Source organism: Saccharopolyspora taberi (assembly GCF_039534165.1).
GTDB classification, from domain to species: domain Bacteria; phylum Actinomycetota; class Actinomycetes; order Mycobacteriales; family Pseudonocardiaceae; genus Saccharopolyspora_D; species Saccharopolyspora_D taberi.
Window position 1 is genome coordinate 6195 of the sequence record NZ_BAAAUX010000007.1, and the last position, 42304, is coordinate 48498.

At 71.2% G+C, this 42304-nt stretch carries 39 protein-coding genes and 2 pseudogenes; 12 read left to right on the forward strand and 29 right to left on the reverse strand.

The window, feature by feature from the left end:
* A partial coding sequence (locus tag ABD691_RS07120; RefSeq protein ID WP_344678650.1) for a hypothetical protein occupies positions 1–259 on the reverse strand: 259 nt, incomplete at its 3' end.
* A gap of 604 nt (positions 260–863) precedes the next feature.
* Here ABD691_RS07120 and ABD691_RS07125 point away from each other — a divergent pair.
* The 3 genes from ABD691_RS07125 to ABD691_RS07135 all read left to right on the forward strand — a co-directional run bounded on the left by ABD691_RS07125 (position 864) and on the right by ABD691_RS07135 (position 3888).
* Positions 864–1799 (forward strand): ABC transporter substrate-binding protein, encoded by a 936-nt coding sequence (locus ABD691_RS07125; protein WP_344678651.1) that lies wholly within the window; start codon positions 864–866, stop codon positions 1797–1799.
* Between the two features lie 249 nt (positions 1800–2048).
* Positions 2049–3047: a FecCD family ABC transporter permease gene (locus tag ABD691_RS07130; RefSeq protein ID WP_344678652.1), complete on the forward strand. Its 999-nt coding sequence runs from the start codon at positions 2049–2051 to the stop codon at positions 3045–3047.
* A gap of 67 nt (positions 3048–3114) precedes the next feature.
* Positions 3115–3888: an ABC transporter ATP-binding protein gene (locus ABD691_RS07135; protein WP_344678653.1), complete on the forward strand. Its 774-nt coding sequence runs from the start codon at positions 3115–3117 to the stop codon at positions 3886–3888.
* Here ABD691_RS07135 and ABD691_RS07140 read toward each other — a convergent pair.
* The 8 genes and pseudogenes from ABD691_RS07140 to ABD691_RS07175 form a co-directional block, all read right to left on the reverse strand.
* The gene (locus ABD691_RS07140) at positions 3866–4807 is read right to left on the reverse strand and encodes a cysteine peptidase family C39 domain-containing protein (RefSeq protein WP_344678654.1); all 942 of its coding nucleotides are present in this window, start codon (positions 4805–4807) and stop codon (positions 3866–3868) included. The genes ABD691_RS07135 and ABD691_RS07140 overlap by 23 nt on opposite strands.
* Positions 4808–5332: 525 nt before the next feature.
* Positions 5333–6251 (reverse strand): annotated as a pseudogene (gene lgt / locus ABD691_RS07145) (prolipoprotein diacylglyceryl transferase); the annotation flags it as partial.
* Positions 6252–6411: 160 nt separating this feature from the next.
* The gene (locus ABD691_RS07150) at positions 6412–6714 is read right to left on the reverse strand and encodes a hypothetical protein (RefSeq protein ID WP_344678655.1); all 303 of its coding nucleotides are present in this window, start codon (positions 6712–6714) and stop codon (positions 6412–6414) included.
* Between the two features lie 284 nt (positions 6715–6998).
* Positions 6999–7793 (reverse strand): tryptophan synthase subunit alpha, encoded by a 795-nt coding sequence (gene trpA, locus ABD691_RS07155; RefSeq protein ID WP_344678656.1) that lies wholly within the window; start codon positions 7791–7793, stop codon positions 6999–7001.
* Positions 7790–9067, reverse strand: coding sequence for a tryptophan synthase subunit beta (gene trpB, locus ABD691_RS07160; RefSeq protein WP_344678657.1), 1278 nt, complete (start codon positions 9065–9067; stop codon positions 7790–7792). The genes trpA and trpB overlap by 4 nt, the downstream gene beginning before the upstream one ends.
* A gap of 61 nt (positions 9068–9128) precedes the next feature.
* On the reverse strand, positions 9129–9938 hold the full coding sequence (gene trpC / locus ABD691_RS07165) for an indole-3-glycerol phosphate synthase TrpC (RefSeq protein WP_344678658.1): 810 nt from the start codon (positions 9936–9938) through the stop codon (positions 9129–9131).
* A gap of 238 nt (positions 9939–10176) precedes the next feature.
* Positions 10177–10788, reverse strand: coding sequence for a Trp biosynthesis-associated membrane protein (locus ABD691_RS07170; protein WP_344678659.1), 612 nt, complete (start codon positions 10786–10788; stop codon positions 10177–10179).
* Positions 10766–12343 carry an anthranilate synthase component I gene (locus ABD691_RS07175; protein WP_344678660.1) on the reverse strand — a complete coding sequence of 526 codons (1578 nt, stop codon included), beginning with the start codon at positions 12341–12343 and terminating at the stop codon, positions 10766–10768. The genes ABD691_RS07170 and ABD691_RS07175 overlap by 23 nt, the downstream gene beginning before the upstream one ends.
* Before the next feature lie 79 nt (positions 12344–12422).
* On the opposite strand from ABD691_RS07175, the gene ABD691_RS07180 reads away from it, so the two are divergent.
* Positions 12423–13043, forward strand: coding sequence for a TetR/AcrR family transcriptional regulator (locus ABD691_RS07180; RefSeq protein ID WP_344678661.1), 621 nt, complete (start codon positions 12423–12425; stop codon positions 13041–13043).
* 1 nt (position 13044) lies between these two features.
* Here the strand turns inward: ABD691_RS07180 and hisI are convergent, their stop codons facing one another.
* Both hisI and hisF read right to left on the reverse strand, forming a co-directional pair.
* Positions 13045–13395: a phosphoribosyl-AMP cyclohydrolase gene (hisI, locus tag ABD691_RS07185; RefSeq protein WP_344678662.1), complete on the reverse strand. Its 351-nt coding sequence runs from the start codon at positions 13393–13395 to the stop codon at positions 13045–13047.
* Positions 13392–14165 carry an imidazole glycerol phosphate synthase subunit HisF gene (gene hisF, locus ABD691_RS07190; protein ID WP_344678663.1) on the reverse strand — a complete coding sequence of 258 codons (774 nt, stop codon included), beginning with the start codon at positions 14163–14165 and terminating at the stop codon, positions 13392–13394. The genes hisI and hisF overlap by 4 nt, the downstream gene beginning before the upstream one ends.
* A gap of 42 nt (positions 14166–14207) precedes the next feature.
* Between hisF and ABD691_RS07195 the strand changes: the two genes are divergently transcribed.
* Positions 14208–14588: a PPOX class F420-dependent oxidoreductase gene (locus ABD691_RS07195; protein WP_344678664.1), complete on the forward strand. Its 381-nt coding sequence runs from the start codon at positions 14208–14210 to the stop codon at positions 14586–14588.
* 6 nt (positions 14589–14594) lie between these two features.
* Here ABD691_RS07195 and priA read toward each other — a convergent pair whose 3' ends face one another.
* From priA to ABD691_RS07220, 5 genes are all read right to left on the reverse strand, one after another.
* Positions 14595–15326 (reverse strand): bifunctional 1-(5-phosphoribosyl)-5-((5-phosphoribosylamino)methylideneamino)imidazole-4-carboxamide isomerase/phosphoribosylanthranilate isomerase PriA, encoded by a 732-nt coding sequence (gene priA / locus ABD691_RS07200; RefSeq protein WP_344678665.1) that lies wholly within the window; start codon positions 15324–15326, stop codon positions 14595–14597.
* Between the two features lie 41 nt (positions 15327–15367).
* Positions 15368–15547, reverse strand: coding sequence for a hypothetical protein (locus ABD691_RS07205; RefSeq protein WP_344678666.1), 180 nt, complete (start codon positions 15545–15547; stop codon positions 15368–15370).
* Positions 15548–15550: 3 nt separating this feature from the next.
* Positions 15551–16180 (reverse strand): imidazole glycerol phosphate synthase subunit HisH, encoded by a 630-nt coding sequence (gene hisH, locus ABD691_RS07210; protein WP_344678667.1) that lies wholly within the window; start codon positions 16178–16180, stop codon positions 15551–15553.
* A 50-nt stretch (positions 16181–16230) separates the two neighbouring features.
* Positions 16231–17145: a transketolase family protein gene (locus tag ABD691_RS07215; RefSeq protein ID WP_344678668.1), complete on the reverse strand. Its 915-nt coding sequence runs from the start codon at positions 17143–17145 to the stop codon at positions 16231–16233.
* Positions 17146–17250: 105 nt separating this feature from the next.
* Positions 17251–17931: a thiamine pyrophosphate-dependent enzyme gene (locus ABD691_RS07220; RefSeq protein ID WP_344678670.1), complete on the reverse strand. Its 681-nt coding sequence runs from the start codon at positions 17929–17931 to the stop codon at positions 17251–17253.
* A gap of 82 nt (positions 17932–18013) precedes the next feature.
* Here ABD691_RS07220 and soxR point away from each other — a divergent pair, with 82 nt between their 5' ends.
* Entirely contained in the window at positions 18014–18490 is a 477-nt protein-coding gene (gene soxR / locus ABD691_RS07225) for a redox-sensitive transcriptional activator SoxR (protein WP_344678671.1), read from the forward strand.
* An 84-nt stretch (positions 18491–18574) separates the two neighbouring features.
* Positions 18575–19771: a hypothetical protein gene (locus ABD691_RS07230; RefSeq protein ID WP_344678672.1), complete on the forward strand. Its 1197-nt coding sequence runs from the start codon at positions 18575–18577 to the stop codon at positions 19769–19771.
* A gap of 216 nt (positions 19772–19987) precedes the next feature.
* On the opposite strand, the gene ABD691_RS07235 is transcribed toward ABD691_RS07230, so the two are convergent.
* From ABD691_RS07235 to ABD691_RS07260, 6 genes are all read right to left on the reverse strand, one after another.
* Entirely contained in the window at positions 19988–20662 is a 675-nt protein-coding gene (locus ABD691_RS07235; RefSeq protein WP_344678673.1) for a response regulator, read from the reverse strand.
* Positions 20659–22257 (reverse strand): sensor histidine kinase, encoded by a 1599-nt coding sequence (locus ABD691_RS07240; protein ID WP_344678674.1) that lies wholly within the window; start codon positions 22255–22257, stop codon positions 20659–20661. Before ABD691_RS07240 ends, ABD691_RS07235 begins: the two co-directional genes overlap by 4 nt.
* 131 nt (positions 22258–22388) lie before the next feature.
* A complete protein-coding gene (locus ABD691_RS07245; protein WP_344678675.1) occupies positions 22389–23204 on the reverse strand; it encodes a hypothetical protein in 816 nt (271 codons plus the stop codon).
* 4 nt (positions 23205–23208) lie between these two features.
* Positions 23209–24372: a hypothetical protein gene (locus ABD691_RS07250; RefSeq protein WP_344678676.1), complete on the reverse strand. Its 1164-nt coding sequence runs from the start codon at positions 24370–24372 to the stop codon at positions 23209–23211.
* A gap of 3 nt (positions 24373–24375) precedes the next feature.
* Positions 24376–24663, reverse strand: coding sequence for a hypothetical protein (locus ABD691_RS07255; RefSeq protein ID WP_344678677.1), 288 nt, complete (start codon positions 24661–24663; stop codon positions 24376–24378).
* Positions 24660–24977 carry an SAV_915 family protein gene (locus ABD691_RS07260; protein ID WP_344678678.1) on the reverse strand — a complete coding sequence of 106 codons (318 nt, stop codon included), beginning with the start codon at positions 24975–24977 and terminating at the stop codon, positions 24660–24662. The genes ABD691_RS07255 and ABD691_RS07260 overlap by 4 nt, the downstream gene beginning before the upstream one ends.
* Before the next feature lie 471 nt (positions 24978–25448).
* On the opposite strand from ABD691_RS07260, the gene ABD691_RS07265 reads away from it, so the two are divergent.
* Together ABD691_RS07265 and ABD691_RS07275 are read left to right on the forward strand one after the other, a co-directional pair.
* Complete coding sequence (locus tag ABD691_RS07265) at positions 25449–26804, forward strand: cation:dicarboxylate symporter family transporter (protein WP_344678679.1); 1356 nt, start codon at positions 25449–25451, stop codon at positions 26802–26804.
* Between the two features lie 385 nt (positions 26805–27189).
* The gene (locus ABD691_RS07275; RefSeq protein WP_344678680.1) at positions 27190–27798 is read left to right on the forward strand and encodes a TetR/AcrR family transcriptional regulator; all 609 of its coding nucleotides are present in this window, start codon (positions 27190–27192) and stop codon (positions 27796–27798) included.
* Here ABD691_RS07275 and ABD691_RS07280 read toward each other — a convergent pair.
* Positions 27795–27953: a hypothetical protein gene (locus ABD691_RS07280; protein ID WP_344678681.1), complete on the reverse strand. Its 159-nt coding sequence runs from the start codon at positions 27951–27953 to the stop codon at positions 27795–27797. The two genes, ABD691_RS07275 and ABD691_RS07280, sit on opposite strands and share 4 nt — an antisense overlap.
* A gap of 112 nt (positions 27954–28065) precedes the next feature.
* On the opposite strand from ABD691_RS07280, the gene ABD691_RS07285 reads away from it, so the two are divergent.
* Positions 28066–28452, forward strand: a complete 387-nt coding sequence (locus ABD691_RS07285; RefSeq protein ID WP_344678682.1) for an effector-associated constant component EACC1 — start codon at positions 28066–28068, stop codon at positions 28450–28452.
* 1 nt (position 28453) lies between these two features.
* Positions 28454–30523 (forward strand): caspase, EACC1-associated type, encoded by a 2070-nt coding sequence (locus ABD691_RS07290; RefSeq protein WP_344678683.1) that lies wholly within the window; start codon positions 28454–28456, stop codon positions 30521–30523.
* Here the strand turns inward: ABD691_RS07290 and ABD691_RS07295 are convergent.
* The 6 genes from ABD691_RS07295 to hisD all read right to left on the reverse strand — a co-directional run bounded on the left by ABD691_RS07295 (position 30520) and on the right by hisD (position 41686).
* Positions 30520–31656, reverse strand: coding sequence for an alpha/beta hydrolase (locus tag ABD691_RS07295; protein ID WP_344678684.1), 1137 nt, complete (start codon positions 31654–31656; stop codon positions 30520–30522). The genes ABD691_RS07290 and ABD691_RS07295 overlap by 4 nt on opposite strands.
* A gap of 106 nt (positions 31657–31762) precedes the next feature.
* Positions 31763–33832 (reverse strand): phosphocholine-specific phospholipase C, encoded by a 2070-nt coding sequence (locus ABD691_RS07300; RefSeq protein ID WP_344678685.1) that lies wholly within the window; start codon positions 33830–33832, stop codon positions 31763–31765.
* Between the two features lie 84 nt (positions 33833–33916).
* Positions 33917–38341, reverse strand: a complete 4425-nt coding sequence (locus tag ABD691_RS07305) for an nSTAND1 domain-containing NTPase (protein WP_344678686.1) — start codon at positions 38339–38341, stop codon at positions 33917–33919.
* 88 nt (positions 38342–38429) lie between these two features.
* Positions 38430–39050 carry an imidazoleglycerol-phosphate dehydratase HisB gene (gene hisB, locus ABD691_RS07310; RefSeq protein WP_344678687.1) on the reverse strand — a complete coding sequence of 207 codons (621 nt, stop codon included), beginning with the start codon at positions 39048–39050 and terminating at the stop codon, positions 38430–38432.
* The gene (locus tag ABD691_RS07315; protein WP_344678688.1) at positions 39047–40165 is read right to left on the reverse strand and encodes a histidinol-phosphate transaminase; all 1119 of its coding nucleotides are present in this window, start codon (positions 40163–40165) and stop codon (positions 39047–39049) included. Before ABD691_RS07315 ends, hisB begins: the two co-directional genes overlap by 4 nt.
* A 207-nt stretch (positions 40166–40372) precedes the next feature.
* Positions 40373–41686: a histidinol dehydrogenase gene (gene hisD / locus ABD691_RS07320; RefSeq protein ID WP_344678689.1), complete on the reverse strand. Its 1314-nt coding sequence runs from the start codon at positions 41684–41686 to the stop codon at positions 40373–40375.
* Positions 41687–41908: 222 nt separating this feature from the next.
* On the opposite strand from hisD, the pseudogene ABD691_RS07325 reads away from it, so the two are divergent.
* Positions 41909–42304 (forward strand): annotated as a pseudogene (locus ABD691_RS07325) (zinc carboxypeptidase); the annotation flags it as partial.

The following is a 42304-nucleotide window of genomic DNA, read 5'->3' on the forward strand; positions in this document are numbered from 1 at the left end:
GCTCGGGCAGCTCGACGCCTGCGGTGGCGCGCAGCAGCTCGTCCGGGAGCTGGAGCAGGATGCCCGCGCCGTCACCGCTGGTCGGCTCGGCACCGGCGGCTCCCCGGTGTTCCAGGTTGGCCAGCGCGGTCAGCGCGTCGGCGACGATGCCGTGCGAGCGCCGACCGCGGATGTCGGCGACCATCGCGACACCGCAGGAGTCCTGTTCTGCCGCCGGGTCGTAGAGACCCTGCGGAGCGGGAATGGCTGAGAAAGCCACAGCGCAGACCTCCCTCGTCGTTCCTCGTGCTCAAGTCCGGAGACTTCGACTTCTGGGCACGGGACGACGTTGGCCCGCTCGTGACTTCCGGTGACCGGAAAGTTTCGGGGCGAGGACGGTTGAACCGGCAGGTCCAACACAGAACGTCCGTCGCGACCGGGAGTGTTCAGAGAACTTTAACAGTCAAGATACCCAGAAGCAGCACCCTGGGAGTGATGCTGAACATCTTGTTGTAACGCACCCCGTCCGCTATCCGGGGCAGCGTCGGCACGCCGGTTTGCACGCTTCGTCGTCAAATCTAACCGCTCGGTCGCCGCCGGCACAGCCCCCGTGCTCCAGGACACCCGTACTGCGGCGGGGAAGTCGATCGTTTGCTGATATCTTTCCAGCTCAGGACGGCCGCACGTGTGGGCCCGTCCGCGGACGCCTGCGCCAAGCGAAGCCGGTGCGAACCCGGTGCTGTGCCGCAACTGTGATGGCCCCGGCAACCGCCGGGACCGAGCCAGGTCGCCTTGGTGCGCGGCGTCGATGTCCGCCACTCCCGGTGCAGGGGTGCGGCGTCGGCCTCCGGCGTCGGACCGCACCGGCCGAACCGAGGGAAGTCATGACCGGGTTCCGCCGCCTCACCGCGTTGCTGCTCGCCACGCTCGCCCTGCTCGCCGCCTGTGCCACCCGACCCCAGCCGACGGAACCGCCGGGACCGGTCGACGACCCGGCGTCGGCGTTCCCGGCGAAGATCGAGCTGCCCGGCCAGGAACCGGTGACGCTGACCCAGCGGCCCAAGCGCATCGTGTCCCTGTCCCCCACCGCGACCGAGACGCTGTACGCGATCGGCGCCGGGGACAAGGTGGTGGCGGTCGACCAGTTCTCGAACTTCCCGCCGCAGGCGCCGCGCACCGAGCTGTCCGCGCTGTCGGCGGACGCGGCGGCCGTCGGCGGGCAGAACCCGGACCTGGTGATCGCGCCGGACAGCGCCACCCAGCTCGCCGAGGGACTGCGCGCGGTGGACGTGCCGGTGCTGCTCACCCCGGCGCCGACGACGCTCGACGAGGCGTACCAGCAGATCGAGGTCATCGGCCAGGCCACCGGGCGCGGCAACGCGGCCCGCGACCTCACCGAGCGGATGCGCGGCGAGATCGACAAGATCGTGGCCGACACCCCGCGCCCGCCGCAGCCGCTGAGCTACTTCCACGAGGTCAGCCCGGACTTCTACACCTCGACCTCGCAGAGCTTCGTGGGCAGCGTCTACGGGAAGTTCGGCCTGAGCAACGTGGCCGACCCGGCGGGCGGGCAGTTCCCGCAGCTGTCGGAGGAGCAGATCCTGCAGGCCAACCCGAGCCTGATCTTCCTGGCCGACACCAAGTGCTGCCAGGTCAACGCCGCCGCGGTCGCCGCCCGCCCGGGGTGGAACACGCTGACCGCGGTGCGCGACGGGCACGTGGTCGAGCTCGACGACGACATCGCGGGCCGCTGGGGCCCGCGCGTGGTCGACTTCGTCCGGACGATCAGCGACGCCGTCACCCGCACCCAGCAGAGCTGAGCACCCGCCCCGGAGGTCCCAGCACGCCACGAGCCATCGTCCTCAAGCGGCGAAGCCGCTTAGCCCACCATGCCAACCGGCACCGCCGCGGGTTCTCAGGTGTTCCTCGGCGAGGACAGCTTTTTCCGTCGTATTGGCATACGCAGAATCCTTCCGAAGCGGCAGGACCGCTTCGGTCCCGCAGCGAGGCGGCGCCTGAGGTTCCGCCACCCGCACCGCCACGCAAAACGACCCCAGGAGGTCCCCCCGATGCCGAGCAGGCTGCGGCCGGTTCACGTGCTGGCCGGAGTCGCCGCGCTGGTTGTGAGCGTCCTGGCCGGGGTGCTGGCGGGTGCTGCCGAGCTGGGGTGGCAGCGGGTGCTCGGCGAGCTGGTCGCGCAGGTCAGCGGCGGGGTCTCGCCGCTGTCCGAGCGGGAGGCGGCGATCCTGTGGCAGCTGCGGGTGCCGCGCGTGGTGCTCGGTGCCCTGGTCGGAGCGGCGCTGGCGGTGTCCGGCGCGGCGTTCCAGGGCGTGTTCCGCAATCCGCTGGCCGATCCGTACCTGCTGGGTTCGGCGGCCGGGGCGGGGCTGGCGGTCACCGTCTCGATCACCGCGCTGCCCGCGGTTCCGGTGCAGGTGGCGGCGTTCGCCGGGGCGCTGGGCGGGGTCGGGCTGACCTGGGCGGTCGGCCGCGCCGCCGGTGGTGAGGCCGCGACGCTGGTGCTCGCGGGTGTCGCGGTGGGCGCGTTCCTGACCGCGGGGCAGACCTTCGTCCAGCAGCTCAGCCTGGAGTCGCTGGAGCGGGTCTACATGTGGATCCTCGGGCGGCTGAGCACCACGGGCTGGCACGAGGTGCTGGTGGTGCTGCCGTACCTGACCGTCGCCGCGGTCGTGCTGTGCCTGTGCGCCCGGCTGCTCGACGTGCTGGGCACCGGCGACGAGGAGGCCACCGCGCTCGGCGTGCACCCGGGGCGGATCCGGGCGCTCGTGCTGGTCGCGGCCTCGCTGGCCACTGCGGCGGCCGTGTCGGCGGCGGGCCTGATCGGCTTCGTCGGGCTCGTCGTGCCGCACCTGGTCCGGCTCGCGGTCGGCGGCGGCTTCCGCCGGATCCTGCCGCTGTCGCTGCTGTTCGGCGGCGCTTTCCTGGTCCTGGCCGACATGCTCGCCCGGACCGTGCTGTCCCCTGCCGAGCTGCCGATCGGCGTGATCACCGCGTTCACCGGGGCGCCGTTCTTCGCGGCCTTGTTGCTCGCACGGAGGCACGCATGAGCGATCATCACTTCCCGCTTATGCGGGCCGACCGGGTGCGGGTGCCCCGCAAGACACAGAGGTCGGCATGAGCAGCCTGGAGATCCGCGAACTCGCGGCCGGATACCGGCGCAGCACGGTCGTCTCCGAAGTCACCACGACCGTCGGCAGCGGCGGCTGGCTCGGCGTGATCGGTCCGAACGGCTCGGGCAAGTCAACGCTGCTCAAGGCGGTCGCCGGGCTGGTCCGGCACCGGGGCCGGGTGCTGGTCGACGGCCGCGAGCTGGCCGGGCTGCGGCGGCGGGAACGGGCCCGGCTGATCGGTTACGCCCCGCAGATCCCGCAGCTTCCGGTGGGCATGACCGTCACCGACTACGTCCTGCTGGGCCGCACCCCGCACCTGGGCCCGCTCGGCAGGGAGGGCCGCTCGGACCTCGATCTGGTCGCGGGCCTGCTGGAACGCCTGGACCTCGGCGGGCTGGCCGACCGCACGCTCGCGACCCTTTCCGGCGGGGAGCGCCAGCGAACCGTCCTGGCCCGCGCCCTCGCGCAGCGCGCGGGCGTGCTGCTGCTCGACGAACCCACGACCGGCCTCGACATCGGGCACGCGCAGGCGCTGCTGGACCTGGTCGACGAACTCCGCCGCGAACTCGGCACGACGGTCGTGATGACCCTGCACGACCTGACCCTGGCCGCCCAGTACGCCGAACGCCTCGTGCTCCTGGACTCCGGCCAGGTCGCTGCCGAAGGCTCCCCGGCCGAAGTCCTCACGCCCGACGCGCTCTCCGAGCGCTACGCCGCCCGCGTCACCGTCCTCCGGACGCCGGACGGCTCCCCCGTCATCGCCCCGTTCCGGGGCTGAGCACGTCCAGCAGCCGCCGGTAACCCGGGGCCAACCGCCGCAGCCCGGCCGCCAACGCCGGGTCGTCACCCGTGACGAGCGGGTACTGGAGCGCGCCCACCGCGCGGGCGAGTTCCGCGGTGACCTCGGAGGGTCCGGCGAGGCCGAGGCGGCGCAGGCAGCCGGCGGCGTCGGCGAGCCGACGAGCCCCGAGGCGGACGCCGAACGCCGCCAGCAGGTCCCTGACCCCGCTGTCCAGCCCGGCTTCCACCTGCGCGGCCAGGCGTTCGAGCGCGGCCTCTCCGCCGAGCGAGCCCGCGGGCATCGGCACGTCATCCCGCCCGGCGAGCCAGCCCGCCGCCCGCGGAAGCGAACGCCGCAACGCCTCCAGCTCGCCGACCTCGCGTTCCCGCACGAACCCCGTGCGCATGACGAACGGCTCGTCGGCGTACTCCACCGCTTCACCGCGCCAGGCGGCCACGAACTCGGCGGTGGGCAGCGTGGCGAAGGGATGTCCGTGCGGATCGTGCAGCAGCACGAGATCGTCATCCACCGCGAGCACGACGACGTAGTGGTCGCCCTCTGGCGGCCCGAGCTGGTACCCGAGCAACCCCATGTCCAACGGCCCGGCCAGCACCGGCCCCCGCGCGGCTTCCGCCCGCAGCCGGTCCAGCGCTTCCTCGGGCGTCCCTCCGGCGCGGCGGTCGCACCGCCAGCCGAGCAGCTCGATGGCCGCGTCCAGGCCGACCTCGGGATCCCAGCCGTACGGGTCGAAGTACGGCAGCTCGCCCCGCACCAGCTGCACCCCGAAGGGGGAACCGGTCAGGGTCTCGATCACCGCGGGCGCCGGCGCCTCGGCGCCGAGCACCATGAACAGCGAACTGGAGTAGCAGTGCGGGCCGGACCCCGCGTAGTCGATCAGGTTCCCAGCGTTGATCATGCGGCCAGTACAGGGCCTGACACCTTGGCAGGGTCAAGCCCGCCGGCCGTCAGCTCCGCTGCTCGCCTTCGGCTCGCTGCTTCGAGCGCTCGCCGTCCTCCGGCTCCGCCTCGTCCGGCTCGCCGTCGCTCGGCGACGCCTCGGTTCGCACCGCTTCGCTCGGCGACGCCTCGGTTTCAGAAGCCTCGGCCCCCGATGCCTCGCTCGCCGACGCTCCGTTCTCCGACGCCTTGGTCCGCGACGTCCCGGTCCCCGCAGCGTCGCTCGCCTTGGCCCCGTTCCCCGACGCCCCGCTCCCAGAAGCCTCGTTCTCCGACGACCCGGTCTCCGAAGCGTCGCTCCCCGACGCCCCGGCCCCAGAAGCCCCGCTCGCCGTGGCCTCCGAGCCACCGCTCCGCGGCGCCTCCGCGTCCCCGCTCCCCGAAGCGCCCGACGCACCCGAGGTACCCGAAGCACCCGAGGTACCCGAACCCTCCGAGCCGCCGTCCGCGGAGTCCCCGCCGTCGGCGGAGTCCGCGGAGTCCGCCGGAACCTCCTCGTCCTCCTCACCGGGCCGCGGCTTCCCGCGCAACCGCGCGGGATCCTCCCGCTTCCCGCGGACCAGGAGCAGGTACACCACCGCGCCGGCGAAGACGATCAGCGAGGTGAACACGTTGATGCGGATGCCCAGGACGTGCGTGGCGTCATCGGTGCGCATCATCTCGATCCACAGCCTGCCCGCGGTGTAACCGGCGACGTAGAGCGCGAAGACGCGACCGCGGCCCATCCGGAACTTCCGGTCGGCCAGCACGATCAGCAGGCAGACGCCGACGTTCCAGAGCAGCTCGTAGAGGAAGGTCGGGTGCACCACGGCGACCGGGGTGTGGTCGACCGCGACACCCGCGATCGGGTCGGACAGCCCGGTCTCCGGGTCGACCCGGCGGTAGATCTCCAGGCCCCACGGCAGGGTCGTCGGACCGCCGTAGAGCTCCTGGTTGAACCAGTTGCCGAGGCGGCCGATCGCCTGGGCCAGCACCAGGCCGGGCGCGACCGCGTCGGCGAAGGCGGGCAGCGGGACGCCCCGGCGGCGGCAGCCGATCCAGGCGCCGAGCGCGCCCAGCGCGACCGCGCCCCAGATGCCGAGACCACCCTCCCAGACCTTGAGGGCGTCCAGCGGGTTGCGGTCCGGTCCGAAGTACTTGTGCCAGTCGGTCGCGACGTGGTACAGCCGTCCGCCGACGAGGCCGAACGGGACCGCGAAGACCGCGATGTCGGTGACCGTTCCCTTGCGACCGCCGCGGGCGACCCAGCGCCGGTCGCCCCACAGGATCGCCACCACGATCCCCGCGATGATGCACAGCGCGTACGCGCGCAGCGGGATCGGTCCGATGGACCAGACCCCCTGGTCGGGGCTGGGGATGTTGGCCAGCAAGGCCGTCGCCGATGCGGTAACCGGGGCACTCACGCCCACACCGTATCTGGCCGGGCGCGGCCCGTGGGCAGCGGCCGAGCAACATCGTTACCGCATCCTCACCGGTCTTTCGCGCCGGGTGTTTCCGCCACCGGACAACAGCGTGCCCGCCCTCGCGAAAAGGGCGGGCACGGAGCAGCCGAATTCAGTTCGTTCAGCGCGGGAAGACGAATCGGACGTCCTTGCCCTGCTGCGCCCAGTCGCACGCTTCGGTGGCGTGGTACGGACGGACGTAGTGGTCGACCAGAGTCGTCTTGCAGTCTTCCCAGTACCCACGTTCACCGGACTCGCACGCCTGCTTGATCTCCCACTTGTTGGCGTCGTAGCCCTCGGTGGCCAGGTAGTCCAGGCAGTCGATCACCCTCGCCTGCGCTGGGCCGGAGAACGTGAGCATCATTCCGGCCGCAACCGCGACGGCCCCGGCACCAGCACACAGCTTACGCATAACGGCGCTCATGAAGTATTCCTCTCTCGTGCATTGCCGAAAAGACATTGCGAGCACGATATTGCGCGCGAAATAGCAAGATCGCATTTTCCATCACTCAAAGGACTGATTGAAAAATAGCGTGAAAACAATCGGGTGAAATAAGCCGGAACGTGACCATCGGCCACCGGAACCGCTCACACGTCAGGTGCGCCGCACCCCGAAATGGGCTCCAAACCGACAACCCGGACACACTGCGTGGTGCAAAGCGAGGGCGGGGCCCACCCGGACCCCGCCCTCGCGGCTCGTACCGAAGATCAGCGCAACCGCACGCCCCTGCCGAGTTCCGCGGCCAGCGCCCGCACCCCGTCGGCGCCCTCGCGCTCGGCGCGGTCGACGAACGCCGAACCGACGATGACGCCGTCGGCGAAGCCCGCCACCTCGGCGGCCTGCTCGCCGGACCGCACCCCGAGCCCGACCCCGATCGGCAGGTCGGTGTAGGCGCGGGTGCGCTTGACCAGGCCCTCGGCCGCCGCGCCGACCGAGTCGCGGGCGCCGGTGACGCCCATGACCGAGGTCGCGTAGACGAAACCGGACGCGGCCTTGGTGGTCATCGCCAGCCGCTGCTCGGTCGACGACGGGGCCACCAGGAAGATCCGGTCCAGGCCGTGCTCGTCGCTGGCCGCGATCCAGTCCTCGGCCTCGTCGGGCACCAGGTCGGGCGTGATGACGCCGTGCGCCCCGGCCGCCTTGAGGTCCCGCGCGAAGGCGTGCGGACCGTACTTGTGCACCGGGTTCCAGTAGGTCATCACGACCGCGTTGCCGCCAGCGGAAGCGATCGAGGAGACCACGTCGAACAGGTCCCGGACCCGGAAGCCGTTGCGCAGCGCGGTGTTGCTCGCGGCCTGGATGGTCGGGCCGTCGATGACCGGGTCCGAGTACGGGATGCCGACCTCGACGAGGTCGCAGCCCGGCTCGTCGCCGGTGCCCTCCAGCATCGCGGCGAACAGCTCCTTGGAGCCCTCGACCGTCGGGTAGCCAGCGGGCAGGTAGCCGATGAGCGCCGCGCGCCCCTCGGCCCGGCAGGTCGCGAAGACGTCGTTGAGGCTCACCGGGCGTTCTCCTGTTCCGCCTCGTCGACGAGGCCGAAGTACTTCGCGGCGGTGTCCATGTCCTTGTCCCCGCGACCGGACAGGTTCACCAGGATCGTCGCGTCCGGCCCCAGCTCCTTGCCGAGCTGGAGCGCACCGGCGAGCGCGTGCGCCGACTCGATCGCCGGGATGATGCCCTCGGTCCGCGACAGCAGCCGGAACGCCTGCATCGCCTCGTCGTCGGTGACCGCGCGGTACTCGGCGCGACCGGAGTCCTTGAGGTAGGAGTGCTCCGGGCCGACGCCCGGGTAGTCCAGGCCCGCCGAGATCGAGTACGCCTCGGTGATCTGGCCGTCGTCGTCCTGCAGCAGGTACGAGCGGGCGCCGTGCAGGGTGCCCGGGGTGCCCTTGACCAGGGTCGCGCCGTGCTCCCCGCTGTCCAGGCCGTGCCCGCCCGGCTCGAAGCCGACCAGCCGGACCTGCGGGTCGTCGATGAAGCCGTGGAAGATGCCGATGGCGTTGGAGCCGCCGCCGACGCAGGCCGCCACCGCGTCGGGCAGCTTCCCGGTCCTGGCCAGCACCTGCTCCCTGGCCTCCTCGCCGATGACCTTGTGGAAGTTGCGCACCATCATCGGGAACGGGTGCGCCCCGGCCGCGGTGCCCAGCAGGTAGTGGGTGTCCTCGACGTTGGTGACCCAGTCCCGCAGGGCCTCGTTGATGGCGTCCTTGAGGGTCGCCGAGCCCGCCGCCACCGGGATCACCTCGGCGCCCAGCAGCCGCATCCGGGCCACGTTGAGCGCCTGCCGCCTGGTGTCGACCTCGCCCATGTAGACCACGCAGTCGAGGCCGAGCAGGGCGCAGGCGGTCGCGGTGGCCACGCCGTGCTGGCCCGCACCGGTCTCGGCGATGACCCGGCGCTTGCCCATCCGCTTGACCAGCAGCGCCTGCCCGAGCACGTTGTTGATCTTGTGCGAACCGGTGTGGTTCAGGTCCTCGCGCTTGAGCAGGATCGTCGCGCCGCCCGCGTGCTCGGCGAACCGCTTCGCCTCGGTGAGCAGCGACGGCCGGCCCGCGTACTCGCGCAGCAGGCGGGCCAGCTCGTCGACGTACTCGGGATCGCGCTGCGCCTTCTCGTACTCGGCGGCCAGCTCGTCCTGGGCGGCGATCAGCGCCTCCGGCATGAACCGGCCGCCGTACGGGCCGAAGTGGCCGCGTTCGTCCGGGTCGTGGCCCTCGGGCACGGGCTTGCCCGGCCGGTGCGCACGCGCGGTGTCGGCTCCGCTGGCGGGTGTCATCAGTTCTCCTTCGGCAAGCTTTCCCCGGGACGTCCCTGCGCCCCGGAGTCTGCAGGCATGATCATCGGCTCGGGCGCGGGCACGCCGGGTGCGACCCGGCGGTGACCAGCTGGGTGACCGCGGTGCGCGGGTTGTCGCTGGTGACCAGCCCCTCGCCGACCAGGACCGCGTCGGCGCCCGAACCGGCGTAGGCCATCAGGTCGCTGGGCCCGCGGACCCCGGACTCGGCGACCTTGAGCACCTCCACCGGCAGCCCGGGGGCGATCCGGCCGAAGACGTCCCGGTCCACCTCCAGGGTGTGCAGGTTGCGGGCGTTGATGCCGATGACCTTCGCGCCCGCCTCCAGCGCGCGGTCGGCCTCCTCGGCGGTGTGCACCTCGACCAGGGCGGTCATGCCCAGCGACTCGACCCGGTCCAGCAGCGCCTCCAGCGCCACCTGCTCCAGGGCCGCGACGATCAGCAGCACCATGTCCGCACCGTGCGCGCGGGCCTCGTGCACCTGGTAGGGGCTGACGATGAAGTCCTTGCGCAGCAGCGGAGCGCTGACCCGCGCCCGCACCGCGTCGAAGTCGGCCAGCGACCCGCCGAACCGGCGCTGCTCGGTGAGCACGCTGATCACCCGGGCGCCCGCCTCCGCGTAGTCGAAGGCCAGGTCCGCGGGCTCGGCGATCTCGGCGAGCTCGCCCTTCGACGGGCTGCGCCGCTTGACCTCGGCGATCACCCCCACGCCCGGGGCGCGCAGCGCCGCGAGCACGTCCTTCGGCGGTGCGGCCGCCGCGGACCGCTGCTTGATCTCGTCGAAAGAGATCACCGACTCGCGTGCGGCCATGTCCTCGCGGACACCGTCGATGATGGCTTCCAGAACGCTCACTCGGACACCTCGCAGGCCGTACCCCGAATACTCACCCGCAAGTCGCTGGATGCGCAGATGAACTCATTGCGCTCGATCACGACACTCCCCTTCCCGCCGTGCCGTCGCATGGCCGATGCTAAACCCGCCCGATCCGGCGTCCACCGAAGGGGTCGGAACAACGTCCCTGCACAGCAAGGACCTTCGGCCCTGGCACGGTGCTCGGACGACGCCGGGGCTCGCTGCTCGAACCCCGGCCTCAGCGGTCCTGCTCGACGGTGGGATCCTCCCCCGAATCGAGGGCTTCCCACAGCTTTTTGTCAGGATCCACCACCTTCCGGCGGGTGTCTCCCGGCGCCGAGTAGCGGGCGCCCATCGCGGGCAGCCTGCCCGCCCGCAGCAGGACCACCGCACCAGCGACGAGCAGCAGCACCGCGCCCGCCGACATCAGCAGCGGGCCCGCCGGGTTGGTCGTGATCCCGCTGACCGGAACGCTGCCCTGCGGCAGCGACGGCGCGCTGTAGGCGAACCAGCCCTCGATCTGCCACGCGACGACGCGCCAGCCGAGCAGCCCGCCCGCGACGACCACCAGCGCGCCCAGCACCCGGCGCAGCCAGCCGCCGGTGGCCAGCACCGCGGCGATGGCCGCGAGCGTGGCCAGCGCGACCGGGACCAGCTCCGGGCGCAGCACGGCGCCGGTGACGCCGCTGGTCTGCTCCCCGGAGAACGGGGTGCGGAAGCGCTGCCCGACCCAGGTCACCGCGCTGGAGCCCCACAGCAGCCCGGCCGCGGCCAGCAGCAGCAGGACCACCGACCACAGCAGTCGCGGTGACCGGCCCGGCCGGGACTCAGATGCCTGCTCGGTGCTCAACCCGCTCCCCCGCGTCCTGGGCGACGCGCTCCGGGCGCCGCAGCGTTCCCGCCGTGGCGACCGCGTTGAGCACGGCCCGCGCCTTGTTGATCGACTCCTGGTCCTCGGCGAGCGGGTCGGAGTCGGCCACGATGCCGCCGCCGGCCTGCACGTACGCCCGGCCGTCGCGGACCAGCGCGGTGCGGATCGCGATCGCGGTGTCGGCGTTGCCCGCGAAGTCCAGGTAGCCCACGACCCCGCCGTACTGGGCGCGGCGGGTCGGCTCCAGCTCCTCGATCAGCTCCAGCGCGCGCGGCTTCGGCGCGCCCGAGAGGGTGCCCGCCGGGAAGCACGCCGCGACCGCGTCGAAGGCGGTGCGGCCCTCGGCCAGCGTGCCGGTGACCGTGGAGACGATGTGCATGACGTGGCTGTAGCGCTCGATCCGGAAGAAGTCCACGACGTGCACCGAGCCCGCCTTGCAGACCCGGCCCAGGTCGTTGCGGCCGAGGTCGACCAGCATCAGGTGCTCGGCGCGCTCCTTGTCGTCGTTGATCAGCTCCTTCTCCAGCAGCGCGTCCTCGTCCTCGTCCTCGCCCCGCCAGCGGGTGCCCGCGATCGGGTGGGTGGTGGCCTGCCCGTCGCGAACGGTCACCAGCGACTCCGGGCTGGACCCGACGATGTCGAACGGGCCGCCGCCGTCGGGGTCCTCCAGCCGCAGCAGGTACATGTACGGGCTCGGGTTGGTGGTGCGCAGGACGCGGTAGATGTCGAGCGAGTCGGCGTCGGTGTCCATCTCGAACCGCTGCGAGACCACGACCTGGAACGCCTCGCCGTCGCGGATGGCCTCCTTGGCCCGCTCCACCGCGGCGCAGTGCTCCTCGGGCGTGCGCCTGCGGGTGAACTCCGCGGACGGGCGGGAGAACACCGCCACCGTCGGTTCGGCGGGCAGGGCCAGCCGCTCGGTCATCTCGTCGAGCCTGCGGACCGCGTCGTCGTAGGCGGCGTCGACCCGCTCCGGGGAGTCGTCCCAGTTCACCGCGTTGGCGATCAGGGTGATGGTGCCCTCGTGGTGGTCCAGCGCGGCCAGGTCGGTGGCCAGCAGCATCACCAGCTCGGGGATCGCCAGGTCGTCCTCGGTGCTGTCGGGCAGCCGCTCCAGCCGCCGCACCGCGTCGTAGCCGATGTAGCCGACCAGGCCGCCGGTCAGCGGCGGCAGGCCCGGCAGCGGGTCGGTGTGCAGCAGCTTCACCGACTCGTTGAGCGCCTCCAGCGGGTCGCCGCCCTCGGGCAGGCCGACCGGCGGGGTGCCGGTCCAGCAGGCCCGGCCGTCCCGGACGGTGAGCGCGGCGGCGCTGCGCGCGCCCACGAAGGACCACCGGGACCAGGAACGGCCGTTCTCGGCCGATTCGAAGAGGAAGGTGCCGGGACGGTTGCCCGCCAGCTTCCGGTACACCCCGAGCGGGGTCTCGTCGTCCGCGAGCAGCCGGCGCACCACTGGGATCACCCGGTGGTCCGCCGCCAGTTCGCGGAACTCCGCACGTCCTGGACTGATGTCGCCGATCTCACCGCCGGTCATGAAGTCATTGTGCCCGGCCGCTCCCCGGCCCCGGCGGGCGGCTTTGCACCCCGGGGCGCCGGACCGGGAGGATGACGAGGTGAGCAGTGGCATCGAGGACGCGCCGAAGCGACGCGGGCGGCGGCGCAGCGGCGAGGACACCCGGGCGGCGCTGGTCGCGGCGGCCCGCGAGGTGTTCACCGAGCACGGTTACAGCGGAGCGACCGTGCGGCGGATCGCGACCAGGGCCGGGGTCGACCCGGCGATGGTCAACCACTGGTTCGGCGGCAAGGAGGGCCTGTTCTCGGCGGCGGTGTCGATCCCGGTCAACCCGAGCGAGATCATCCCGAAGCTGATGGAGGGCGATCCGCAACACCTCGGCGAACGCATGGTGCGCCAGTTCGTCACCGTGTGGGACGCCCAGGAGGGCGGCGCGTTCATGGCGCTGATGCGCGGCATCGCCACCCACGAGGAGTCGGTCCGGATCCTGCGGGAGTTCATCACGTCGGTCGTGTTCGGCCGGATGATCAAGGAGCTGGGCATGAACCGGCCCGAGCTGCGGGCCGCGCTGTGCGGCACGCAGATCGTGGGACTGGGGATGATGCGCTACGTCGTGCGGTTGGAGCCGCTGGCCTCCGCTGACCGGGAGACCGTGGTCGCCGCCGTGGCCCCGAACCTGCAGCGGTACCTGACCGGGGACCTCTCCGACGTTCCGGGGTGAGTCAGTCCTCGGTCCCCAGCAGCACGTCGGCGTCGAAGCAGGTGCGATCGCCGGTGTGGCAGGCCGCGCCGTCCTGGTCGACGACCAGCAGCACGGTGTCCCCGTCGCAGTCCAGGCGCACCTCGTGGACGTGCTGGACGTGCCCGGACGTCTCGCCCTTGACCCAGTACCGCTGCCTGCTGCGGGAGTAGTACGTGCCCTTGCGGGTGGTCAGGGTCCGGTGCAGGGCCTCGTCGTCCATCCACGCCATCATCAGCACCTCGCCGCTGCCGCGCTGCTGCGCGACCGCCGCGACCAGGCCCTCGGCGTTGCGCTTGAGCCGGTCGGCGATCGCCGGGTCCAGGGCGCTCATCGAACCGTGATCCCTTCCGCGCGCAGGGCGTCCTTGACCTCGCCGATGCGCAGCTGTCCGAAGTGGAAGACGCTGGCCGCCAGCACCGCGTCCGCACCGGCGCGCACCGCGGGCGCGAAGTGCTCGACCGCGCCCGCGCCGCCGCTGGCGATCAGCGGCACGTCGACGGCCGCGCGCACCTTGCCGATCATCTCCAGGTCGAAGCCGGCCTTGGTGCCGTCGGCGTCCATCGAGTTCAGCAGGATCTCGCCGACGCCCAGCTCCTGACCGGTGGCCGCCCACTCCACCGCGCAGATGCCGGTCCCCCGGCGCCCGCCGTGGGTGGTGACCTCGTACCCCGACGCCGTCGGGCTGCCGCCCTCCGGCACCCGCCGGGCGTCGACCGACAGCACCACGCACTGCGCGCCGAAGCGCTGCGACGCCTCCCGCAGCAGCTCCGGGCGGGCGATCGCGGCGGTGTTGAGGCTGACCTTGTCCGCGCCCGCGCGCAGCAGCCGGTCGATGTCCTCGGGGCTGCGCACGCCGCCACCGACGGTCAGCGGGATGAACACCTGCTCCGCGGTCCGGCGCACCACGTCGAAGGTCGTCTCGCGGTTCGAAGAGGACGCCGTTACGTCCAGGAAGGTCAGTTCGTCAGCACCTTCGGCGTCGTAGACCTCGGCGAGCTCCACGGGATCACCGGCATCGACGAGGTTGGTGAAGTTGACGCCTTTGACGACCCGCCCCGCATCGACGTCCAGGCAGGGGATCACGCGCACCGCAACGGCCATACCCCCAGGGTAGAGCGGCGCCGGGCCGATACGGTGACCGGTATGGACAAGGTCACCCGGCTCCTCGCCGACTCCCGCTACCTGCTGCTGACCACCTTCCGCCGCAACGGCAGCCCGGTGTCGACCCCGGTCTGGGTCGTCGGCGACGGCAGCAGCCTCGCGGTGTGGACCGACGCCCGCTCGGGCAAGGTCAAGCGGATCCGGCGCGACGGCGCCGTGCAGCTCGCGCCCTGCGACGCGCTGGGCCGCCCGTTCGGCGACCCGGTCCGCGGCCGGGCACGAGTTCTGGACGCGTCCGAACTGGACCGGGTCCGCGGTCTGCTCAAGCGCAAGTACGGGCTCCGGGGCCGCGCCTACCTGGCCGCGAACCGCCTGCGCCGCAACGCTCCCGAGCTGGTCCCGGTGTCGATCACCGTCGGCTGACCGGCGTCAGCGCAGGGCGGCCAGCGCCTCTTCGAGGGTGAAGTTGCCCGCGTAGAGCGCCTTTCCGAGGATCGAGCCCTCCAGGCCGACCGGGGCCAGCCTGGACAGCTCCACCAGGTCGTCCACACTGGACACTCCGCCGGAGGCGATCACCGGGGCCCCGGTGCGGGAGCAGACCTCGCGCAGCAGCTCCACGTTCGGCCCCTGGAGGGTGCCGTCCTTGCTGACGTCGGTGACGACGTAGCGGCGGCAGCCCGCCTTCTCCAGCCGGTCCAGCACCTCCCACAGGTCGCCGCCGTCCTTGGTCCAGCCGCGCGCGGCCAGCCGGTGGCCCTGCTCGGTGATCCGGACGTCGAGGCCGACCGCGACCCGGTCGCCGTGCTCGGCGACCACGCGGTCGGTCCACTCCGGCCGCTCCAGCGCGGCGGTGCCCAGGTTGACCCGCTCGCAGCCGGTGGCCAGCGCGGCCTCCAGCGAGGCGTCGTCGCGGATGCCGCCGGACAACTCCACCCGCACGTCGAGCTTGCGCACCACGTCGGCCAGCAGCTCCTCGTTGGTGCCGCGGCCGAAGGCGCGGTCGAGGTCGACGAGATGGACCCACTCGGCTCCCGCGCGCTGCCAGGCCAGCGCGGCCTCCAGCGGATCCCCGTAGGAGGTCTCGGAACCGGCCTCGCCCTGGACCAGGCGGACCGCCTGGCCGTCGGCCACGTCAACAGCGGGAAGAAGAGTGAAGCTCACGCCGCAACCCTACCGTCCCAGTCCGCGGAACCCGCTTCCCGTCAGCGCTTCCGGTCCGCGCGGACGGCGGCGACCATCGGCACGGCGAGCACCACGAGCACCGCCAGACCCACGACCCACAGCGGCACCCCGGCCTCGGCGAGGTAGGTCCCGGCGAGCCCGGCGACCATGCCGACGCTCAGCAGCAGCGCGATGGCCTTCACCGCCCCGTTCCTGCGCACGGCTCAGAGGCTCCCGAGCCAGTTGCGCAGCAGCCGGGCCCCGGCCTCCCCGGACTTCTCGGGGTGGAACTGGGTCGCCGACAGCGGCCCGTTCTCGACCGCGGCGACGAACGGCTCGCCGTGCTCGGCCCAGGTCACCAGCGGGGGCGCCACGGCCTCGGAGGCCGCCAGCTCCCACTTGCGCACGCCGAAGGAGTGCACGAAGTAGAACCGCGTGCCGGGCTCGATGCCGGCGAACAGCGTGCTGCCCTCGGGGGCCTGGACGGTGTTCCAGCCCATGTGCGGCAGCACGTCGGCCTCGATGCGCTCGACGACGCCGGGCCACTGGCCGCAGCCCTCGGTGGGCACCCCGTGCTCCACGCCCCGGTCGAACAGCACCTGCATGCCGACGCAGATGCCCAGCACCGGGCGGTCCCCGGCCAGCCGGTGGTCGATGATCTTGTCGCCGCCCGCGGCCAGCAGGCCGTCCATGCAGGCGGCGAAGGCGCCGACGCCGGGAACCACCAGGCCGTCGGCCTCCATCGCGGCACGATGGTCGGCGGTCACCTCGACGTCGGCACCGGCGCGCTGGAGCGCGCGCTCGGCGGAGCGGAGGTTGCCTGATCCGTAATCCAGTACGACGACTCGTGCCACGCCGTTCAGGCTACCTGCGGCTGGTTCCCGCTCCCGCACCCAGGAACCGGTCACTCCCCCAGGAACCGGCGCACCGCGGAACCGATGCCGGTGGGCCCGAGCCCGTGCGCGGCCTCGTGCTCGTCGGCGGTGCCGTAGGCGCGCAGCTCGCGGTCCCGGCGCACGCCGAGGGAGAGCACGCGGTGCGGGACGTCGGCGAGCGCCTCCCCGATCACGTGCGCGGACGTGCCCGCGAGGTAGGGCTCGACCGCGACGACGTCGGCTTTCGCGATGCGCACGGCGTCCCGCAGCCCGGCCGCGTCGAAGGGCCGGACCGTCGCCGCGTAGAGCACGGTGACGTCGACCCCGGCGGTGGCGGCCAGCACCGGGCGCAGCATCGGGCCGACGGCCAGCACCACGCCGCGGGTGCCGGAGCGCACCCGGTGCCAGCCGGGTCCGGTCGCCAGCGGTTCGGCGTTGATCCGCTCGGACATCCGGAGGTAGACGAGGCCGTCCCCGGACAGCGCCGAGCGCAGCAGCGCGGCGAACTCGTCCGGATGCCCCGGCACGTGCACGGTCCACTCCGGCAGCGTGTCGAACAGCGCGACGTCGCCCGGAGCCATGTGCGTGCGGCCCGCGCCCGGGTAGTCGTAGGAGGCGCCGGTGCTCACCGCGACGGCGCCGACGCCCTGGTGGTTGAAGTCGAGCTTGAGCTGCTCGAAGGGCCGCTCCACGAGGAACGGCGTGATCGAGTGCACCACCGGCCGCAGCCCGGTCAGGGCCAGGCCGCCCGCGATGCCGATCATCGCCTGCTCCCGGATGCCGACGTTGATCACGCGGTGCGGGTGCCGCCGGGCGGCTTCGGCGAAGCGCTCGGCGGAGATCTCGGCGAGCACGACCGCCGGCCGGGGGTCGTCGTCGAGCGCGGCGGAGACGGTGCCGACGAACGCCTCACGCATGGTCCGGGTATTCGCAATCGCGGACATTGAGTTTCTCCCTCGTGGGATTCCTTTGCGTGGCGGTGCCGGTTGCTCGGGTGGGCTAAGCGGCTGGCGCCGCTTGAAGACGATGGCTGGGTTCAGCGACCAGGCTCAAACCCGGGCGATCACCGCGAGCGGCCGGTCGGGCCGGGTGTCGGCCAGAGCGCGGCGGAGTGCTTCGTGGTCTCGGCCGTCGACGGTGTGCTGCTCCCAGCCCTCGCGCGCGAAGCGCTCGCCGATGCCGCCCGGCCAGCCGTGGGTGGACGAGGCGTTGTCGACCACGACGGCGGTGAGCCGGTCGACCTCCAGCCGTCCCGCCACCGCGATCGCCTCGTGGTTGCTGCCCTCCTCCAGCTCGGCGTCGCCGACCAGCACCACGACCCGCGGCCGGTTCCGGCCCTGCGCGCGCAGGCCCAGCGCGGTGCCGACGGCCAGCGGCAGCCCGTGCCCGAGCGAGCCGCTGCCGATCTCCGCGCCGGGCACCAGGACCCGGTCCGGGTGGTGGCCCAGCGGCGAGTCGAACTCGGCGAAGCGGTGCAGCTCATCGGGGTCGACGAAGCCCTTGGCGGCCAGCACCGCGTAGTAGGCCATCGGCCCGTGCCCCTTCGACAGCAGGAACCGGTCGCGGTCCGGGTCGTCGAGCCGGTGCGGGTCGACGGCGAGGATCTGGTCGTAGAGCACCCACAGCACGTCGAGGGCGGAGGTCGCGGCGGCGTTGTGCTTCTCGTCGCCGGTCATCGCGGTCATCAGCGGGCCCAACCGCTCGTAACCCGCCGTTGGTGTCCTGGTCATGCGCCCAGCGTGAAACTTCGAGCACCCTGGAAGTCAAGGGCGGAACTTAGACCGGTTTGGAGGTTTCGCCTAGCCTGGTGACGTGTCAAAACTTCCGCAGCTGCTCACGATCGGCGAAGTCTCCTACCGCAGCGGCGTCGCCCAGACCGCGTTGCGCTTCTACGAGCAGCGCAACCTGATCACCTCGACCCGCACCTCCGGCAACCAGCGCCGCTACGAGCGGGCGGTGCTGCGCAGGCTGGCGTTCATCCGCGCGGCGCAGCGCGTGGGCATGAGCCTGGAGCAGATCTCCGACGCGCTGTCCACCCTGCCCACCGACCACGCGCCCACCAAGGCCGACTGGGCCCGGCTGTCCAAGAGCTGGCGCGACGAGCTCGACGCCCGCATCGAAGGTCTGCTCAAGCTCCGGGACAACCTCACCGGCTGCATCGGCTGCGGCTGCCTGTCGCTGCGGACCTGCTCGCTGAACAACCCGAACGACAAGGCGGCCGACCTGGTCGGCACCCGCCACTCGCTGCTCCAGCCCACCGCGGACTGCCGGCCCGGCGCCTGCAACTAGCGCCGGAAATTCACCAGAACGACCCAGTGCGCGTTGCCTTCTGACGAATACGCTGTCTGATCATCCCGGCCCCGGGGAGGCGACGTGAAGGTCCGCACCGCACTGGCAGCGGCGGTGGTCCCCCTGCTGTTCACCGCACCGGCGGCCGTCTCGCAGGCCGCACCGACGCTGACGCAGCTCGACGCGACCTTCACCGTCGCCGAGCGCGGCAGCTTCGACACCTACGGCGCGCGCATCGCGGGCCTGGACGGGAAGCTGCAGAAGGCCGCGGTGGACACGGTGTTCGCCGAGGCCAACCGCGAGTCGGTCCGCCCGGGAACGGGCAGCTGCCCGGCGAGCATCCCGGCGCCGCGGGCGTCGTGGTTCTGCTGGTACGGCGCGCAGAACTCGCCGCCGAACGACGACGCGGGCACCAGCAGCTGGATGCCGCAGGGCGTCAGCGGGAGCTGGGACGCCGCGGCGGGCGGCGGCACGTCCGCCGCGGGCGTGCTGGTCAGCTGGTACGACGCGACGGACGCGGGCAAGGGCGTCCGGGTGTCCTTTGTGGACCAGTCCGACCCGGCCCGCTACCGGCACGCGCTGCTGGTCGAGCCGACCAGCAGCGACGACTTCAAGGCCGTCACCGTGCACGCGGGCGGAATCGCGTGGGTCGGCCACCACCTCTACGTCGTCGACACCAACCGCGGAGTGCGGGTGTTCGACCTGGACCACATCTGGCGCACCGCCGCCGACCCGACCAGGACGAAGATCGGCAACGACGGCAGCGGGAACTTCCACGCCTTCGACTACCGGTTCGCCATCCCGCAGACCGGCGAGTACACCCAGGACGGCAGCTGCGTGCGGCCCGCCCCGAACCCGGAGACCGATCCGCTGTGCTGGTCGTACGTCGGTGTCGACCGGAGCAGCGGATCGCTGGTCACTGGCGAGTACATCAGCGGCGAGCCGGGCGGCCGGGTGGTGCAGTGGCCGATCGACGCGGCCACCGGGCGGCTGGCCGAGAACGGATCCGGCGAGGTGTCCTCCCGCGCGGCGTTCCGGACGACGCGCACGAACGTCCAGGGCGCGACCTCGCACGACGGCACGTTCTGGTTCAGCAGCAGCACCGGCCGCGGCAACGACGGCGAGCTGCACCGGACGCGCGTCGGCGAGTCGGGCACGACGACGCCCACGCCCACCGGCCCGGAGGACCTCTCCTACAACCCCGGAACCGGGGACCTGTGGTCAGCAACCGAGTGGCCCGAACTACGCATCGTCTTCCACACCCCAACCGCCACGGGCTGAGCCCCCGACCCGGGGCCCACACGAAACCGACCATCGTCCTCAAGCGGCGCAGCCGCTTAGCCCACCATGCCAACCGGCACCGCCGCGGGTTCTCAGGCGTTCGCTGGCGAGGACAGCTTTTTCCGTCGTATTGGACATACGTCGGAAAAAGATCCCGCAGCCAGCGGACGCCTGAGGTTCCGCCAAGCAACCACCCACGCAGGATTAGCAGGAAACCTACGCTTTCCACCTATAAGTCATCTCTGGCCGACCCACGCCGCCGTACTGCGGCTGCCTATCAGCCAGCCCACTGCCGACCAGATACTCCAGGTACCGCCGGGCGGTCACCCGGGAAACCCCGGCGGCTTCGCCGACCGCTCCTGCCGAAGCCCCCTCCGGCGCGCTGCGCAGCGCCGAGACCACCGCGTCCAGGGTCTCCTCCCCCATCCCCTTCGGCAGCGGGACGCGGTCGACGCCGCGCAGCGCGGAGAACGCGCGGTCGATCTCGCCCTGGCCACTGGCTTCGCGGTCGTCGCCGAGGCTGGCGCGGAAGCGGGCGTAGTGCTCCAGCTTCTCCCGCATGGCGGCGAAGGTGAACGGCTTGAGCAGGTACTGCACCACGCCGCTGGCGATCGAGGCGCGCACGACCCTGAGGTCGCGGGCCGAGGTCACCGCGATCACGTCGGCGCCGCTGCCCGAGATGCGCAGCGCGCGGGCGACCTGGAGACCGTCCATGTCGGGCAGTTGCAGGTCCAGCAGCACCAGGTCGACCGGGTGCTGCTCCAGGAACCGCAGCGCGCGCTGCCCGGTGCGGACCCGGCCCGCGACCTCGAACCCGCCGACCCGGTTGACGTAGAGCTCGTGCGCCTCGCCCGCGACCGGGTCGTCCTCCACCACCAGCACCGAGATCACCGCGCCACCTCCCGCAGCGGGAGCAGCACGGTGAACACCGCACCGCCGTCGTTGGTCACGTCGATGCTGCCGCCGTAGCGGCGCACGCTCTGCCCGACCAGCGCCAGCCCCAATCCGCGCTCACCCTCCTTCGTGGACCATCCCCGTTGGAAAACCCGTTGCGCCACATCGGGATCGATGCCCGGCCCGTTGTCGGCGACCCGGATCAGCACGTGCTCGTCGGTGCTGCGCGCGGTGACCTCCACGCGCGGGTGCGGCACGTCGGCGATCGCCTCCACGGCGTTGTCGATCAGGTTTCCCAGCACGGTCACCAGATCCCGGGCGTCGACGTGGCCGAGCAGGGTGTCGTCGACCTCGGTGTCCGGGCTCAGCACGACCTCCACGCCCCGCTCGCTCGCCTCCGCGCTCTTGCCGAGCAGCACCGCCGCCAGCACCGGTTCGGTCACCGCGCCGACGACGCGGTCGGTGAGCTGCTGCGCCTGCTCCAGTTCGGCGGTGGCCAGTCCCACGGCCTCCTCCGCCCGGCCCAGTTCGATCAGCGACACCACGGCGTGCAGCCGGTTGGCCGACTCGTGCGCCTGCGAGCGCAGCGACTCGGCCAGGCCCTGCGCGGTGTCGAGCTCACCGGTCAGCGCCTGGAGCTCGGTGTGGTCCCGCAGGGTCACCACGCTGCCGAGCTCGCGCCCTTCGCTGCGCACGGCCGAGACGTTCACCAGCAGCACCCGGTCGTCGGTCACGTGCACCTCGTCGCGCACCCGCTGCCCGGCGCCGAGCGTTTCGGCTAGCGGGGCGGGAAGTCCCAGCTCGGAGACGTGGTGTCCGCGCACCTCGGCCGGGTCGAGCGAGAGCAGCACGGCCGCGCCGTCGTTGCACAGCGTCACCCGGCCCGACGGCGAAACCAGCAGCAGCCCTTCGCGGACCGCGTGCAGGGTCGCGTCGTGGTACTCGTACATCCGGCTCAGCTCGCCGGGGGTCATGCCGTGGGTGAGCCGGGCGAGCCTGCTGCTGACGAGGTAGGTCAGCAGCCCGCCGAGGACCAGCGCCGCCGCGGCCACCAGCACCAGCGCGGTCACCTGCCCGCTGAGCTCGGAGGTCAGCACCCGCAGGGTGATCCCGACCGACACCAGGCCGCTGACCCGGTGCGCACCGTCGAACACCGGCACGACCGCGCGCACCGACGGCCCGAGCGAGCCCGTGTAGGTCTCGGTGAAAACCGCCCCGGCCCGCGCCTGCTCGGTGTGGCCGAGGAACCGCTCGCCGATGCGAGCCGGGTCGGGGTGGGTGTAGCGGACGCCGTCCGGTGTCATGATCGTGATGAAGGTGACGCCGGTTTCCGCGCGCACCGCCTCCGCCAGCGGTTGCAGCGCGGCCGAGGCGTCCGGCCGCCCCATCGCGTCCCGCACCGCCGGTTGCAGCGCCAGCGTGCGCGCGACCGACACGACCTCCTCGGTGGCCGCGTCCTCGGCCCGGACGCGGGCGTCGTACCAGGCCAGGACGGTCCCGCCGACCACGACCAGCGCGACCACCACGACCTGGAGCACGAACAGCCGCCGGGCCAGGCTCCAGCCCCGACCGGCTCCGGCTTGCCTCGACATCTCGTCCCACGGGTGCGCGAAAACATTGGTAGACGAGAACTCTACCCGCAACGACCTGCACAAACACGACTCCTCTGGCCGGAGGAGCCGGTATCCGGTCCGCGAGCACGTGCCCGTGGGAGCCCCGGCGACTACTTGAACGCCGCGCTGCGGACGCGCTGGAGCGATGCGTCGGTGCCGAGCTCAGCACGGGCGGACGGCTCTTCCAGGTAGAACCGCACCAGGTGATAGAGGAGAGTCGGGTCGACAGCGAGCGCGGTCGGATTGATCTCGATCATCGGCACCGGAGGCAGCTTGTCCAGCTTCCACACCCTGGTGAGCTGCCGCCTCTCCCAATGCGCGTTGGCATAGGCGACCACCAGGATCTCCGGCGTGCCGTTGTAGGAGGCTTTGGCTCCTGCGAAGGACTCCCACGGGAGGAACGACGTGAAGGTCCGTCCTTCCTGGTGGATGCCCTGCTGCGACAGAACGATCCGGCCGCGCCGCAATCGGCCGAGCGCGGCGAGCACGAAGAAGCTGACGAAGAACACCGCGGCCAGGCCGGTGAGCGCCGCGGCCACTGGTGCCGCCGGGACATCGTCATCGGCTCGGGCGAAGTCCCAGGTCGCCAGCGCACTGAGCGCGGCCAAGCACGCCACGAGCGCGCTCAGGAGCGCGAACTGGGCCCCCGAGTACCGAACCTCCGTCGCCGCATGGCCGTCATACGAGGTGATTGTGATGTCGCTGATGCGGTGGTGCGGACGCATCCTCGCGATGAGGCTGAACTGGGCGGTCAGGAGGAAGAGCGCGGCGAGCAGGAATGCGTACTTGAGCGCCCCTGACCTGCCAGTCGCGGCAAAACCGAAACCCACGGGCAGGCACGCGAGACCGAGGACGACGACGAAAACGAATGACGCCTTGAACCTCGCACCGACGCCTCCCGCAGGCCACTCCGGCGGGCGCTCCAACGGCCTAGAAGACGGCATCCCACGCTCCCTTGGCGAGACCTCCGATGGCGTTGGCCGTATCCCCCACTGCCTTGGCCCCGTCCTCGATCGCGCCGCCGACGTCGCCGATCCCGTTCTGCCACAACGAATCGACCGCACCTGACGCGAACACTCCTACCACGGCACCACCGATCGCCCCAACAGCGGTTCCGACCACCGGTACCGGGATCATGGTGCCGATCGCGGCGCCGGCGGCCACCGACGCACCGAAGCCCACGCCGCCTGACACGATCGCTTGCGCGACGGGCTTGCCGTTCGCGATGTCGTAAACCACGCCGGCGGCCGCGAGAGCGCCGCCTGCTCGCAACCCCCACTTGGCCGCGTTGCCGTCGACGTTCTTCGCAGCGGCGGCGACGTCGTCAGCCTGGTACGCAGCGGCACGGCCGAGGTCGGCGTCCCGGTAAAGCTGTGCCGGCGTGGTGCCGGCCGGGGCGTTGCGCGCTCGTTCGAGGAGCTTGGCCGATTCGTCCGCAAGGAACTGCGATTGCTTGCCCAGAATGGAGGAGTGTTTCGCGGCAAGGGTTCCGGCCGCGCCGTTGGTGAGGTCGCCGACGACGATGAACCATTTCTGGGTGACGTCGTTCCACACGTTCTTCAACGTGTCAGCGCCGAGCTTCGCGAGGTGCCGAGCAGCGTCGGAGTCGTTCTTGGCTGTGTTGTAGGCGGCCACTTTGGTGGCGTGTGCCTGCGAGGCGGCCATGGCGCTCTCGTGCGCCGCGACCGCATCGGGGGTGGCGGCTGCACCGGTCGGTGACGCGCCTGGCGCTGCGGGACCAGGACCGGGGTCTTCGATGACGTCACCGTTCACGGTGAGTCCGGCAGCGGCGGCACGCTCCCGCACAGCTCTCATGTCGTCCTGCGCTCGCTGCAACTCGGCAGCGTATGCGTCGATGCCCTGCGAAGCTGCGATCACAGCCGAGGAGAACTGCTCCGTTTTCTGGGCAGCGGCGGTCATCTTGGCACGGAAAGCATCACTCGCCGGCCCTTGCCAGCCCGCATCCGCACTGTTGCGCGAGTTGTATATCTGAGTCGCAGCGTCGGACACGGCATTGGCCATGGCATCCCGCAACCAGTAACCAACACCCCTGATGCTCTCCGGACTGCCCTCGATCTTCGTGTCGACGGCCACGTACTACTTCCCCCCAGAAGTCTTGTGGAGTTCGTAGCCCGCGGCGGCGTCTTGCGCTTGGTAGGTCTTGTTGGTCTCGGTGATGTCATCACCCGCACCGGCCAAGCCCAGCACCAGCGCACTGGCGTTTTCCACGAGGTGGGCCAGGATCCCGGTCACCGCTGGACCGCCGTCGCCCGCGTCCGGGGGACCTGGAACTGCTTTGCCAAGAGCATCGACATCCGCACTGGCGTTCTGCAACCGACTGGAAATCCCGTCCAGGACTCCTGGGTCGACTTCGAACCCGCTCATGCCGCACCCTCCTGCCGCTGGTCCTCCGGAATCACGACGTCAAGCAGCAGAAGCTGGAAGGGCTGCGCCTTCTGAAGTTCATCGAGGCCGGCGGTCGGCATCACGATCCACGGCTGGTTGCGGCCACAACAGGTGTGCAGCCGATCAAGCGCGGTGTAGGCCAGCAGCGCCACCCTCCCGTCGCGCGTGGTCCGCATCGCGACACGGGCCTGTGCCGGGTCGGCCACGGTTTCCACGCAGGGCAGGTAGACGACGGGCGGGAAGTCCTGCGGGATCGGTTTCCCGCCTCCTTGATTTTGCTTGGATGTGGTCATGGTGCGAGTCCTGCCGCTCACTCTGTGGGTACAGCGTCTTGGGTAGCCGTAATCGGCGATATTCGGTGCCGAATGCTCTGCAAACGACCTCGTGATCAAAGCGGACGTTATCGAACGGGGACAAATCGCGCAGGCGGACAACTACTCAGCCATGAAGAACACTCGGGTGGAGCAACGGCCGCCGAAACGGCACTGCGCGGCGATCTTGCCGCGCAGGAGCTGACGGCCTCCAGCTGCCGCCCGCCCGAAGCGGAGTTGACAAACTCGGTCGCACCTGTGCCCAACCGCAAGATCGATACGGGCACGTGACTCCACCCGCACCGCCCCAGCGCAACACTGAGCCGCGAACAGAATGAACAGAACCGTGACGCCGAGCACGTGGGGCCTCGATAGTCTCTTCCCGGCGCGGCCGTGACCTGGGCCACGGCCGCGACGCGCGGTAACACCCGGAAGTCCAGTAGGAGACCAACAGTGGCAAGCAAAGACGCTGCGCCGCCCGGCACCCGTCGCCGGGACCGGACCCACTTCCTCTACATCGCGGTGATCGTGGCGGTGCTCGCGGGCATCGCGGTCGGGTTCGCCGCCCCCGACCTCGGCAAGGCGCTCAAGCCGCTGGGGACCGGGTTCGTCGAACTGATCAAGATGATGATCTCGCCGATCATCTTCTGCACCATCGTGCTCGGCGTCGGTGGTGTCCGGCAGGCCGCCAAGGTCGGCAAGGTCGGTGGTCTCGCGCTCGGCTACTTCCTGGCGATGTCGGTGGTCGCGCTGATCATCGGGCTGGTCGTGGGCAACTTCCTGCACCCCGGCGAGGGCCTGCACATCACCGAGGAGCTGCGCGGCGCGGGCGCCGAGCAAGCCGGTGAGGAGGCCAAGTCCACCACCGAGTTCGTGCTCGGCATCATCCCGAACACCCTCGTGTCCGCGCTGACCGAGGGCGAGGTCCTGCAGACGCTGCTGGTCGCGCTGCTGGCCGGTTTCGCGTTGCAGTCCATGGGTTCCAGGGGCGCACCGATCCTGCGCGGCATCGAGCACGTGCAGCGGCTGGTGTTCAAGATCCTGGCGATCGTGATGTGGGCGGCGCCGATCGGCGCGTTCGGCGCGATCGCCGCGGTGGTCGGCGCGACCGGGCTGGACGCGCTGAAGAGCCTCGCGGTGATCATGTTCGGCTTCTACCTGACCTGCGTGCTGTTCATCTTCCTGGTGCTCGGCCCGATGCTGTGGATGTTCGCCCGGATCAGCATCTTCTCCCTGCTGCGCTACCTGGGCCGCGAGTTCCTGCTGATCGTGTCCACCTCGTCGTCGGAGGCGGCGCTGCCGCGGCTGATCGCGAGGATGGAGCACCTCGGCGTCAGCAAGCCGGTCGTGGGCATCTCGGTGCCGACGGGGTACTCGTTCAACCTCGACGGCACCATGATCTACCTGACGATGTCGTCGCTGTTCATCGCGACCGCGCTGGGCGACCCGCTGTCGCTGGGCGAGCAGGTCGGGCTGTTGCTGTTCATGATGGTCGCCTCCAAGGGCGCGGCCGGCGTCAGCGGCGCGGGCCTGGCCACGCTGGCCGGTGGCCTGCAGTCGCACCGGCCGGAACTGCTCGACGGCGTCGGCCTGATCGTCGGCATCGACCGCTTCATGTCCGAGGCCCGCGCCCTGACCAACTTCGCGGGCAACGCGGTCGCCACGGTGCTCATCGGCTCCTGGACCAGGGAGATCGACCGCGAGCAGGTCCAGCGCGTGTTCAGCGGCCAGGACCCGTTCAACGAGCAGACGTTCGTCGACGACCACGACGACTCCGCCGAACCGGAGCCGGAACCCGTCAAGGCGTAGTGCTCTTCCGCAACCGAGGGGCGTCCGTTCGCGGGCGCCCCTCGGGGCATTTTCGGGGTGGTACGGGCATTTTCCGGGGTCGTACGGGCATTTTCCGGGCTACACGGCGGGTTTCCCGAAGATCTCGACCAGACTGGTGGCGCTGTCGTCGCCACGTCCGGCCGCCACTCCCCGCCGGAGTGCTCGCCCGCGTCGATGCGCGGCGAGCAGAGCTCGAAGAAGCCCGGAAGCCAGGTGACCGACGCGGTGGCGTGCGGGAGCAGGTCCGCCGCCGTGCTCGGAGTGACCGTCATCGGTCTCGGCCCGATGGGGCGGGCGATGGCGAAGGCGTACCTGGACGCGGGTTACCGGGTCGCGGTGTGGAACCGGACCGCGAGCTCTGCCCATGAGCACGACTCGGCCACGACCCGAGGACGGCGACCTCGACACGCGCGAGCGGATCGTCCGGACCGCCTCCCGGCTCATGCAGCGCCAGGGCTACGACGGCACCGGGATCAAGCAGATCGCGACCGAGGCCGCGGCCACCCACGGGTCGGTCTACCACTTCTTCCCGGGTGGCAAGCAGGAGCTGGCGGTCGCCGCGATCCGCCGCGGGGACGAGGAGTTCGCCGAGGAGCTCCGCCGGGTCCTCGGCCGGCACGACGACCCGGCCGAGGCCATCGCCGCCTGCGCGCGCCAGCTCGCGGAAGGACTGCGCGACTCCGGCTGGATCGACGGATGCCCGGTGGCGTCCACGGCGATCGGCACGGCGGGCCGGGTCCCGGACGTGCAGCAGGCAGCCGCCGAGGCCTTCGCCCACTGGCAGGAACCGGTCTTCGCCGCCCTGCGCCGGTCCGGCATCCCGGACGACGACGCGCGCGAACTCGCGCACACGGTGATCAGCACCCTGGAAGGCGCCGAGCTGTCGTCCCAGGTCTCCCGGAGCGAGGAACCGCTACGCGCGGCGGGCAAGCACCTGGCCCGGCTGATCGGCCTCTACCGACCGAAGAGCTAGCCCCACACCATCCAGCCGATGCCGCCGACGACGGCCATCACGGCCGCGACGGCGAGCACGACCGACATCCCCCGGTTCGTCTTCCACGTCGTCCAGACGCCGCCGATGAGGAAGCCGGCCAGCCCAAGCAGGATGATCGGCAGGTAGTCCCGCACGTTCGCACTCCCCTTCCGCCCCGTCGTGCCACGGCACGTGATCGGAGCACAGATCGAATCAACCTGCTCAGATTGTCACCTCTCACGATCGTGGTAGGTATTGTTGCTCTAGGTGACCAAAAGTGGGAGGGGTGCCGTGCGCGCGCACGTGCGGGTCGAAGGCGGGCTCAACCAGCAGGTGGAGTTCCAATCGCTGCACGAGTGGCTGCGGAGGGAGGACGAGCTGCGCGGCCTGGTCTCAGTCGACCGACCGCCGATCAGGTCCGGCGAGATGGGTGCGCTCTCGGACACCCTCGTGGTCTCCGTCAGTTCGGCCGGAGCGATCACCGTACTCGCCCGTTCGCTCTCGGTGTGGCTGCGGCAGCGGCGTTCCGACGTCAAGATCACCGTCGACGCCGACGGCTCGGTCACCGTCGACGCCAAGCGGGCGCCCGATGCCGAGGCGCTGGTCCGAAAGGTGCTCGAGCACCGGGACGGCGGTCCGTCCGACGGTGGCTGACATGCGGTTGCCCGACGGCGCCCGGTCGCGGGCTTTCCTGTTCGGCACCAGCCGCTTCGACGACGACGAGCTGCACGACCTCCCGCAGGTCGGCAACAACCTCACCGACCTGTCCGGCGCACTGGCCGATTCGTGGGGCCTCGCTCCCGAGCACTGCACCGTGCTGCCCGATCCCGCCGACGTCAAGGCGTTGGGCAAGCGGCTGACGGCGGTCGCCGCCGAGGCCGAGGACGTCCTGCTGGTGTACTACGCGGGTCACGGCCTGCTCGACGAGCGCAGCGAGCTCTTCCTCTCGCTGCCGCACACGGAACGAGACTTCCTGGAATGGAGCGGGCTACCCTTCGCCCAGCTGCGCGGTGTGCTGGCCAACTCGACCGCCAGGAACCGGGTCCTCGTCCTCGACTGCTGCTTCTCCGGCCGCGCGATCGAGGCGATGTCCGATCCGGTCTCGGTGGTGACCGGGCAGGTCGAGATCAGCGGCGGTTTCACGCTGACCTCGTCGGCCGCGAACGAGACCTCGGTGGCGCGGGTGGGCGCCCGCAACACCGAGTTCACCGGCGAACTGCTGACCCTGCTCGACCACGGCGTCGCCGACGAGCCCCGGCTGCTGTCGCTGGACGCGGTTTACCGAAACCTCCGGCGTGCGCTGAAGGTTCGCGGTCTTCCGGAGCCGCAGCGACGGGGCACGTCCACTGTGGAACGGCTGGCGCTGGCACCGAATCGGGCGTTCAGCCCTCCTCCGCCGTCCCCGGAAAACACCGAGCGCGAAAGCCCGTGGCTCGCCGGGGTCAGCGACCGCGAGGAGCTGCTGCACCTCGCGAAGTTGCAGGAGGACAAGGGAAAAATCGCCAAGGCCAGATCCTTGTACGAGCGCTCCGCGGATCAGGGCGAGCCCGAGGCGATGAACCGGTTGGCGTGCCTGCTGCGGGCTTCCGGCGAGGACAAGCGCGCGGAGGAGTTGTTCCGCAGGGCCGTAGAGCACGGCCACGTCGAGGCCATGTTCAACCTCGGTCTGCTGCTGGAACGACAGCGGAGCGACGACGAGGGCTGGATCGAACGCGCCGCAGAGAACGACCACACCAGCGCCATGTTCCGGCTCGCGGCCCGCTACGAGGAGAACGACCTGGACGCGCTCGCGACCCGCTGGTATCGGCATGCCGCGAACGCGGGAGACGACGACGCGGCGTTGAGCCTCGGGGTCATCCTCGCGCAGGGGAGCGACACGGACGAAGCCAAGAACTGGCACCAGATCGCGGTGTCGCGCGGACGGATCGACCAGCAGGACTACGAAAACCTGCTTCGCAAGCTGAAAGACCACGCGACGACCGACGCGGGCTACCAGCTCGCGGTGCGCGACTTCGGATGGAGCCTGCGGCCGGTGAAGGCCAGGCGCCGGGCTGCCAGGCAGCACCTCGACCACGCCAACGCCGGAGAAGTCGAGGCGATGGTGCGGTACGCGGATCTGGTCCACGAGGACGAGCAGTGGCCGGAAGCCAGGCAGTGGTACGCGAAAGCCGCCGCCCACGGCAACGCGGACGGGATGTTCGGCATGGGTTCGATGTCGGACGATCCACAGGAGAAGAAGCACTGGTACGGCCGAGCCGCACTCGGCGGCCACTCCCCGGCCATGCACGTCTTGGGCGTGATCGCTGCCCAGGCTGGGCAGCACGAGGAAGCACACCAGTGGTTCGACAAAGCCGCGCGCAACGGGAACCTGGCGGCCATGTTCGAACTCGGGGCCGCGCACGAACGAGCCGAGCAGGACGACAAAGCTCAGGACTGGTACCGGAAGGCCGCACAAGGCGGTAACCGCCAGGCGATGTACGCGCTCGGGATGTCGCTGAGCCAAAGCGGCAGGGACGGTCAGGCGAGGTTCTGGCTGAAGAAGGCAGCGGACCGCCATCACGTCGACGCGATGTTCCACCTGGCGGTCCTGCTGACGACCATGAGAGAAACGTCCGAGGCCGGACGCTGGCTCCGCAACGCGGCGGCGGCAGGGCATGACGAGGCGAGGAAGCGGCTGAAGCGCCTGGAGGAAGGCACCTGGTGGTCCCGCCTCCGGGGCACCTAGCCCAGCAGGAACTGCGCCAGAACGCCGTAAGCGATCTGCGTCGGCCAGCTGCCCCACTTCAGGTCGAAGGCGTGATCCGCCCACGGCACGACGACTTCCCGGTTCAGCACGCCGGCCGCGGCCAGCCGGTCGCGGAGGATCGCGGACTGCCCGGCCGGGACCAGGTGGTCGTTGGCACCGTGGACCAGCAGGGTCGGCGGCAGGCCCGGGCGCACGTAGGTGACCGGGGAGCTCGCGCGGAACTCCGCGGGCATGGTTTCCGGGGTGCCGCCGTAGTACTTGGCCTCGACCTGGTCGACGACTCCGGGAAGTCCGCTCGTGCGGTGGAGTTCGGGCATGTCGGTCGGCGGGTAGTACGCGACGACGGACTTCGGGCGCTGTTCCGGGACGTCGCAGGACGGCGGGTAGGCGCCGGTGCCGGTCGTGTACGCGGCCAGCAGCGCGAGGTTCGCCCCGGCCGAGTCACCGCCGACCGAGACCGCCCCGATCCCGTACTGCCCGGCGCGCTGCGCGACCCAGCCGACTGCGCACTTGACGTCGCGCGCCTGCTGGTCCCAGCGCGGCGGCGGCGAAAGCCGGTAGTCGACGTCGAACACGGTGTAGCCGTGGTCGGTCAGCCACTGGTTGCGGTCCGGGGCCTGGCCGCGGTGCCCGAGCACGAACCCGCCGCCGTGCGCCCAGACGATCGCCGGGTTCCCCGGCGCGGGCTTCGCCGGGCGCCAGACGTCGAGCTTGAGCTGCTCGCCGTCGACGGTCGCGTAGACCTCGGTGGCGTGCGGACCGGTCGGGGTCGGCGGTGAGCTGAAGTAGCCCGGCACCGACAGCGCGACGTCGTTCTCGGCGGCGGTGCGCATTCCCGCGACCAGCGGCACGACCGCCGCGAGCAGGGAGAGCACGACGCCCACCGCGACAGCCGCGAACATCCGGCGCATCTCAAGCCGCCGCGCCACCACCGCGAGCACGACTCCGATCAGCGCCGGAACCACCATGAGCGGCGACCACGTGGTCACCAGCCCCGACACGAGCGCCGCCCACTCCGGGAGAACCGGCAGGAACACCACCGCGGGGCTGATGATCACCAGTGCCCACAACGCGGCAAGCGCCCGGATCCCGATGGTTCGAGCCGAAGTCATCAGGGCCTCCCGGGAAACCGTTGCCGTCAGCAACCAGTTTCGGCCGGGCCGCCGGGGAAAATCCGCCGCGAGTGACCGAAGTCTCGATCAGCCGAGCCGGGCCGGGTCAGCCGGTGACGCCCGCTTCCCCGTTCTCCACGCGCCCGGTCACCCGCCGCCGGAACGACCTGTCCTGCGCGGTGGTCACCTCGACGTCGTACCAGCCCTGGTCGGTCGGCCACACCAGGGTGTCCGCGCCGCCGGCGGCCAGCCGCACCTCGCGCTCCTCGCCCGGCGCGTAGCCGAGCGCCCGCAGGCGCAGCGTGATCGTCTCCCCGCCGCTGTTGCGCAGCTCCACCGACAGCCCGCCCCTGGCCGGGTTGGTGCGGACGTCGACCCCGGCGGCCTTCCCCTTGCGGGAACCGGAAAGCTCGAACCAGAACCGGTTCGGCCCCTGCACCGCCAAGTCGTAGTCCTCGCCGATCTTCACGGCCTCGACGTGCTCGCCCTTGACGTCGACGTGCAGCGGCTCGCCGAACTCGCCCTTGTAGCCGTAGATCGCGAAGTGCGCGGACGCCGATCCGCTGTTGCCCAGGCGCAGCGGGAGTCCGCCGCCGTCGACCGCGCCGGAGACCAGCGGCTGGTACGGCAGCGCCCGCGCGGGACGCCGCCCCTGCTCCTGGACCGGGAGCTGCTGCTCTGCGGGCGGCTTGGGGTGCCAGCGGTCGATCGGTTCCGGCACCGGGCCCGGCTCGGCGGGTGCGGGCGCCTTGCCCGGCTCGTCGAAGTCGAACACCGACAGCAGGTCACCGCAGGTGGCGCGGCGCCACGCGCTGATGTTCGGCTCCTGCACACCGGTCCAGCGCTCCAGGAACCGCAGCACCGAGGTGTGGTCGAAGACCTCGGAGTTCACGTGCCCGCCGACGGTCCACGGCGACACCACGGTCATCGGCACCCGCGGCCCGAGGCCGATGGGCTGGCCGTCGAACCAGTCGTCGGCGGCGTCGGCGGGCGGCACCGGTGGCGCGACGTGGTCGAAGAACCCGTCGTTCTCGTCGAAGTTGAGCAGCAGCGCGGTCTTCGACCACACCTGCGGGTCCGCGGCGATCGCGTCGAGCACCTGGTAGATCAGGTTCGCGCTGCCGACCGGGGTGGAGCTGCCCGGGTGCTCGCTGTCCACAGCGGACGGAACCAGCCAGGTCACCTTCGGCAGCCGCCGCGCGGCGATGTCGTCGCGGAGCCGCTGGACCAGGGTTTCCGGCTCGCTGCGGTACATCGCGCGGTCGAACAGCGCGCGCTCGGCGTCGGTCAGCCCGCCCAGCCCGGTCTCGAACTGCGCGAGCAGCCGCTTGCGCTCCTCGGCGGGCTTGCCGAACAGCGCGGTGTAGAACTCCTCGGTGGTGCGGAACCCGCCGTCGACCTTCGCCAGGATCTTGCGGCCGATCTCCTTGAACGGCTTGAAGTACTCGACCGCGTTGTCGGTGAAGTTGTCCCACTCCTGGTAGATCCGCCAGGAGACCCCGGCCGCCTCCAGCCGCTCCGGGTAGGTCTTCCAGTCGTAGCCGGGGTGGTCGTAGTCGTAGGCGGCGTTGGTGACCGCGCGGTCTTTCGTGCCCGGCTCGTAGCCGACGGTGCCGGTCCACAGGTAGTTGCGGTTCGGGTTCGTGGAGCCGAAAACCGAGCAGTGGTAGGCGTCGCAGATGGTGAAGGTCTCGGCGAGCTCGTACTGGAGCGGGATGTCCTGCCGGTCGTAGTAGGTCATCGTCGCGGCGGTCTTGGCCGCGATCCAGTCGTCGTTCCAGCCCTTCGCCCACGCCCTGCCGGAGCCCGCCCAGCTGTGGTCGAGATCCCCGAGGTACTGGATGTCCGAAGCCGGACGGCCCTCGCTCTCGGCGCCCTGCCGCAGCGAGAACGGCAGCACGGAACCACCGGCCGACGGCTGCTCGAAGACGTTGCCGCCCTTGCGCAACCGCAGCGGCAACCGGTCGCCGAACCCGCGAACCCCGCGCAGCGAACCGAAGTAGTGATCGAAGGAGCGGTTCTCCTGCATCAGCACGATCACGTGCTCGATCGCCTCCAGCCCGCCCTTGGGCGCGGGCTGCGCCATCGCGCGGTGCAGGGACGGCGGCAGCAGCGAAGCGGCGGCGACCGCACCAGCGGTACCGGCCAGGACCCGGCGTCGGGAAATCTCAGTCACGAGCGGGGATCGTGTCCCGGGAACACCACGGGCGGTAGACCCCGAGGTGGACTTGGCGTGAACTCGCAGCCTGCGGTTTTCCCGTCACAGACCGAAACGGCCGCGCTCTTGTTCCGTCAGACGGCGGACGCCGCGCTGCTCCGCTTCGGCCAGGAGGGCGTCGGCGTCGGTGTCGAGGTGCCAGGTGAGGATCTGGCGGTCGGCGCCCGCGCTGACCAAGCGGCCGTCGTCACGCCAGCCGAGGGCCGTGATCCTGCCGTCGTGCGCGGGGATGGTCGCGACCACGTGGCCGGTTTCCAAATCCCAGAAGCGGATGTTGCCTTCGTCGTCGTCGGCGGTGGCGAGCAGGCTTCCCGGTGCGAGGGCCAGCAGCGAAACCCGCACCGCGTCCCCCGTCATGACCACCTCACCGGTGGGCACGTCCCAGACGAACAGACCGTCGTCACCGGCGCTGATCAGCCTGCGCTCGCCCCACCACTCCAGCGCTCGGATCGTGGCACGATGCCTCCGGAGTTCACGCATCCGCATGGTGCCCAGATCCCACAACCGGACCACGAAATCCGCCCCACCGGCCGCGAGCAGCGATCGGCCGTCCCACGCGATGCAGTGCAACGGCCCGGTCGCTCCGGTCAGCGTGGTCGAGGTGCCGTCGTCCGGGTTCAGCACCTCCAGATCCAGCGCGTTGCCTCCCGGGTGCACGAGTCGCTCGTTGACCCAGGTCATCGCGGAGACGTCGGTCGCCTGCCTTGCGACGACCTCGGACCGCCCGCTTGCGCGGTCCCAGACCAGGATCTCGCCGTCGTCCCCGCAGGTCGCGATCCTGCCCCGCGGCGAGACCGCGATCGCCGGGCCGCCGCCACCGTGCGGGCGCAGCGTCCGGTGCCCCGCCAGTTCCCGGTCCCAGATCCGGATCCGGTTGTCGGAGTCCGCGGTGGTCAGCTCACCGGTCGGCGACCAGGTCACGAGCAGCGTGTGCCGTTCGGTAGCCGCCAGCTTCCTGTTCCGGTCCTGCCGCGAGTCCCAGATCAGCACCATGCCGTCCCGCCCGGCGCTGGCGCTGACGAGCTCTCCTGAGGCCGACCACGCCAGGCTGTCGACCGGGTACCGGTGCTCGTGGACCTGTCTGGCCTCCCTGGTCCGCTGATCCCACACCCAGACCTCGCCGTTGTGACCGGCGAACGCGAGCAGTCCGTCGGGCGACCAGCTGACGTCCTCGCCCTTGCCGTCGAGGACGACCTCCACGCCGCGCCCGTCCCACACCCGCACCTTGTCGTCGTCGCCGATGCTCGCCAGCCAGCCGTCCGAGCTCCACGCCACCGAACGCACCCAGCCCTCGTGGCTGTAGATCAGCTCCGAATGGCCGCTGTCAGGATGGGAAACGCGCACGTTGCCGTCGTCTCCCACGCTGGCCAGCGCTCCGCTCGCGCCCCACGCGACCGCGCGCACCCAGTCGGCGTGGCGGCAGACGACCTGTGTGATTCCGCTGGTGTTGTCCGGGTCCCAAACGCGGACCTCACCGTCCTGGTTGCCGATCGCCAGGAGCCCGTCCGCGGACCACGCCACGCCCTCGACCCGGCCGGCGTCGACGGGGAAGGACTCACCGGTCCTCGGATTCACGACAACCAGTGCCCCGCGGTCCCCGTAGGACGCGAGCAGGCCATCCGGTGACCACGAAAACGATCCTCCCTCCTGCTGGTGGACCTCCCACGACGACCCCGTGGCCGAATCCCACACCCACACCTCGCCGCTGACACCGGACCTGCTCGCAAGCAGGCCGCTGTTCGACCACGCGAACTCGTCGACCCGCCCCGAGTGCCGGTCCTCGCTCACCAGCCCCGCCTGCTGAACGGAGGGTCCGGCGACCCGGACGCGGCCGTCACCGCCGAGGGTCAGCAACTCGGTTCCCGCGACGACCCCGGCGGTCACCGGCGCCGGTTGTTCGGCCCGGCCTGCGGTTGGCCGCAGCCGAGGCATGAGCACGTCGACCGCTCCACCGTAGAACCCGACGACCAGTCGTTCGCCGTCCTGCCAGGTCAGCATCGAGGTGGACGGGGACGGCTGCCGCAGCGCGACGGATCGCTCCAGGTTCGAGTCCCACACCCGGATCGTTCCGTTCCTGAAGCCAGTGGCGCAGGCGAGACGGCCGCCCGGGGACCAGGCCACGGTCAGCGTCTGATCGCGCTCCGTCGAGAGAACCCGAGTGGTCCTGTCAGTCCTGTTCCACACCTGCAAGGTGCGATCGTCACCGCTGCTCGCGAGCAATCCGTCCGGCGACCAGGCGACCGACGTGGCAACCCCGGAGTGCGTTTGCACCAGGACGGTCTCGTCCGATTCCGCATACCACACGCGCACCGCACCGTCATCGGCGCAACTCGCCAGCAGCTGTCCGTCCGGGGACCAGGCGACCGAGCGCACCCAGTCCGCGTGCCTGTCCACGACCCGGACCTCCGAGGAACTCGGGTCCCACACCCGCACCGCCTTGTCGTCACCACCGCTGGCGAGCGCGCCCGACGGCGACCACGCGACCGCGCGGACGTAGTCGCCGTGCGTGTGGCACTTCCGCGTCTCGCCCTCGTCGAGGTTCCAGAAGCCGACATCACCGGATGGCGAGCCGAACGCGAGACTGCGGGGACCGGCCCAAGCCGCTGCGGTAATCCGCTCCACACCGGGAATTCGCCGGATCGCGGCCGGCTGGTCGCTGTTCTGGTCGTGCACGAAGACCATGCCGGTGCCGTCGACCGCGTGCAGCCTTCCTTCCGCATCCGCGCACACCGCAAACACCGTGTCGGCATGTCGGCGCAGGCTCCGGACGACCGGGTTCTGCAACCGGGCCAACAGGCTCACGGCGGTCGACCGGTCCGGGACGAGTTCGGCCGCCTCCCGTGCCAGGGCCAACGCCAGCTCGGGCTCATCGGTGCGGAACGCGTCTGCCTGGCGGGCGGCGTCGATCGCCCTGATCCGCCGGTTCCGGCTCGCCGTTTTCTGCGAAGCGGCGCAGAACTCCTCCAGCGCCTCCGAGCAGTCGAGCGCCTCGACGACGGCCTCGGCCTCCGCCACCTGGCTCTCGGCCAGCAGCCGGTCGGCCTTGCGGCCGGACTGCTCCCACTCCTGCGCCCGCTGCTCCAGGATCGTGCGCTGCCGCAGCAACGGGCGCTGCTCTTCGAGCCGTTCGCGCAGCGGTTCCCACTGGCGCAGCAGGGCCTCGTGCGCGAGATCCCGCTCTCCTTCGGCGGATTCGACCAGCAGGCGGGCGTCGAGGAACGCCGCGACGATCGCCTGCTCGTCCTCGGCGAGGTCGGCGACTCGCACCCGGCGGCGGGTCGGGTCCTCCGCGTTCGGCGCCCAGGAGACGAAGCGCAGCAGGGTCCGCAGGACCTTTTCCTTGTCGTGCAGCCGTTCCAGCCTGCCGAGGACCTTGTCCGCCGTGGTCGAGATGGCCTTCTCCACCCGGCCGAAGTCCTCGTACTCGGCGAGCGTGAGGTCGCCGTCCTCGGCGTAGCGCTCGTAGAGGTGGTGCAGGAGGTGCGCCAGCAGCGGGAGGACGTCGGAGTCGGTCCTGGTGGCGTCGTTGAGGATTTCGGCCACCGCTTCGGAGTCGATGTCGACCCCGGCCTTGCGGGCGGGACCGGTGATGACCTGGCGCAGGTCCTGCCTGCGCAGCGGCCGCACCAGGTACGGGTCGCCGAGCAGGATGCCGCTCGGTTCCTGCTGGAACTCCCCGATGAACTCCGTGCGCATGGTGGCGACGACGTGCAGGCGGCGATGTCCGGCCAGCGCACTGTGCAGGAGCGCCATGAACTCCCGGCGGGTCTGGTCGTCGACCTGCGTGACCAGTTCTTCGGCCTGGTCCAGCAGAAGCACCATCGGCCGGTGTCCGCTCCGCGGGCGCACAAGCGCGTCGACGACCGCCGACGGCTCAGCGGATTCCTCGCGGCGCAGCCGGTCGAGCGCTCGCGCGGCGTCGGTGCGCAGGTCGCGGACCAGGTCGTCGCCTTCGGCCGACGCCGCCCGCTCGCCCCAGAAGGTCCGGCACAGCGCGCCGAAGGGGTCGCGGCCCGGGGTCATCGGCCCCAGCACGGTCCAGTGCCGTCGCCGGAGTTGCCGCGCCAGGCCGGAATTCACCAGCGACGACTTGCCCGAGCCGGACGGCCCGGCGACGAGGACGAACCGGTCCCCCGGCCCGTCCAGGCGCTCGTAGAGATCGCGGATCGCCTTGTCCCGGCCGAAGAACACGGTCTCGTGCTCCGGGCCGAACGCCTGCAGGCCGGGGTACGGGTTGCCCTTGTTCCACTCGTGTTCCAGGCGCAGCCTGCGGTGCCGCCAGGCGTAGTAGCCGACCGGCACGACGGTTCCGGCGACGAACAGCGGCAGCGCGCCGTCGTGGACCAGGTTGAACGGCGACGGCCACTTCTCCGCGTCGTCGGTCGCGAGGTTGGTCAGGAACCCCAGTCCCGCACCGTAAAGCAGGACACCGAGATCTCGGAGGGGACGTTGGTCCTGGCGCGCCATGCTCCGTTCATATCACCGGTGCCGCGCGGCCGGTGACCGAAACCGGGACCTCGCACCGGATCTGTCCCGGCGAGGCCGGAATCCGCCCCTACAGCGCGCCCTTCGTCGACGGCACGACTCCGGCGAACCGCGGGTCCGGTTCCACCGCCGCGCGCAGCGCGCGCGCCAGCGCCTTGTACTGCGCCTCGGCGATGTGGTGCGGGTCGCGGCCGTGGATGACACGGACGTGCAGGTTGATCTGCGAGTGGAACGCGATCGACTCGAACACGTGCCGGTTCAGGACGAACGGGTAGTTCCCGCCGATCGTGAAGCTGTTGTACTGCTCCGGCTCGCCGGTGAGCACGCAGTACGAGCGGCCCGACACGTCGACCGCGGCGTGGGCGAGGGTTTCGTCCATCGGGATCCAGGCATCGCCGAAGCGGCGGATGCCCTTCTTGTCCCCGAGCGCCTGGCGCAGGGCCTGGCCGAAGACGATCGCGGTGTCCTCGACGGTGTGGTGGGCGTCGATGTGGATGTCACCGGTCGACTTCACCTTCAGGTCGAAGGCGCCGTGGGTGCCCAGCGCGGTGAGCATGTGGTCGTAGAACGGAACCGTGGTGTCGATGTCGACCCGGCCGGTGCCGTCGAGGTCGAGTTCGACCAGCACCGAGGACTCGCGGGTGGTGCGCTCCACCCTGCCGACCCTGGTTCCTGGCTGGAAGGCGGTCATCCGACGAGCTCCTCACTGACGATCTTGCAGGCGGCCAGGAAGGCGTCGTTCTCCTCCGGCGTGCCGATGGTGACCCGCAGGTGCTGCGGGATGCCGACGTCGCGGATCAGCACGTCGGCGTCGAGGTAGCGCTGCCAGGCCCGGTGCGCGTCCGCGAACCGTCCGAACAGGACGAAGTTGGCGTCGCTGGGAACCGGCGTGAAACCCATGTCCCGCAACGACTTCACCACCCGGTCGCGTTCCTCGGCGAGCTTGTGCACCGAGGCGAGGGTGGCGTCGGCGTGCCGCAGCGACGCCCGCGCGGCGGCCTGCGTCACCGCCGACAGGTGGTAGGGCAGCCGCACCAGCAGCAGCGCGTCGATCACCGCCGGGGCGGCGGCGAGGTAGCCGAGCCTGCCGCCGGCGAAGGCGAACGCCTTGCTCATGGTGCGGCTGACGATCAGCTTCGCCGGGTACTCGCCGATCAGCGTGATCGCGCTGTCCCGCGCGGAGAACTCCGCGTACGCCTCGTCCACCACGACCACGCCGGGCGCCGCGTCGAGCACCGGGCGCAGGTCGGCGAGCGAGATCGACTGGCCGGTGGGGTTGTTCGGGCTGGTCACGAACACCACGTCCGGCCGCCGGTCGAACACGATCCGGGCCGCCTCGGCGCTGTCCAGGCTGAAGTCCGCGCGGCGCGGCGCGGGCAGCCAGTCGGTGCGGGTGCCCGCCGACAGGATCGGGTGCATCGAGTAGGACGGCTCGAACCCGAGCGCGGACCGGCCCGGACCGCCGAAGGCCTGCAGGATCTGCTGGAGCACCTCGTTGGAACCGTTGGCCGCCCACACGTTCGCCGTCGCCACCGGCACCCCGGTCGCCGAGGTCAGGTAGGCGGCCAGGTCCTCGCGCAGCGCGACCGCGTCGCGGTCCGGGTAGCGGTGCAGGTCCGCCGCGGCCTCCCGGACCGACGCGGTCACGTCGGCGACCAGCTCCGGCGGCGGCGGGAAGGGGTTCTCGTTGGTGTTGAGCCGGACCGGGACGTCCAGCTGCGGGGCGCCGTAGGGGCTGCGGCCACGCAGGTCGTCCCGCAACGGCAGATCGGCCAGCGTCGCGTCGCCGCCGAGCACGTCACTCATGGGGCACTACTTTCGTTTCGGTCTGTCTTCAAGCGGCGCAAGCCGCTTAGCCCACCAAAGCAACCGGCACCGCCGCGGGTTCTCAGGCGTTCGCTGGCGAGGACAGCTTTTTCCGTCGTATTGGACATACGTCGGAAAAAGTAACCGCAGCCAGCGGACGCCTGAGGTTCCGCCACCCGCACCGCCACGCAAATCGCCCCCAAGATCTCAAGAAAACCGGGCGGTGACGGCCTGGCCGTGGGCGGGGAGGTCCTCGGCATCCGCGAGCGCGACGACCTGGTCGGCCACGTCGCGCAGCGCCTGCTCCGTGTAGGAGATGACGTGGATGCCGCGCAGGAAGCTCTGCACGCTCAGGCCCGACGAGTGCCGGGCGCAGCCGCCGGTGGGCAGCACGTGGTTGGAGCCCGCGCAGTAGTCGCCCAGCGACACCGGCGCGTACGGGCCGACGAAGATCGCGCCCGCGTTGCGGACCCGGGCGGCGACCGCGTCGGCGTCGGCGGTCTGGATCTCCAGGTGCTCGGCGGCGTAGGCGTCGACCACCCGGATGCCGTCGGCGATGTCGGCGACCAGGATGCAGCCGGACTGCACGCTGGTCAGCGCGGTGCGGATGCGCTCGGTGTGCTTGGTCAGCGGGACCTGCCGCGCCAGCTCGGCGTCCACGGCGTCGGCCAGCTCCGGCGAGGTGGTCACCAGGACGCTGGCGGCGAGCGTGTCGTGCTCGGCCTGGCTGATCAGGTCCGCGGCCACGTGCACCGGGTCGGCGGTGGCGTCGGCCAGCACCGCGATCTCGGTCGGGCCCGCCTCCGAGTCGATGCCGATCAGGCTGCGCAGGTGCCGCTTGGCCGCGGTCACGTAGACGTTGCCGGGGCCGGTGACCATGTCGACCGGTTCCAGCGCGGCGCCGTCGGTGTCGGCCGCGCCGTAGGCGAGCAGCGCGACCGCCTGGGCACCGCCGACGGCCCACACCTCGTCGACGCCGAGCAGCTCGGCGGCGGCCAGGATCGTCGGGTGCGGCAGGCCGCCGAACTCCGCCTGCGGCGGCGAGCACACCACCAGCGACTCCACGCCCGCGGCCTGCGCCGGGACCACGTTCATCACCACGCTCGACGGGTAGACCGCCAGCCCGCCCGGCGCGTAAAGGCCGACCCGCGCCACCGGCACCCACCGCTCGGTCACGGTGCCGCCGGGGGCGACCCGGGTGGTCGTGTCGGTGCGGCGCTGGTCCGCGTGCACCCTGCGGGCGCGGGTGATCGACTCCTCCAGCGCGGAACGCACCGCCGGGTCCAGCTCGGCCAGGGCGCGGCGCAGCTCGGCCGCGTCGACCTTCACCCGATCCGGTCGGACTCGATCGAACTTCTCGGTGAAGTCGAGTACCGCTTCCACACCGCGGTCGCGGACGTCGTCGATCACCGGCCGGACCTGATGCAGCACGTGCTCGACGTCCATCTCGGCGCGGGGCAGCGCGGCCCGCAGCTCTGCGGTGGACGGAACACGACCGCGCAGGTCGGTACGGGTGAGCATGGGCGTCCTTCCGAAGGTCGTCTCGGCGGTGCCGGTTTCTTAGGGGTGTGGGGGGCGTCTCGGGTCCTCCTACCAGGGTAGTCGCACCGCTCCGGAGCGAGCTCGCACGCCCGGTGAAATGGGAAAATGTTCACGCAGACCAATCCACGTAAGTGGGTTGCCAACCCCGGATCCGCTCCTTCAGCCTCTCAAGGTCACCACTCGTGATCGATCGGAGACTCGATGTTCAGCAAACGGCGTACCGCGGCGACCGTCGCAGCCGCCGCCTGCCTGGCCCTGCTCCCGGCAGCCCAGGCCGTGTCGGCCGCCCCGGAACCGAAACCGGCGCCAGCGACAGCCGCCACCGACGGCAGCGCGGTCTACGCGGTGCCGAACACCGACAGCCGCAGTCGAACCGAGATCAACCGCACCGGCGCGCAGGTCCTGTCCGTGGACGAGGCCGGCGTCGCCACCGTCGAGGCGACCCCCGAGCAGGCCGAGAAGCTGCGCGCCGCCGGGCTGGCCCCGCAGCAGAAGGAGACCGTCGCCGACGCGATGGCCCGGATCAACGGGAACTCGCCCGCCAAGATCGGCGTGAAGGACTTCCCGGAGGAGGACCAGGGCTTCCACAACTTCGAC

Bases quoted from the DNA above. Each gene is read 5' to 3' on its own strand.
- ABD691_RS07240 (WP_344678674.1), bottom strand. From the start codon at position 22,257: ATGTCGAGGCAAGCCGGAGCCGGTCGGGGCTGGAGCCTGGCCCGGCGG.
- ABD691_RS07175 (WP_344678660.1), bottom strand. From the start codon at position 12,343: ATGACCGGCGGTGAGATCGGCGACATCAGTCCAGGACGTGCGGAGTTC.
- ABD691_RS07140 (WP_344678654.1), bottom strand. From the start codon at position 4,807: ATGATCAACGCTGGGAACCTGATCGACTACGCGGGGTCCGGCCCGCAC.
- ABD691_RS07130 (WP_344678652.1), top strand. From the start codon at position 2,049: ATGCCGAGCAGGCTGCGGCCGGTTCACGTGCTGGCCGGAGTCGCCGCG.
- ABD691_RS07315 (WP_344678688.1), bottom strand. From the start codon at position 40,165: ATGAGTGACGTGCTCGGCGGCGACGCGACGCTGGCCGATCTGCCGTTG.
- trpB (WP_344678657.1), bottom strand. From the start codon at position 9,067: ATGACACCCGCCAGCGGAGCCGACACCGCGCGTGCGCACCGGCCGGGC.
- ABD691_RS07150 (WP_344678655.1), bottom strand. From the start codon at position 6,714: ATGAGCGCCGTTATGCGTAAGCTGTGTGCTGGTGCCGGGGCCGTCGCG.
- ABD691_RS07260 (WP_344678678.1), bottom strand. From the start codon at position 24,977: ATGACCACATCCAAGCAAAATCAAGGAGGCGGGAAACCGATCCCGCAG.
- ABD691_RS07215 (WP_344678668.1), bottom strand. From the start codon at position 17,145: ATGTCCGCGATTGCGAATACCCGGACCATGCGTGAGGCGTTCGTCGGC.
- ABD691_RS07305 (WP_344678686.1), bottom strand. From the start codon at position 38,341: ATGGCGCGCCAGGACCAACGTCCCCTCCGAGATCTCGGTGTCCTGCTT.
- ABD691_RS07195 (WP_344678664.1), top strand. From the start codon at position 14,208: ATGGACAAGGTCACCCGGCTCCTCGCCGACTCCCGCTACCTGCTGCTG.
- ABD691_RS07275 (WP_344678680.1), top strand. From the start codon at position 27,190: ATGAGCACGACTCGGCCACGACCCGAGGACGGCGACCTCGACACGCGC.
- hisF (WP_344678663.1), bottom strand. From the start codon at position 14,165: ATGGCCGTTGCGGTGCGCGTGATCCCCTGCCTGGACGTCGATGCGGGG.
- ABD691_RS07290 (WP_344678683.1), top strand. From the start codon at position 28,454: ATGCGGTTGCCCGACGGCGCCCGGTCGCGGGCTTTCCTGTTCGGCACC.
- hisI (WP_344678662.1), bottom strand. From the start codon at position 13,395: ATGAGCGCCCTGGACCCGGCGATCGCCGACCGGCTCAAGCGCAACGCC.
- ABD691_RS07295 (WP_344678684.1), bottom strand. From the start codon at position 31,656: ATGACTTCGGCTCGAACCATCGGGATCCGGGCGCTTGCCGCGTTGTGG.
- ABD691_RS07135 (WP_344678653.1), top strand. From the start codon at position 3,115: ATGAGCAGCCTGGAGATCCGCGAACTCGCGGCCGGATACCGGCGCAGC.
- ABD691_RS07125 (WP_344678651.1), top strand. From the start codon at position 864: ATGACCGGGTTCCGCCGCCTCACCGCGTTGCTGCTCGCCACGCTCGCC.
- ABD691_RS07220 (WP_344678670.1), bottom strand. From the start codon at position 17,931: ATGACCAGGACACCAACGGCGGGTTACGAGCGGTTGGGCCCGCTGATG.
- hisB (WP_344678687.1), bottom strand. From the start codon at position 39,050: ATGACCGCCTTCCAGCCAGGAACCAGGGTCGGCAGGGTGGAGCGCACC.
- ABD691_RS07255 (WP_344678677.1), bottom strand. From the start codon at position 24,663: ATGAGCGGGTTCGAAGTCGACCCAGGAGTCCTGGACGGGATTTCCAGT.
- hisD (WP_344678689.1), bottom strand. From the start codon at position 41,686: ATGCTCACCCGTACCGACCTGCGCGGTCGTGTTCCGTCCACCGCAGAG.